The 54991-nt window shown below is 64.3% G+C and carries 59 protein-coding genes, 3 tRNA genes, 1 pseudogene and 1 riboswitch (1 of these 64 cut by a window edge); of the genes and pseudogenes, 28 read left to right on the top strand and 35 right to left on the bottom strand.

Annotated elements, in window-relative coordinates; genetic code table 11:
* The 4 genes from acs to ACX80O_RS02925 form a co-directional block, all read left to right on the top strand.
* On the top strand, positions 1–1551 hold the 3' portion of the coding sequence (gene acs / locus ACX80O_RS02940; protein ID WP_459332481.1) for an acetate--CoA ligase. Its footprint begins 411 nt before the window's first position; the window shows 1551 of its 1962 coding nt (coding positions 412–1962); its start codon lies beyond the left edge, outside the window; its stop codon occupies positions 1549–1551.
* Positions 1552–1818: 267 nt separating this feature from the next.
* Positions 1819–1923: riboswitch (SAM riboswitch) on the top strand.
* A gap of 5 nt (positions 1924–1928) precedes the next feature.
* On the top strand, positions 1929–3074 hold the full coding sequence (sfnG, locus tag ACX80O_RS02935; protein ID WP_459332480.1) for a dimethylsulfone monooxygenase SfnG: 1146 nt from the start codon (positions 1929–1931) through the stop codon (positions 3072–3074).
* Positions 3074–4405, top strand: coding sequence for an O-acetylhomoserine aminocarboxypropyltransferase/cysteine synthase family protein (locus ACX80O_RS02930; protein WP_459305926.1), 1332 nt, complete (start codon positions 3074–3076; stop codon positions 4403–4405). The genes sfnG and ACX80O_RS02930 overlap by 1 nt, the downstream gene beginning before the upstream one ends.
* The gene (locus ACX80O_RS02925) at positions 4402–4905 is read left to right on the top strand and encodes a CoA-binding protein (protein ID WP_459305927.1); all 504 of its coding nucleotides are present in this window, start codon (positions 4402–4404) and stop codon (positions 4903–4905) included. The genes ACX80O_RS02930 and ACX80O_RS02925 overlap by 4 nt, the downstream gene beginning before the upstream one ends.
* Before the next feature lie 36 nt (positions 4906–4941).
* On the opposite strand, the gene ACX80O_RS02920 is transcribed toward ACX80O_RS02925, so the two are convergent.
* Positions 4942–5748, bottom strand: coding sequence for a carbon-nitrogen hydrolase family protein (locus tag ACX80O_RS02920; RefSeq protein ID WP_459332479.1), 807 nt, complete (start codon positions 5746–5748; stop codon positions 4942–4944).
* Between the two features lie 71 nt (positions 5749–5819).
* Between ACX80O_RS02920 and ACX80O_RS02915 the strand changes: the two genes are divergently transcribed.
* Positions 5820–6314 carry a DUF427 domain-containing protein gene (locus ACX80O_RS02915; RefSeq protein WP_459305929.1) on the top strand — a complete coding sequence of 165 codons (495 nt, stop codon included), beginning with the start codon at positions 5820–5822 and terminating at the stop codon, positions 6312–6314.
* 112 nt (positions 6315–6426) lie between these two features.
* Positions 6427–7203 (top strand): SurA N-terminal domain-containing protein, encoded by a 777-nt coding sequence (locus ACX80O_RS02910; protein WP_459332478.1) that lies wholly within the window; start codon positions 6427–6429, stop codon positions 7201–7203.
* Here ACX80O_RS02910 and ACX80O_RS02905 read toward each other — a convergent pair.
* The 4 genes and pseudogenes from ACX80O_RS02905 to ACX80O_RS02890 all read right to left on the bottom strand — a co-directional run.
* Positions 7196–8916 (bottom strand): annotated as a pseudogene (locus tag ACX80O_RS02905) (diguanylate cyclase domain-containing protein); the annotation flags it as partial. The gene ACX80O_RS02910 and the pseudogene ACX80O_RS02905 overlap by 8 nt on opposite strands.
* A 258-nt stretch (positions 8917–9174) precedes the next feature.
* Positions 9175–9441: a DUF3253 domain-containing protein gene (locus tag ACX80O_RS02900; protein WP_459305935.1), complete on the bottom strand. Its 267-nt coding sequence runs from the start codon at positions 9439–9441 to the stop codon at positions 9175–9177.
* 8 nt (positions 9442–9449) lie between these two features.
* Positions 9450–10736 (bottom strand): adenylosuccinate synthase, encoded by a 1287-nt coding sequence (locus tag ACX80O_RS02895; RefSeq protein WP_459332477.1) that lies wholly within the window; start codon positions 10734–10736, stop codon positions 9450–9452.
* Positions 10737–10921: 185 nt separating this feature from the next.
* Complete coding sequence (locus tag ACX80O_RS02890; protein ID WP_459332476.1) at positions 10922–11308, bottom strand: DoxX family protein; 387 nt, start codon at positions 11306–11308, stop codon at positions 10922–10924.
* Between the two features lie 47 nt (positions 11309–11355).
* On the opposite strand from ACX80O_RS02890, the gene ACX80O_RS02885 reads away from it, so the two are divergent.
* Positions 11356–11952, top strand: coding sequence for a hypothetical protein (locus ACX80O_RS02885; protein WP_459305940.1), 597 nt, complete (start codon positions 11356–11358; stop codon positions 11950–11952).
* 8 nt (positions 11953–11960) lie between these two features.
* Here ACX80O_RS02885 and ACX80O_RS02880 read toward each other — a convergent pair whose 3' ends face one another.
* From ACX80O_RS02880 to ACX80O_RS02870, 3 genes are all read right to left on the bottom strand, one after another.
* Entirely contained in the window at positions 11961–12380 is a 420-nt protein-coding gene (locus ACX80O_RS02880; protein WP_459305942.1) for a DUF3151 domain-containing protein, read from the bottom strand.
* A gap of 1 nt (position 12381) precedes the next feature.
* Positions 12382–13401 (bottom strand): class II fructose-bisphosphate aldolase, encoded by a 1020-nt coding sequence (gene fbaA / locus ACX80O_RS02875; RefSeq protein ID WP_459305944.1) that lies wholly within the window; start codon positions 13399–13401, stop codon positions 12382–12384.
* A gap of 61 nt (positions 13402–13462) precedes the next feature.
* Positions 13463–14128 carry a TrmH family RNA methyltransferase gene (locus ACX80O_RS02870; RefSeq protein WP_459305946.1) on the bottom strand — a complete coding sequence of 222 codons (666 nt, stop codon included), beginning with the start codon at positions 14126–14128 and terminating at the stop codon, positions 13463–13465.
* 63 nt (positions 14129–14191) lie between these two features.
* Between ACX80O_RS02870 and ACX80O_RS02865 the strand changes: the two genes are divergently transcribed.
* The gene (locus tag ACX80O_RS02865; protein ID WP_459305948.1) at positions 14192–14971 is read left to right on the top strand and encodes an HAD-IIA family hydrolase; all 780 of its coding nucleotides are present in this window, start codon (positions 14192–14194) and stop codon (positions 14969–14971) included.
* Between the two features lie 3 nt (positions 14972–14974).
* On the top strand, positions 14975–15709 hold the full coding sequence (locus tag ACX80O_RS02860; protein ID WP_459332475.1) for a tyrosine-protein phosphatase: 735 nt from the start codon (positions 14975–14977) through the stop codon (positions 15707–15709).
* Here the strand turns inward: ACX80O_RS02860 and ACX80O_RS02855 are convergent.
* Together ACX80O_RS02855 and pyrE are read right to left on the bottom strand one after the other, a co-directional pair.
* The gene (locus tag ACX80O_RS02855; RefSeq protein ID WP_459305952.1) at positions 15703–16704 is read right to left on the bottom strand and encodes a thioesterase domain-containing protein; all 1002 of its coding nucleotides are present in this window, start codon (positions 16702–16704) and stop codon (positions 15703–15705) included. The genes ACX80O_RS02860 and ACX80O_RS02855 overlap by 7 nt on opposite strands.
* Before the next feature lie 15 nt (positions 16705–16719).
* Entirely contained in the window at positions 16720–17280 is a 561-nt protein-coding gene (gene pyrE / locus ACX80O_RS02850) for an orotate phosphoribosyltransferase (protein WP_459305954.1), read from the bottom strand.
* Positions 17281–17361: 81 nt separating this feature from the next.
* Here pyrE and ACX80O_RS02845 point away from each other — a divergent pair, with 81 nt between their 5' ends.
* The 8 genes from ACX80O_RS02845 to ACX80O_RS02810 all read left to right on the top strand — a co-directional run bounded on the left by ACX80O_RS02845 (position 17362) and on the right by ACX80O_RS02810 (position 25121).
* Complete coding sequence (locus ACX80O_RS02845) at positions 17362–18333, top strand: DUF5996 family protein (protein ID WP_459332474.1); 972 nt, start codon at positions 17362–17364, stop codon at positions 18331–18333.
* Positions 18334–18444: 111 nt separating this feature from the next.
* The gene (locus ACX80O_RS02840; RefSeq protein WP_459332473.1) at positions 18445–19605 is read left to right on the top strand and encodes a Gfo/Idh/MocA family protein; all 1161 of its coding nucleotides are present in this window, start codon (positions 18445–18447) and stop codon (positions 19603–19605) included.
* A gap of 59 nt (positions 19606–19664) precedes the next feature.
* On the top strand, positions 19665–20402 hold the full coding sequence (locus tag ACX80O_RS02835) for a sugar phosphate isomerase/epimerase family protein (RefSeq protein WP_459332472.1): 738 nt from the start codon (positions 19665–19667) through the stop codon (positions 20400–20402).
* Complete coding sequence (locus tag ACX80O_RS02830) at positions 20399–21502, top strand: Gfo/Idh/MocA family protein (protein WP_459332471.1); 1104 nt, start codon at positions 20399–20401, stop codon at positions 21500–21502. The genes ACX80O_RS02835 and ACX80O_RS02830 overlap by 4 nt, the downstream gene beginning before the upstream one ends.
* 10 nt (positions 21503–21512) lie before the next feature.
* The gene (locus ACX80O_RS02825) at positions 21513–22529 is read left to right on the top strand and encodes a sugar phosphate isomerase/epimerase family protein (RefSeq protein ID WP_459332470.1); all 1017 of its coding nucleotides are present in this window, start codon (positions 21513–21515) and stop codon (positions 22527–22529) included.
* Positions 22530–22612: 83 nt separating this feature from the next.
* Positions 22613–23437 carry an NAD(+) synthase gene (gene nadE, locus ACX80O_RS02820; RefSeq protein ID WP_459332469.1) on the top strand — a complete coding sequence of 275 codons (825 nt, stop codon included), beginning with the start codon at positions 22613–22615 and terminating at the stop codon, positions 23435–23437.
* A gap of 28 nt (positions 23438–23465) precedes the next feature.
* Positions 23466–24266 (top strand): exodeoxyribonuclease III, encoded by an 801-nt coding sequence (locus tag ACX80O_RS02815; protein ID WP_459305966.1) that lies wholly within the window; start codon positions 23466–23468, stop codon positions 24264–24266.
* Positions 24267–24269: 3 nt separating this feature from the next.
* Complete coding sequence (locus tag ACX80O_RS02810; RefSeq protein WP_459305968.1) at positions 24270–25121, top strand: DUF8083 family protein; 852 nt, start codon at positions 24270–24272, stop codon at positions 25119–25121.
* Here the strand turns inward: ACX80O_RS02810 and ACX80O_RS02805 are convergent.
* The 6 genes from ACX80O_RS02805 to ACX80O_RS02780 form a co-directional block, all read right to left on the bottom strand.
* Complete coding sequence (locus ACX80O_RS02805; RefSeq protein WP_459332468.1) at positions 25118–25261, bottom strand: hypothetical protein; 144 nt, start codon at positions 25259–25261, stop codon at positions 25118–25120. The two genes, ACX80O_RS02810 and ACX80O_RS02805, sit on opposite strands and share 4 nt — an antisense overlap.
* A gap of 172 nt (positions 25262–25433) precedes the next feature.
* Positions 25434–26174, bottom strand: coding sequence for an alanine--tRNA ligase-related protein (locus ACX80O_RS02800; protein WP_459332467.1), 741 nt, complete (start codon positions 26172–26174; stop codon positions 25434–25436).
* A gap of 9 nt (positions 26175–26183) precedes the next feature.
* Complete coding sequence (locus ACX80O_RS02795) at positions 26184–27206, bottom strand: LacI family DNA-binding transcriptional regulator (RefSeq protein WP_459332466.1); 1023 nt, start codon at positions 27204–27206, stop codon at positions 26184–26186.
* Positions 27207–27212: 6 nt separating this feature from the next.
* The gene (locus ACX80O_RS02790; RefSeq protein WP_459332465.1) at positions 27213–28175 is read right to left on the bottom strand and encodes a carbohydrate ABC transporter permease; all 963 of its coding nucleotides are present in this window, start codon (positions 28173–28175) and stop codon (positions 27213–27215) included.
* Positions 28172–29137: a carbohydrate ABC transporter permease gene (locus tag ACX80O_RS02785; RefSeq protein ID WP_459332464.1), complete on the bottom strand. Its 966-nt coding sequence runs from the start codon at positions 29135–29137 to the stop codon at positions 28172–28174. Before ACX80O_RS02785 ends, ACX80O_RS02790 begins: the two co-directional genes overlap by 4 nt.
* Before the next feature lie 138 nt (positions 29138–29275).
* The gene (locus ACX80O_RS02780; protein ID WP_459332463.1) at positions 29276–30631 is read right to left on the bottom strand and encodes an ABC transporter substrate-binding protein; all 1356 of its coding nucleotides are present in this window, start codon (positions 30629–30631) and stop codon (positions 29276–29278) included.
* Positions 30632–30827: 196 nt separating this feature from the next.
* On the opposite strand from ACX80O_RS02780, the gene ACX80O_RS02775 reads away from it, so the two are divergent.
* Positions 30828–32573 (top strand): glycoside hydrolase family 13 protein, encoded by a 1746-nt coding sequence (locus tag ACX80O_RS02775; protein ID WP_459332462.1) that lies wholly within the window; start codon positions 30828–30830, stop codon positions 32571–32573.
* A gap of 2 nt (positions 32574–32575) precedes the next feature.
* On the opposite strand, the gene ACX80O_RS02770 is transcribed toward ACX80O_RS02775, so the two are convergent.
* The 8 genes from ACX80O_RS02770 to ACX80O_RS02735 all read right to left on the bottom strand — a co-directional run bounded on the left by ACX80O_RS02770 (position 32576) and on the right by ACX80O_RS02735 (position 37837).
* A complete protein-coding gene (locus ACX80O_RS02770) occupies positions 32576–33193 on the bottom strand; it encodes an Asp23/Gls24 family envelope stress response protein (protein WP_459332461.1) in 618 nt (205 codons plus the stop codon).
* Positions 33190–33777, bottom strand: coding sequence for a DUF6286 domain-containing protein (locus tag ACX80O_RS02765; protein WP_459332460.1), 588 nt, complete (start codon positions 33775–33777; stop codon positions 33190–33192). Before ACX80O_RS02765 ends, ACX80O_RS02770 begins: the two co-directional genes overlap by 4 nt.
* Entirely contained in the window at positions 33774–34139 is a 366-nt protein-coding gene (locus tag ACX80O_RS02760) for a hypothetical protein (RefSeq protein ID WP_459305987.1), read from the bottom strand. The genes ACX80O_RS02765 and ACX80O_RS02760 overlap by 4 nt, the downstream gene beginning before the upstream one ends.
* Positions 34136–34327, bottom strand: a complete 192-nt coding sequence (locus ACX80O_RS02755) for a DUF2273 domain-containing protein (protein WP_459305989.1) — start codon at positions 34325–34327, stop codon at positions 34136–34138. The genes ACX80O_RS02760 and ACX80O_RS02755 overlap by 4 nt, the downstream gene beginning before the upstream one ends.
* A 9-nt stretch (positions 34328–34336) precedes the next feature.
* Entirely contained in the window at positions 34337–34837 is a 501-nt protein-coding gene (locus ACX80O_RS02750) for an Asp23/Gls24 family envelope stress response protein (protein WP_459332459.1), read from the bottom strand.
* A gap of 83 nt (positions 34838–34920) precedes the next feature.
* Positions 34921–35445, bottom strand: coding sequence for a hypothetical protein (locus ACX80O_RS02745; RefSeq protein WP_459332458.1), 525 nt, complete (start codon positions 35443–35445; stop codon positions 34921–34923).
* Between the two features lie 111 nt (positions 35446–35556).
* Positions 35557–36741: a fatty acid desaturase family protein gene (locus ACX80O_RS02740; RefSeq protein ID WP_459305994.1), complete on the bottom strand. Its 1185-nt coding sequence runs from the start codon at positions 36739–36741 to the stop codon at positions 35557–35559.
* A gap of 13 nt (positions 36742–36754) precedes the next feature.
* Positions 36755–37837, bottom strand: a complete 1083-nt coding sequence (locus ACX80O_RS02735; protein ID WP_459305996.1) for a ferredoxin reductase — start codon at positions 37835–37837, stop codon at positions 36755–36757.
* Positions 37838–37934: 97 nt separating this feature from the next.
* Here ACX80O_RS02735 and ACX80O_RS02730 point away from each other — a divergent pair, with 97 nt between their 5' ends.
* The 3 genes from ACX80O_RS02730 to ACX80O_RS02720 all read left to right on the top strand — a co-directional run bounded on the left by ACX80O_RS02730 (position 37935) and on the right by ACX80O_RS02720 (position 39929).
* Positions 37935–39134 carry a PucR family transcriptional regulator gene (locus tag ACX80O_RS02730; RefSeq protein ID WP_459332457.1) on the top strand — a complete coding sequence of 400 codons (1200 nt, stop codon included), beginning with the start codon at positions 37935–37937 and terminating at the stop codon, positions 39132–39134.
* Positions 39135–39272: 138 nt separating this feature from the next.
* Positions 39273–39635, top strand: a complete 363-nt coding sequence (locus ACX80O_RS02725) for a YtxH domain-containing protein (RefSeq protein ID WP_459332456.1) — start codon at positions 39273–39275, stop codon at positions 39633–39635.
* A gap of 81 nt (positions 39636–39716) precedes the next feature.
* On the top strand, positions 39717–39929 hold the full coding sequence (locus tag ACX80O_RS02720; RefSeq protein ID WP_459332455.1) for a hypothetical protein: 213 nt from the start codon (positions 39717–39719) through the stop codon (positions 39927–39929).
* Between the two features lie 173 nt (positions 39930–40102).
* On the opposite strand, the gene ACX80O_RS02715 is transcribed toward ACX80O_RS02720, so the two are convergent.
* Positions 40103–41224, bottom strand: a complete 1122-nt coding sequence (locus ACX80O_RS02715) for a Fic family protein (RefSeq protein ID WP_459332454.1) — start codon at positions 41222–41224, stop codon at positions 40103–40105.
* Between the two features lie 430 nt (positions 41225–41654).
* On the opposite strand from ACX80O_RS02715, the gene ACX80O_RS02710 reads away from it, so the two are divergent.
* A complete protein-coding gene (locus tag ACX80O_RS02710) occupies positions 41655–41945 on the top strand; it encodes a tyrosine-type recombinase/integrase (RefSeq protein ID WP_459332453.1) in 291 nt (96 codons plus the stop codon).
* Between the two features lie 26 nt (positions 41946–41971).
* On the opposite strand, the gene ACX80O_RS02705 is transcribed toward ACX80O_RS02710, so the two are convergent.
* The 3 genes from ACX80O_RS02705 to ACX80O_RS02695 form a co-directional block, all read right to left on the bottom strand.
* Positions 41972–42047, bottom strand: a tRNA-Phe gene (locus tag ACX80O_RS02705).
* Positions 42048–42104: 57 nt separating this feature from the next.
* A tRNA-Asp gene (locus tag ACX80O_RS02700) sits at positions 42105–42178 on the bottom strand.
* A gap of 86 nt (positions 42179–42264) precedes the next feature.
* Positions 42265–42337 (bottom strand) — tRNA-Glu (locus ACX80O_RS02695).
* Positions 42338–42474: 137 nt separating this feature from the next.
* Between ACX80O_RS02695 and ACX80O_RS02690 the strand changes: the two genes are divergently transcribed.
* The 3 genes from ACX80O_RS02690 to ACX80O_RS02680 all read left to right on the top strand — a co-directional run bounded on the left by ACX80O_RS02690 (position 42475) and on the right by ACX80O_RS02680 (position 45550).
* A complete protein-coding gene (locus ACX80O_RS02690) occupies positions 42475–42834 on the top strand; it encodes a metallopeptidase family protein (RefSeq protein ID WP_459332574.1) in 360 nt (119 codons plus the stop codon).
* Positions 42835–42879: 45 nt separating this feature from the next.
* Positions 42880–43800, top strand: a complete 921-nt coding sequence (locus ACX80O_RS02685) for a cation diffusion facilitator family transporter (RefSeq protein WP_459306004.1) — start codon at positions 42880–42882, stop codon at positions 43798–43800.
* 178 nt (positions 43801–43978) lie between these two features.
* The gene (locus tag ACX80O_RS02680) at positions 43979–45550 is read left to right on the top strand and encodes a C40 family peptidase (RefSeq protein WP_459332452.1); all 1572 of its coding nucleotides are present in this window, start codon (positions 43979–43981) and stop codon (positions 45548–45550) included.
* A 76-nt stretch (positions 45551–45626) separates the two neighbouring features.
* Here the strand turns inward: ACX80O_RS02680 and ACX80O_RS02675 are convergent, their stop codons facing one another.
* Complete coding sequence (locus tag ACX80O_RS02675; protein WP_459306007.1) at positions 45627–46649, bottom strand: universal stress protein; 1023 nt, start codon at positions 46647–46649, stop codon at positions 45627–45629.
* Between the two features lie 295 nt (positions 46650–46944).
* Here ACX80O_RS02675 and ACX80O_RS02670 point away from each other — a divergent pair, with 295 nt between their 5' ends.
* A complete protein-coding gene (locus ACX80O_RS02670) occupies positions 46945–47556 on the top strand; it encodes an FAD-dependent monooxygenase (RefSeq protein WP_459332451.1) in 612 nt (203 codons plus the stop codon).
* 27 nt (positions 47557–47583) lie between these two features.
* Here the strand turns inward: ACX80O_RS02670 and ACX80O_RS02665 are convergent, their stop codons facing one another.
* Positions 47584–48189: a copper resistance CopC family protein gene (locus ACX80O_RS02665; protein ID WP_459332450.1), complete on the bottom strand. Its 606-nt coding sequence runs from the start codon at positions 48187–48189 to the stop codon at positions 47584–47586.
* 326 nt (positions 48190–48515) lie between these two features.
* Here ACX80O_RS02665 and ACX80O_RS02660 point away from each other — a divergent pair, with 326 nt between their 5' ends.
* On the top strand, positions 48516–49967 hold the full coding sequence (locus ACX80O_RS02660; protein ID WP_459306232.1) for an NCS2 family permease: 1452 nt from the start codon (positions 48516–48518) through the stop codon (positions 49965–49967).
* A 69-nt stretch (positions 49968–50036) separates the two neighbouring features.
* Here ACX80O_RS02660 and ACX80O_RS02655 read toward each other — a convergent pair whose 3' ends face one another.
* Both ACX80O_RS02655 and ACX80O_RS02650 read right to left on the bottom strand, forming a co-directional pair.
* Positions 50037–50846, bottom strand: coding sequence for a 3-hydroxybutyrate dehydrogenase (locus ACX80O_RS02655; RefSeq protein ID WP_459332449.1), 810 nt, complete (start codon positions 50844–50846; stop codon positions 50037–50039).
* Positions 50847–50849: 3 nt separating this feature from the next.
* The gene (locus tag ACX80O_RS02650) at positions 50850–52229 is read right to left on the bottom strand and encodes an MFS transporter (protein WP_459332448.1); all 1380 of its coding nucleotides are present in this window, start codon (positions 52227–52229) and stop codon (positions 50850–50852) included.
* Between the two features lie 148 nt (positions 52230–52377).
* Here ACX80O_RS02650 and ACX80O_RS02645 point away from each other — a divergent pair, with 148 nt between their 5' ends.
* Positions 52378–53328 (top strand): LysR family transcriptional regulator, encoded by a 951-nt coding sequence (locus ACX80O_RS02645; RefSeq protein ID WP_459332447.1) that lies wholly within the window; start codon positions 52378–52380, stop codon positions 53326–53328.
* Here the strand turns inward: ACX80O_RS02645 and ACX80O_RS02640 are convergent.
* From ACX80O_RS02640 to ACX80O_RS02630, 3 genes are read right to left on the bottom strand one after another with little or no spacing between them, the layout of a single operon-like run.
* Positions 53322–54179: a spermidine synthase gene (locus tag ACX80O_RS02640; protein ID WP_459332446.1), complete on the bottom strand. Its 858-nt coding sequence runs from the start codon at positions 54177–54179 to the stop codon at positions 53322–53324. The two genes, ACX80O_RS02645 and ACX80O_RS02640, sit on opposite strands and share 7 nt — an antisense overlap.
* On the bottom strand, positions 54179–54667 hold the full coding sequence (locus ACX80O_RS02635; RefSeq protein ID WP_459306020.1) for a GNAT family N-acetyltransferase: 489 nt from the start codon (positions 54665–54667) through the stop codon (positions 54179–54181). Before ACX80O_RS02635 ends, ACX80O_RS02640 begins: the two co-directional genes overlap by 1 nt.
* The gene (locus ACX80O_RS02630; RefSeq protein WP_459332573.1) at positions 54664–54948 is read right to left on the bottom strand and encodes a GNAT family N-acetyltransferase; all 285 of its coding nucleotides are present in this window, start codon (positions 54946–54948) and stop codon (positions 54664–54666) included. The genes ACX80O_RS02635 and ACX80O_RS02630 overlap by 4 nt, the downstream gene beginning before the upstream one ends.
* Positions 54949–54991 lie beyond the last annotated feature (43 nt).

Below are 54991 nucleotides of genomic sequence, written 5' to 3'. Positions count from 1 at the left end.
CTGGTGGAAACCGTCGTCGTCACCCTGGCCTGCGCCCGGATCGGCGCGGTCCATTCGCTGGTGTTCGGCGGGTTCTCCGCCGAGGCGCTCCGGTTCCGGGTCGAAGACACCGGTGCGAAACTGCTGGTCACCACCGATGGGCAGTACCGTCGCGGCCTGGCGGTGCCGGTCAAGGCCAACGCCGACGAGGCCGTGTCAGGGTCCACCAGCATCGAGCACGTCCTGGTGATCCGCCGCACTGGCAGTGACATCGAGTGGACCGAGGGCCGCGACGTCTGGTGGCATGACGCCGTCGGCGCCGCATCCCCGCACCACACCGCCGAGGCATTCGACGCCGAGACTCCCCTGTTCATCATGTACACCTCCGGGACCACCGGGAAACCCAAGGGCCTGGTGCACACCTCCGGCGGGTATCTCACCCAGGCGTCGTGGAGTTTCGATTACCTGTTCAGCCACCCCGACCCGGCCCGGCGGGACACCGACGTGCACTGGTGTACCGCCGACCTGGCCTGGGTCACCGCCCACACCTACGAGATCTACGGGCCGCTCGCCAACGGCGCCACCCAAGTAATCTTCGAGGGCACCCCCAACACACCCCACCCGGGACGGCACTTTGAGATCATCGAGCGCTACGGCGTGACCAGCTACTACACGGCGCCCACCCTGATCCGGTCACTGATGGGCTGGTTCCCGGACGGCGTACCGTCCGGTTACGACCTCTCCAGCATCCGGCTCCTCGGCACCGTTGGCGAGGCGACCAACCCTGAGGCCTGGCGCTGGTTCAGGGAGCACCTCGGATCCGGCACCACGCCGGTGGTGGACACGTGGTGGCAGTCCGAAACCGGCGCCGCCATCCTGTCTCCCCGCCCCACCGATGCGTCGTTCAAACCGGGCTGCGCATCCCGCGCCCTCCCCGGCGTGAGTACCCGGATTGTCGACGACGACGGGCGCCCAGTCCCGCCCGGAGTGCAGGGCCTGATTGTGGTGGACCAGACCGGCCCCGCCATGGCCCGGACCGTCTGGGGCGACCCGCAGCGGTACCTGGATTCCTACTGGCGGAAGTTCGCCGCCCAGGGCTGGTTCCTGGCCGGTGACGGCGCCCGGTACGACGACGACGGCGACACCTGGATCCTCGGCCGCATCGATGACGTGCTCAACGTGTCGGGTCACCGGCTCTCGACCATCGAGATTGAATCGGCGCTGGTGGCCCACCCATGGGTGGTCGAGGCCGGGGTGTGCCCGGTCGCCGACCCGCTGACCGGTCACGCCATTACCGCGTTCGTCGTGCTGGCTGCATCACAAGGGGCAAGGGCCGAGGATGAGGTGGCCCGGATCCTGCGGGACCACGTCGGGACGGTGATCGGGCCGATCGCCAAGCCGGCCGCCGTCGTCGTCGTCGCTGACGTCCCGAAAACCCGGTCCGGGAAGATCATGCGCCGGCTGCTGACCCAGCTGTACGAGGGAACCACGCTCGGTGACACTACCTCGCTGCAGAATGAGGCCTGCGTGCCGGGAATCGCGGCGGTCCTGGCCGCGAGGGCAGCACCGTGACCCCGCGCGCGGCCGGCGCCTCATCCTCCGGCCGTCCCGGAGACCTTCCACCCGGTTTCAGTGACCTTTATCGCCGTCCCGGGGTCAAAGTGGGTATCGGTGGCGAACATACCGCCCACCGATCTCCAGTTTGACCCCCGCGGTCCGGGTTGATCACCGATCCGAAGCTCGGGCGACCTCAAGGCCCTGCATCATGTGACTGAGGACGACACCTGCAACGCTGAGCAACATTCTTGGCCTACCGCGATGGGGCTGCCACACTGGTGGTGACCATCCCGAGCGGTACGAGAGATCTGGCTCATTGACACCGCAGCAACCCTGGCCACTGCCCCGGCAGTGACATTAGGGTGCTAATGCCAGGCACGATGGAGGTTTTCATGGCTATTGATCTATCCCAACCCCTCAAGTTCGCCTACTGGGTTCCCAATGTGAGCGGCGGGCTGGTGGTGTCGACCATTGAGCAGCGCACCAGCTGGGACTTCGACTACAACAAAAAACTGGCGCGCATTGCAGAAAATGCCGGCTTCGAGTACGCCCTCTCGCAGACCCGGTACGCGGCGTCGTATGGCGCCGACAAGCAGCATGAGGCCACCTCATTCTCGCTGGCGTTGCTCGGCGCGACCGAAAAGCTGAAGGTGATCGCCGCCGTCCACCCGGGCATGTGGCAGCCCGGTGTCCTCGCGAAGTTCATTATCACCGCCGACCACATTTCCGGTGGTCGGGCGGCAGTGAATATCGTCTCGGGCTGGCTGAAGAGTGAGTTCACCGGGTTCGGGCTGCCGTGGCTGGAGCACGACGAACGGTACGTCCGCACCGAGGAGTTCATCAGGATTCTCCGCGGCCTCTGGACCGAGCAAAACTTCTCCCAGACCGGGAAGTACTACAACATCACCGACTTCACCCTCAACCCGCCACCCGTTGACGTGCCGGGGCGGCCGCACCCGGAGATCTTTTTCGGCGGGAACTCGACGGCGGCACAGGCAACCGCAGGCCGGGTGGCCGACTGGTATTTCTCCAACGGGAAGGACCTCGAGGGGTTCAAGGAGAACGTCGCTGGCGTGCAGGCGTCAGCAGCCGACGCCGGACGGCACCCGAGGTTCGGGCTCAACGGGTTTGTGATCGCCCGCGATACCGAGAAGGAGGCCCGCGAAACCCTCCGCGAGATTGTGGCCAAGGCGCACAAGCCGGCCGTCGAAGGGTTCCGCGACGCGGTCCAGGAGGCTGGCGCGTCCACCAAGGACGGCAAGGGCATGTGGGCCGACTCGTCCTTCGAGGACCTGATCCAGTACAACGACGGGTTCAAGACCCAGCTCATCGGGACGCCCGAGCAGATTGCCGAGCGCATCGTCGAGTACAAGAAGATCGGCGTGAACCTCATGCTGACCTGCTACCTGCACTTCCAGGAGGAAGTCGAAGCCTTCGGCAAAGACATCCTTCCCATTGTCCGCGAGCTCGAAGCGGACCTCGCCCGCAAAGAGGGCCTAGATTTCATTGTTGACGACCAGATTAAGGCAGGTGTCTGATGGCTGACCGCAGCTTCGGTTTCCGCACGCGCGCCCTCCACGCCGGAGGCACTCCCGACTCGGCCCATGGGGCCCGGGCGGTACCCATCTACCAGACGACGTCGTTCGTCTTCAAGGACACGGCCGACGCCGCCAACCTGTTTGCGCTGCAGAAGTACGGCAACATCTACTCGCGGATCGGCAACCCCACGGTCGCCGCGTTCGAGGAACGGATTGCGTCGCTGGAGGGCGGCATCGGGGCCGTGGCGACGGCGTCGGGCATGAGCGCCGAATTCATCACCTTCGCCGCGCTGTGCCAGGCGGGGGATCACATTGTCGCCGCGTCGCAGCTCTACGGCGGCACCGTCACCCAGCTTGACGTGACCCTCCGCCGGTTCGGCATTGACACCACGTTTGTGCCCGGCACCGACCCCGCTGACTATGCCGCGGCCATCCAAGACAACACGAAGGCCGTCTACGCCGAGGTGATCGCCAACCCGTCCGGCGAGATCGCCGATATTCAGGGGCTGGCAAAGATCGCCCACGATGCCGGGGTGCCGCTGATCATCGACTCGACCCTGAGCACCCCCTACCTGATCCGGCCGATCGAGCACGGCGCGGACATTGTGATCCACTCGGCCACCAAGTTCATCGGCGGGCACGGGACCACCCTGGGCGGCGTCGTCGTCGAGGCCGGTACCTTCAACTGGGGCAACGGCAAGTTCCCCACCATGACGGAGCCGGTGCCGTCCTACGGCAACATCCAGTGGTGGGCCAACTTCGGGGAGTACGGGTTCCTGACCAAGCTGCGCACCGAACAGCTGCGGGACATCGGCCCGTCCCTGTCCCCCATGTCCGCGTTCCAGCTGCTGCAGGGCGTCGAAACCCTGGCCCAGCGGATGGACGAGCACCTGGCCAACGCGCAGGCGGTCGCCGAGTGGCTCGAGAACGACCCGCGGGTTGAATACGTGAACTTCGCCGGGCTCCCCTCGCATCGTCACTTCGAGCGGGCAGCCAAATACCTGCCGCAGGGGCCGGGATCGGTCTTCAGCTTCGGGGTGAAGGGCGGCCGGGCGGCCGGGCAGAAGTTCATTGAATCACTACAGCTCGCCTCGCATCTGGCGAACGTCGGCGACGCACGCACCCTGGTCATCCACCCCGGCTCGACGACGCACCAGCAGCTCTCCGCCGAACAGCTGGTCACGGCCGGCATCCCGGAGGACCTGGTCAGGATTTCGATCGGGCTGGAGGACCTGGAAGATATTCTGTGGGACATCGACCAGGCGCTGGATCTTGCCACAGCGCCCCAGCTCGCTGCGGCACCGGGTTCAACCGAAGGAGTTCAGGCATGAGCGCTGGCCCGGAAACGGTGCGGACCTGGGAGGGCCCGTCAGCACCCGAACGGCTCTCCCTCCTGCGGAATGCCAAGTCCGTGGCAATTGTTGGGGCGTCGGACAAGCCGTCCCGCGCGTCGTACTTCGTGGCAACGTACCTGCAGTCGTCGTCGCCCTACCGGCTGTACTTCGTGAACCCGGTGGCCAAGGAGATTCTAGGGCAGCCGGTGTACGCGTCACTCGCCGACCTGCCCGAGGTCCCCGACATTGTTGACGTGTTCCGGAAGCACGACGACCTCCCAGGCGTCCTGGAGGAGACCAAGGCGGTCGGCGCGCAGACGCTGTGGCTGCAGCTGGGGTCCTGGCATGAGGGCGTTGCGCACGACGCCGAAAAGGCGGGACTGAATGTCGTCATGGACCGGTGTATCAAGATTGAGCACGCACGATTCCACGGCGGACTGAACCTGGCCGGTTTCAACACGGGAGTGATTTCGTCGAAGCGCCGGGTCACCGCCTAGCCCGACCCCACCAAACAAAGATCCATTGGTCCGGGGCTAGTGGGACTCGACGATCTCCTCGTTGCGCGCGAAGCGGCGGTTCTTCAGGACGGGCAGGAACTGTCGGACGTCGGCGATCCGTCGGCGTGACACATCGGTGGTGACCACGCCCTCACTCTCATCATTGAGGAAAACCTGCGGAATGCCCATCGGGTCGAGGATGGCTGAGTGGCCGATGGTGTGCCCGCTGGAGGTTCCCGCCGCGGCAATCCAGACGGTGTTCTCGATGGCGCGGGCCTTCAGCAGGGTCTCCCAGTGGTCCACCTTGTGGTCGCCTTTGAACCAGGCGGCCGGCACCAGGATCAGGTCCGCCCCACGGTCCGCAAGCGCCCGCGCCTGTTCCGGGAAGCGGATATCGTAGCAGGTCATCAGGCCCACCGTCAGCTCACCGATCGTGACCACCTTGATACCGCCGTCGCCCGGCTTGATCCGGGTGGACTCCTGGTAGCTGAAGGCGTCGTAGAGGTGCAGCTTGCGGTAGGTGTCCACAATCTTGCCGGTGGCGTCGACCAGCACCAGCGTGTTGTAGGGGCGATCCTCGCCGCTGCCCTCGTACCCGCCGGCAACAATGGCGATGCCCAGTTCGGCGGCGACGAAGGACAGTTGCTGCACGAACGTCGACCAGTTCTCGTCCACCGCGGCCGCCAGCGACCCCTCTACCTTCCCGATGGAGAACATGGATTCTTCGGGAAAGACGATCAGCTCCGACCCCTCGGAACGCGCCTTCTCGGCGAGCCCCCGCATGATCCTGAGGTTGTCCGAGACGTCGCCGCCCGGCCGGAACTGCCCAACGCTGATCTTCATTGTCGCCGCTTTCATCATGAAATAGATGCTCTTACAGCCTACCGAATGCCTGAAGGTCCTATCGTTGAATTATGAGACTGCAACCTATCGTCCCTGGTCCTGGACAGGAGTCCGTGTGGGACTACCCGCGGCCGCCCCGGCTGGAGAACACCACCGAGCGGATAGTGATCGAGTTTGGCCGGGCGGTGATTGCCGAGAGCACCACCGCGGTCCGGGTCCTCGAAACCAGCCACCCGCCGGTGTACTACGTACCGATCGACGACTTCGTGGCCGGCACGTTGGTCCCCGCGGAGGGCTCATCGCTGTGTGAGTACAAGGGCATGGCTGCCTATTACGACGTCGTCAGTGGGCGCCATCGCGTGCAGCGCGCCGGCTGGACCTATCCCAGCCCCACCCCCGGCTTCGAGGCGTTGCAGACCCGGGTGGCGATTTACCCGGGAGCGATGGACCGCTGCCTGATCGACGGCGAGGTGGTCACGGCGCAGGAGGGCGACTTCTACGGCGGCTGGATCACCGGCCGCCTTGTGGGCCCTTTCAAAGGAGCGCCCGGCACCTGGGGCTGGTAGTCCTGGCCCCGTCCTGGCGGCCCAAACCCGCCGTCAAAAGGTAGCGTCCAGCTAACGCTCATAGAAAGCTGATAACTTCGCAGGTTGGTTATCTATCTGGCAGGAGAATATTGTGCGGAAGAAGTTGTTACTGAGTATTACCTTGGCCGGAATTGTTTCGGTGGTGTCAGCATGCGGCACGCCCGAAAGCGGCAGCGAGTCAGGGTCCGAGACGTCCCAGTCCCCCGCCAGCGAAAGCCCAGCACCCGACGCGGCTCCAGAAGTCGCCGAGCCCGATCTTGAGGGCGTGCCCGACGTCGTCGCTCTGGTGAACGGCACCGAGATCCTCAAAGCTGATTTTGAGTCGGTTTACACCGCCCAGTACGAGCAGGCCGCGATCCAGTCACAGATGTCCGGGGAAGCTGTCGACCAGGATGAGCTGAAAACCCAGACCGTTGAGGGGATGATCGGTACCGAACTGCTGGTTCAGGAAGCTGGCGAGCGGGGGCTTGAGGCAAGCGAGGAAGCAACTACCGCAGCACTCGACGAGCTCGTCGCAGCCAACCAGCTTGGTTCAGCCGATGAGTTCTATGCCGCGCTTGCCGAGCAGGGCATGGACGAGGCAACAGTCAACGAACAGCTTGCCACCCAGGTCCAGGTGGAGCAGCTCATCAAGGAAGAGGCGGGGGACGCCGCACCTTCCGAGGAGGAGCTCACCACCGCCTACGACGAGGCGGTGGCCCAGCAGGAAGAACAGAACGCCCAGAGCGGTGAAGAGACCGAGGTGCCGCCCTTCGAAGAAGCAAAGCCGGCCCTTGAGGAGCAGCTCAAGACCCAGAAAGAGTCCGCGGCAGCGGAGTCCCTGGTGGCCAGCCTCCGTGAAAAGGCTGACGTCACGATCAACCTGTAGTGCCTGTGGTGCCGCAGCTAGAGCGCTGCGGCACCTGGAATGGTGTGCGTCCGCTCGGTAGATTCCATGGCGAACCATGATGCCAACTCGGCGGCTGGGAGCGGCCGGGCATAGTGGTAGCCCTGTGCCAGATCGCAGTCGAGATCGATGAGGGCTTAGCGCTGCCCCCCGTCTCGACGCCCTCGGCCACCGCCTTGATACCCACAGCGTGAGCCAGTTGCACGCAGCTGGCCACAATTGCCGAATCGCCGCTATTGATACCGAGCCCCGACACGAACGACCGGTCGATCTTCAGCTCGTCGATGGGAAACTGCCGCAGATAGGTCAGGCTCGAATAGCCGGTCCCGAAATCATCAACCGCCAGCCCTACCCCCAGCGCCTTCAGCGCGGTCAGCGCCTTCATGGCCGCCTCGGGCCCCACCATCAGGGACGTCTCGGTGATTTCACGGGTCAGCAGGGACTGATCAAAGCCGTGCCGCGCCAGCACCGCCCCGACCCGCCGCGGGAGTTCAGGATCAGTGAGTTGCCGGGTGGAAAGATTCACCGCCATTTCCACCGGACCACGCGTTGGGTGATCTGCAGCCCACCGCACCGCCTGCGCCACCGCCTCGTCGAGCACCCACGCCCCCAGTTCACGGATCAGCCCTGATTCCTCGGCCAGCCCAATGAAGTCCGACGGCGGCAACAGTCCTCTACTGGGGTGTTCCCACCGCACCAGCGCCTCGACACCGGTCAGGCAGCCGTTCCGCAGGTTCACCCGCGGCTGGTAGTACACGCGGAGTTCACCGTTGGCAATGGCGTGCCGCAGTTCGCCCAACAGCCGCATTCTGTCGACTGCCGGGTCGGACTGGGAGGAATCGTGCAGCTCCCAGGCGTTCCGCCCACTGGCCTTCGCCTGGTACATCGCAATATCGGCCCGGTGCAGCAGCCGCTCTGGCGTATCGCCGTCCTCAAAGATCGCCGCCCCGATGCTCGCGCCCACCACCACCTCAAGACCCTCGATCATGATCGGTGGGTTCAGTGACTCCAGCAGCCGCCCGGCCACCGTCCCCACCTCGGCCGTGTCGTCGACCATTTCGACGACGACGAACTCGTCACCGGATAGCCGCGCGATGCGCAGCGGTTCACTCACTGATTCCCGAAGCCGTCCCGCCACCAAACTCAGCAGCTCGTCACCGGCAGCATGCCCAGGCTGTCGTTGACCGCCCTGAAATGGTCAAGGTCAACGAAGAACACCACGGCGTGTCCGGCTGAGGCGCCGGCGTCCGACAGCACAGCACCGAGCTCCTGGATCAGGCCAGCCCGGTTCAACAGCCCCGTCAGGGCGTCGTGGAGGGCCGGGTGCTGCAGCCCGGCCTCGGCTGCGGCCCACCTCGCCTCCAACTCCTCGGCCCGGCGTCGCGCATCAAGCAGACTCTTCTCGTACCGCAAACGCTGGTGTGCACCGAAAATCCCGACCCGGACCATCGCCGGTGTGGTGTCAGAGGCCGAAACCCGGTTCGCGGACAGCAACGCTGCACGTCGGGCGCCGTCCTTGCCCACGACCTCCAGAGCAATCTCGGAGACGGCACCGACCAGGGTCAGCTGGGGGACGCACTGCATAGTGTAGAAGGACTGGTCCCCGGCCGGGAATAGCGCGTGCAGCGGCGTATTCAACCGGTCTGCGCGGGAGTGGCCGGCCCAGATAAGGAACGTTTCGTTGACGTTGGTGATGACGCCGTTGTCGTCGGTCAGCAGATACCCCATCGGCGCGTACTGAAACAGGGCTTCGTAGTCCAGCCCGGTGGCGCTCACGGCAAACGCCGGTGGGCGGGAAATACCCGCTCTGAAAACGCCATCGGCGTCATGACTGCCCCTCGAAAAGTCGGTGTGGGCGACGGCCCGGTCAGCTGACCGTCTGCTCCGCACTGAACTGTCGGCGGGCCGAGCCGAAATGTAAGGTCCGTCGGCGTGAGCTACCACACCGGAAGGTTAGGCCCGCCGGCGTCGAATTCTGATGGGGCCCTTGATCGTCGAGGGGTCAATGACCGTCCCGCCCTGGGTGATTTCCACCTCACCGGCGGCGACCAGGCGCTTGGCGGCCTCGCGGGACGCCTCCATCAGGTCCCGCCACTGCCCGTCGGACACGGCTCGTGCAGCCTCCGACGGGCAGATCGTCGCCTCCGGCTTTCGCTGGTCGAGTAGCCGCCGGATGGCGCCCTCGAGGAGCTGGCCGGTGTCGTCGCTGGCGGGATCCACTGGCTGGTCTAGCCGATCAGGTCGTTGATGACGATGGTCTGGTCACGGTCCGGGCCCACCCCAATGGCCGAGAAGCGCGTGCCGGACATCTTCTCCAGCGCCCGCACGTACACCTGAGCGTTCTCCGGCAGGTCGTCGATGGTGCGCGCCGTGGTAATGTCCTCGGTCCAGCCCTCAAAATACTCGAAGACGGGTTTGGCGTGGTGGAAGTCGGTCTGGGTCATCGGCATCTCATCGTGCCGGACGCCGTCGACCTCGTACGCCACACAGACTGGGATCCGCTCGATCCCGGTGAGCACATCGAGTTTCGTCACGAAGTAGTCCGTGAACCCGTTGACGCGGGCGGCGTGGCGGGCCAACACGGCGTCGTACCAGCCACAGCGTCGCGGGCGGCCAGTGTTGACACCGAACTCGCCGCCCTTGGTCTGCAGGTACATGCCCATGTCGTCGAAGAGTTCGGTGGGGAACGGCCCGGCTCCGACCCGCGTGGTGTAGGCCTTGATGATGCCCACGGCGCGGCTGATCCGGGTGGGCCCGATCCCCGACCCGACCGAAGCGCCACCGGCCGTGGGGTTCGACGACGTCACGAACGGGTAGGTGCCATGGTCCACGTCGAGGAAGGTGGCCTGGCCGCCCTCCATGAGGACCACCTTGCCGGCGTCGAGGGCTTCGTTGAGCACGTAGGTGCTGTCGATGACGAGCGGGCGGAGCCGGTCGGCGAAGGACAGGAAGTAGTCGACCACCTCCTCCACCTCGACGTCGCGGCGGTTGTACACCTTGACCAGCAACTCGTTTTTCTGGGCTAACGACCCTTCAACCTTCTGGCGCAGGATTGACTCGTCGAAGACGTCCTGGACCCGGATCCCCAGCCGGGCCACCTTGTCCATGTAGGCGGGGCCGATGCCACGCCCGGTGGTGCCGATGGCCCGCTTGCCGAGGAACCGTTCGGTGACCTTATCAAGGACCTGGTGGTATGGCGCCACCAGGTGGGCGTTCGCCGAGATGCGCAGCTTCGAGGTGTCGGCGCCGCGGGCCTCCAGCCCCTCGATCTCCTCGAAGAGCGCCTCGAGGTTGATGACGCAGCCGTTGCCGATGATCGGGATTGCGTTGGGGCTCAGGATGCCAGCGGGCAGGAGCTTCAGTTCATACTTTTCACCGCCAACGACGACGGTGTGCCCTGCGTTGTTTCCGCCGTTCGGCTTGACGACGTAGTCAACCCGTCCGCCGAGCAGGTCGGTTGCTTTGCCTTTACCTTCGTCGCCCCATTGGGCTCCGACAATAACGATCGCTGGCATGGGATCCTCCCCCATCATTGCGGCAGCACCCGCACAACACGCGATGCCGCCAGAAGTGCATGAGAATGCCCCAAAACCTACTGCTGCGTGACTGCAAGAGATCTGGGGCTCTTACCAGCCAAGTTTAGCAACAGATCCTGCCGGCGTTCAGCTGCGGTGGTCAATGGGCGACTCCTCGTCCCCCCTCAGCCCGGGCGGTTGTCCCGCCGGGAGCGGTCGAACAGATAGGGGCGGCCCTGCCAGGCAAGGACCAGGGCGCCGGCGCCCAGCAGCACGTTGGTCCACACATAGTTGGCGTCACCGTTGACGATGTTGGTCACCGCCGCCCCGGCCATGACCAGCACGAGCAGCAGCGCCCCCAGGGTACGGACCCGGGGCACGAACAGTGCGGCGCTGCCGATGAATTCGAGGGCAGCCGTCAGGTAGACGGTCCACCCTGGTAAGCCCGATTTTTGGAAGGGGAGCAGTGCTGCGGGTACCCCGATGACCTTCTCGATCCCCGCCCGGACGAAGAACAAGGCAAGCACCGCCGCAAGCGCGAGCCATACCAGGTCGATCCGCTTCTTCTGCATAGGGCCATGATGCCACTCGCAGCGCCGCTGGAGGGGAGAATGTGCTCATGGATCGTTTCGTTGGCAACATCGCCGGGCTTGGCACCGGTTCGGGCACTCGACTGGTGGTGGGCCGTTGGACGGAGTCGCCGCTCGGGGCCTTCACCGACGTGATGGTGGAGGACGACGGCGGGAGCCGGACGCTGCTCGCTCCCACCCAGGTGGTGGCCGACTATGTCAGCGCCACCTACCAGTTCGACCGGGTGCTGGTGGTCGACGTGATCTCGACGCTCAGCGACGGCATCCTGACCGTCGCAGCCGGGCCTCTCAGGGTCACTGCCGAACTGGGCGGCGTGACCGGGTTGGGACGGCTGCTACGCCTCGTCCCCCGCCGGCTGGGGACCTCACCCCGCTGGCTCAGGCTGATCAATCCGGTGGCGGGTTTGCTCATGCCGGGCGTCAGGACGGCCGGCTCAGCAGGGAATGGCCGTACCGAATATTACGGGGTGACCATGGCACGGAAAATCGTCGCGGTAACGGCCAGCTGGGACGGGACCGATGTGGGCGGACTTGCCCGGCTGACACCCCCGGTGCGGTTTGGTTTCAGCTCAGCCCCGGCCGCGCCGATGCTGGTCACCGTGGTGACCAGCATCAAGCGGCCATAGTCGGCTGGCTACTTGCCGAGCTGCTTGCTGGCGTCGGGGTCGGATTCACCAAGGAACTTGGCAATCCGTTCGGCCTCATCAATCTCGCCGATGGAGGCCGCGGCCCGGCCCAATGCGTACAGGGACCGCAAAAACCCGCGGTTGGGTTCATGCGAGTACGGGACCGGGCCGGTTCCCCGCCAGCCGTTCCGGCGGAGGGCATCGAGGCCCCGGTGGTAGCCGGTACGGGCGTACGCATAGGACTCGATGGTGCGCCCCTCGCCGTACGCCTCGTCGGCGAGGATGGCCCACACCAACGACGACGTCGGGTACTTGGCAGCGAGGTCAACCGCCTCGTCACCGGCGGCCAGCCGTGCCCCGAGATCCGTCTCCTCGGGAAGCAGGGTGGGATCGGGGCCGAGTAGATTGCGGCGGAATTCGTCCGACATATTAGAGCTTCTTCCCGGCGGAGCCCAGGGATGCTGCAGCCTCGACGACGCGGGCGGCGAGCCCGGCTTCGGCTGCTGCTCCCCACACTCGTGGGTCATAGACCTTCTTGTTGCCCACCTCGTTATCGACCTTCAGGACGCCGTCGTAATTCTTGAGCATGTGGTCAACGACCGGGCGGGTGAACGCGTACTGCGTGTCGGTGTCGATGTTCATTTTGATGACACCGAAGGAGACGGCGTCGGAGATTTCCTGCGCCGACGAGCCGGACCCGCCGTGGAACACCAGGTCGAAGGGCTTGTCTTTCCCCAACCTGGCGCCGATCTGGTCCTGGATGTCCTTGAGGATCTCGGGGCGCAGCTTGACGCCGCCCGGCTTGTACACGCCGTGCACGTTGCCGAAGGTTAGGGCGGTCAGGTAGCGGCCGTGCTCGCCGGAGCCCAGCGCCTCGACGGTGGCCAGGGCGTCGTCGACGGTGGTGTAGAGCTTGTCGTTGATAGCGTTTTCGACGCCGTCCTCTTCGCCGCCGACGGTGCCGATCTCGACTTCGAGGATGATCTTGGCTGCCGCCGCCCGGGGCAGGATGTCCTTGGCGATGCGCAGGTTCTCTTCAAGGGTTTCGGCTGAGCCGTCCCACATGTGGGACTGGAAGATGGGGTTGCCGCCGCGCTTGACCGCTTCTTCCGACGCTGCAAGGAGGGGAAGGACGAAGTCGTCCAGCTTGTCCTTCGGGCAGTGGTCGGTGTGCAGGGCAATGTTGACGTCATACTTTTTGGCCACCTCGTGGGCGAATGCCGCGAAACCGAGGGACCCGACCACCATGTCCTTCACCGATGCGCCGGACCAGTACGCGGCGCCGCCGGTTGAGACCTGCACGATCCCGTCGGAGCCCGCCTCAGCGAACCCGCGGATGGCCGCGTTGAGTGTCTGGGAGGAGGTGACGTTGACAGCCGGATACGCGAATCCCCCGGTCTTGGCACGGTCGATCATTTCCGAATAGATCTCAGGTGTTGCGATAGGCATAGGGACTCCTTTGTGGAATGCGTGCTAACAGGCGGGATGGAAACGGACCGCTCCAGCCATCCTATTCGACTGGTCGATCGACAGAAACGGCCTGGACGCTCTGGTTGAACACATGCCGGCGGACCCAGCCGTGCATGGCGATCGCTGCGGCGGCTGACGCGTTGATGGAGCGGGTCGACCCGAACTGGGCGATGGAGAGGGTGGCGTCAGCAGCGGCGTGCACCTCGGGGGTGAGCCCTGGCCCCTCCTGGCCGAAGACCAGCACACAGTTCCCGGGCAGCTCGTAGCTTTCCAGCGGTACCGAGTCGGGAAAATTGTCGATCCCGATGATCCGCAGTCCCTCTCCGGTTGCCCAGGCCACGAACTCCTCCACTGTGGGGTGGTGCCGGACATGCTGGTAACGGTCGGTGACCATGGCGCCCCGACGGTTCCACCGCCGTCGTCCAATGATGTGGACTTCCTTGGCCATGAAAGCGTTGGCGGTGCGCACCACCGAACCGATATTCAGATCGTGCTGCCAGTTTTCGATCGCCACATGGAAGGTATGGCGGCGGGAGTCCAGGTCAGCGACGATCGCGTCGTGCGCCCAATAGCGGTACTGGTCGACCACGTTGCGGGTGTCCCCTGCCGCGAGCAGGTCGGGATCCCAGTGGCTGCCCTCCGGCAGCTGACCCTCCCAGGGCCCGACGCCGACCGGGACCAGTGGAGTTTCGGGATTTTCTTTCACGCTCCCAGCCTAAGGTGAAAGACTGGGACGGATAGCACCGCCCGGACAGCAGGGAGAGATCATATGCGCGAGAACGAACACATCGAATGCTGGCTGACTGACATGGATGGCGTCCTCGTCCACGAGAATCAGGCCATCCCGGGTGCTGCTGACCTGATTGACCGCTGGGTGACCACCTCCAAACGGTTCCTGGTGCTCACTAATAACTCGATCTACACCCCGCGTGACCTGGCAGCCCGGCTCAAGGCGTCGGGCCTGGAAATCCCGGAAGAGAACCTGTGGACCTCGGCCCTCGCCACCGCGCAGTTCCTGAAAGAACAGCTGCCGGGCGGACGCGCCTATGTTATCGGTGAGGCTGGTTTAACGACGGCGTTGCATAACGCGGGTTTTGTGCTCACCGATCAGCACCCCGACTACGTGGTCCTCGGCGAGACCCGCACCTACTCGTTCGAGGCCATCACCAAGGCGATCCGGCTGGTGGAAGGCGGAGCCCGGTTCATCGCGACCAACCCCGACGTGACCGGACCGTCCAAGGAAGGTCCGCTGCCTGCTACCGGGGCCGTGGCGGCGCTGATCACCGCTGCCACCAGCCGTGTCCCCTACATTGTGGGTAAGCCCAATCCGATGATGTTCAGGTCGGCGATGAACCAAATTGACGCTCACTCCGAGACGACGGCGATGATCGGGGACCGGATGGACACTGACATCATCGCGGGGATGGAAGCCGGGTTGCACACGGTGCTGGTGCTGACCGGGATCACCCAGCGTGCCGATATTGACGCCTATCCCTTCCGGCCGGCACAGATCATGGACTCGGTGGCTGACCTCATCGACCAGGTGTAGCCGGTGCCGGGAATTCTGAACCTTCGCGACATCGCTGAGCTCACCGCCGCCGATCCCCAGGCGCCGGTACCCGGACTGGTGTTCCGCTCCAGTCAGCCCTTCGGCTGGGATCGTGATGCAATCATGGGCTTCCTCAGGGGCAAGGGGATTGAGACGATCGTTGACCTGCGGAGCAACCGCGAGGCCACCATGGTGCCGTGGCTGGTGGCGGCGGACGCCGGGATCGACGTGGTCACTGCGCCGCTCGACCCGTCCGAGGCGAACCCCGCCTCCACCTTTGACCTACTGACCGCAGAGGACCTGGGAAACCATTACGTCGGCTGGTTGCATAGCCGCCCCGAAGTGGTGGTCAGCGCTCTGGCGCCGATCGCGGCGGGCCGGACCACGCTGGTGCACTGCGCGGCGGGTAAGGATCGGACGGGGGTGATCACCGCCGTCGTCCTTCTGGTGGCGGGGGTCTCCGATGACCTGATCATCCAGGACTACGCCCACACCACGGGGGCCCTCCCGCTGATCCTGCCGGCGCTCGCGAAGCTCTGGGTGGGGAACGCCCCGGCGGGGGCGGACCGGATTTCGTTTGAAAACCCGCCGGTCATCCTCACCTCCCCGGCCGCCGCCATGGCGACGTTCATCGATGGGCTGCGCCGGGAGTTCGGGACCGTTGACGCCTTCCTGACGGGTGCCGGCATGGACCGCGCCGACCTAGCGCAGCTGCGGCGGACACTCAGTGGTCAGTAGACGGTCCTAAGGAACCCGCCGCGCGGAAGCGGGAGAAACTCATCCTGCAGTGCCACCACGATGCTCTGGTAGATCAGCGGGTTCCACTGCGGGCTGGCGTGGGCCGGAAGCGCCCCCTCGGTCACGTAGTCAGCCGACACCAGATTGTCGGGGAACGCCTCCGCCCAGCCCGGCCGGGTGGTCGAGTAGTTGACAGTGCCGTCGTTGGGATTCCCGATGAACGCGATCTGGGTATCGCCGAGGGTCCCCTGAAACCGGGTGACGTTGTAGTGGTAGATGTAGGACGATTGCGACTGGATCAGCACGCTGGACGGCGCGAGCGGGGACAGCTGTTCGAGGGTCTGGTTGAGGATCTGCTGCCAGGAGCGCTCATCCTTGTTGACGATTCGCTCCCCGAGCTCGTAGCCGCCCCGCAACACGGTCGGCACCCGGTAGCCGGCGTCGTACAGGAACACCACGCCCTCGAAAACCGCCTGGTCCAGCACATCGGTGCGGGAGTGCGGACTGGAATCAAGGATGATCAGCTCCACGTTGATGCCGAGGCCGCGCAGCTGCGACGCCACCTCAACAGCCACCATTCCGCCGAAACTGTGCCCGTAGAAATACAAGGTTTCCACCTGGAAGATCCGCACGTACCGGTTCAGCGCCGCAACGATGGTGGCGACATTGAGCCCGCGGTTGGAATATCCCAGCACGGAAATCTGCCCGCGCTGGCTGAGAGCGGGCTGCAGCGAATTAGCAATCCAGCCGCCCTCCTCCCAACCGGTTTTGTAGCCGGGGAAAATGATCCAGCGGGCTCGCGGGAACCGCCGCGCCGCCTCGTCGTCCTTGACGGGCAGGATTTGCAGTTCTTCGCGTTCCTCCTGAATTCGCCGGGTCAGGAACAGATCGGCAGCCAGCGTGAGGCCGAACCCCGAGCCAATCAGGAATGACCGGCGGGACATCCCCTTGACCCCGTGCGCATAGCGAAGCAGCCGCTCGGAATCGTCAGTCATGGGTGTGAGGGGGCGCTAGCCCAAACCGAGCTCGTCTTTGCCGAACGCGTAAAGGTACGGCACACCCGCTTCGGACTCGATCCGCTCCTTCGAGCCGGTGTCCCGGTCAACGATCACTGCCACCGCCTGCACCAGGCCGCCCGCCCGCCGGACACCCTCCACAGCGGTCAGCGCCGAGCCACCGGTGGTCGAGGTATCTTCGAGCACGACGACGGGCCGGCCGGCAACATCGGGGCCTTCCACCTGGCGGGCCATGCCGTGGGTCTTTTGGGTCTTGCGCACCACGAACGCGTCAATGCCGCGGTTGTCGCGGGCCGCGGCGTGCATGACGGCCGTACCCACGGGGTCGGCGCCCATGGTCAGACCGCCAGCGCTTTCGAAGGTAATGCCGGCGTCGTCGAGAAGCTCCAGCATGACCACGCCCACCAGCTGCGAGGCTTCATGGTGGAGGGTGATCCGGCGGAGGTCGATGTAGTAATCGGCATCCTTCCCACTGGACAAAGTGACCTTCTCATGCACGATGGCCAGGTCCTGGATGAGTTCGCGCAGGCGGTCTCGGGCGACGGTAGCTGTCATGGATGCAATCCTAATGGCTCGACCAGCAGCGACATGCGAGGGCCAGTTCGGTAGGCTCGGACACAAACTGGAGGGAGCGCTATGATCCGGCGAGACGAAGCCACTCAAGAATGGCCGAAACTTTTGGTGGCCGATTGGTCTGACACGCGGGACACCCTGCACCTGTGGACCCAGATCATCGGCAAGATCCGGCTTGCACACGCGCCGCTCGTCAATCATTGGTGGCAGGTCACCCTGTATGTCAGCGCCCGCGGGTTGACTACGTCAACAATCCCCTACCGGGACACGGTTTTTGACATTGAGTTCGACTTTCACGATCACCGGCTGCGCATCCGCAGCGGCGATGGGCAGACACGGGAACTGGCGCTGGCGCCCATGCCGATGAAGGACTTTTACTCCTGGGTCATGGGAGCCCTCGCGGACTTGGGTATCGACATCGACATTCAATCCCGGCCAAACGAGGTGGACCCCTCAATTCCTTTCCCCGAAGACACAGCACACGCCTCCTACGATCCAGTCTCCGCCCACCTGTTCTGGCGCCAACTCGTCCAGGCGGACCGGGTGATAAACGCGTTTCGAGCCCACTTCACGGGCAAGGTCAGCCCAGTCCACTTCTTCTGGGGCGCCATGGATCTGGCCTGCACGCGATTTTCCGGCAGGGACGCCCCCGTCCATCCCGGGGGTGCACCAAACTGCGGCGATTGGGTGATGGAGGAGGGCTACTCGAAGGAACTGAGCAGTTGCGGATTCTGGCCCGGTGGCGGCGAAGAGGGTGCATTTTATGCGTACGCCTACCCCGAGCCGGCGGGCTTTGCCGACCGGTCTCCCGGTCCGGCGGGGGCGTTCTATTCACCAGGGAACGGACAGTTTTTGCTGCCCTACGAAGTGGTCCGCTCGGCGACCGATCCCGACCATGTGCTCCTTGAGTTTCTACAGGCCACCTATGTGGCAGCGGCGACGACCGGTCACTGGGACAGGGCCCGGCTGGAGACCGATCCGGCACGGTGGGACCGACGCGGCACGGTGACTACGACCCGTCGTGAAGGCAGCTAACGTGTGCCCGGTTGCCGGGATTGTCCCTCTCGTGCTGGGTGCTGGCCAGTTTGACTACCGCACCGCTCCAGGGAAGTTTCCCTGTACGCCATTTCTTGAAGGAGACCCCCGATGACCATCCCCGCCCCGGCAGCAGCTGCCGTGCCCGGCACGCTCGGGGTGGCCGTTCTCGGCTACTCCTTCATGGGGAAGGCGCATTCCAACGCCTGGCGCAACGTGAATGCTTTTTACCCGACGCCGCGCGTGACCCAGCAGCTCCTCGTGGGGCGGGACGCCAGCCACGTGGCCGACGCCGCCACCCAGTTTGGCTGGGCCGAAAGTTCGACTGACTGGCGGGAGGTGCTCGAACGCGACGACATCCAGCTCGTCGACATCTGCACCCCCGGGCAGCTCCACGCCGAGCTGGCTATTGCCGCGCTGAACGCCGGCAAGCACGTCATCGTGGAGAAACCGCTGGCCAACTCGGTGACGGAAGCCGAGCAGATGGTCGCCGCCGCAGTCGATGCGCGGACCCGCGGCATCCAGTCAATGGTCGGCTTCAACTACCGCCGACTTCCCGCGCTTGCCCTGGCGCGCTCCCTGATTTCTGACGGGCGCGTGGGGGACGTCCGTCAGATTCGCGTGAGTTACCTGCAGGACTGGCTCGCCGACGAGCGCGCGGCCATGAGCTGGCGGCTGCGTAAGGCATCCGCCGGCTCAGGCGCGCTGGGCGACCTGGCGTCGCACGCCGTCGATCAGGTGGCTTTCCTGCTCGACGACTCGGTGACCTCGGTATCCGGCACGGTCAACACGTTTGTGACCGAACGTCACGGCCCGGACGGTCTTGAGCCGGTCACCGTCGACGACGCCGCCTGGGCCACCCTGCGCCTCGCGTCTGGCGCCGTCGCCAGTCTGGAAGTCTCCCGGTTCGCCACCGGCCGCAAGAACTCGCTGCAGATTGAGGTCTACGGTTCCCGTGGTGGGCTGCGCTTCGATCTTGAGCACCTCAACGAGCTGCGATACTTCGATAGCGCCACGCCCACCGAGCTGCAGGGTTACAGCACCATCCTGGTCACGGAGCCTTCCCACCCGTACCTTGGAGCGTGGTGGCCCGCCGGGCACACCCTCGGCTGGGACCACACTTTCACCAGCCAGGCAGCCGACTTCCTCACCGCCATCGACGAGGGGACCCCGCCGTCGCCGTCGTTCGAGGACGGGTTGGCGACCCAGCGGGTGCTGGCCGCGTTGGAAGCCAGCGCCGCCCGGACGGGCACCGCCGTCGCGCCCGTCTGAAAGATCCGCTGCCCTGAAGACCCACCGCCTGAAAGACCCACCGCACGCAGGAGGAACCCATGGAACTGTCTGTCCAGCTGTACACCGTCCGCGATTCGCTTGAGGCCGATCTCGATGGCACCATCGACCGGATCGCGGCGATGGGCTTCACCAACGTCGAACCGTACAACTTTGCTGCCGACCCGGGCCCGCTGGCCGCAGCACTGCAACGCAACGGCCTGTCGGCACCGTCCGGTCATGCTCCGCTGCTCTCCACGGATCAGGCCGCCATTTTTGAGGCCGCCCGCACCCTCGGAATGCGGACGGTGATCGACCCTTTCGTAGATCCACTGCGCTGGACATCGGTCGACGACATCGCCAGGACCGCCGGTCAGCTCAACGAGGCGGCAGCGCTCGCCGCCGGGTACGGCCTCCGGGTGGGATATCACAACCACTGGTTTGAGGTGGAGACAGATTTCGATGGTCGCACCGGTCTTGAGGTCCTGGCCGAGCACCTCCACCCCTCAGTGGTCCTGGAGGTGGACACCTACTGGGTGGCCGTCGGCGGTCAGGATCCCGCGGGGCTGCTGGGCCGGTTGGGCGAGAGGGTCCGGCTGATCCACATCAAGGACGGCGCAGTCGACAGGGACAACACGTCGCAGGTCGCGGTCGGCGCCGGGCGGATGGACATCGACGCCGTGCTGGGGGCGGCGTCGACGGTGGAAACGGCTGTTGTTGAACTCGACGACAGCGCCGGCGACCTGTTTGAGGCGATCGAGGACAGCCGCCGGTTCCTGCTCTCCCGGACCGGCGCGTGAGGGGACCGGTCGGCGTCGGCGTGATCGGCGCCGGCGTCATCAGCAAGGAATACCTGACCAACCTCACCGCGTTCCCTGATCTCCACGTCCACATTGTGGCTGACCTTTTCGAGGATGCGGCACGCGCCCGGGCAGCCGAGTTTGGCGTTGGGCTCTCGGGAAGCGTTGACGATGCCCTGTCCCACCCGGACGTGGAAATTGTGGTCAATCTGACCACTCCCGCCGCGCACGTGCCGGTGGCCCTCGCCGCCGTGGCGGCCGGCAAGCACGTCTGGTCCGAGAAACCCTTCTCCCTGGACCGGGGCACGGGAATGGAACTGCTCGCCGCCGCCGCCGCGGCAGGGGTTCGATTGGGCTGCGCCCCCGATACTTTCCTCGGCGCCGGCTTGCAGACCGGGCTGCGCAGCATCCGGCGCGGCGATATTGGCACTCCCCTGACCGCGTTAACGCTGATGCAGTCGCCCGGCCCGGAATCCTGGCACCCCAATCCCGCTTTCCTCTTCCAGGAAGGGGCCGGGCCGCTATTCGACATCGGTCCCTACTACCTGACCACCCTGGTGCAGGCCTTCGGTTCGATCCGGCGGGTCGCCGCCGTCGGCTCCCGGTCGCGGGACACCCGGGTGATCGGCTCCGGACCGAAGGCTGGCGAAACGTTTGAGGTGTCGGTTCCCACCCACGTCAGCGCGCTGGTGGAGTACGACGGTGGCCAGTCGTCGCAGAGCATCTTCAGCTTCGACTCGCCCCGCCCGCGGACCGGTTTCCTGGAAATCACCGGGACCGATGCCACAATCGCGTTCCCCGATCCGAACGAGTTCTTCGGAGATGTCCGGGTGCACCGACACGGCGCCGACGACTGGGAAGTCCTTCCGGCCGTCGGGTCGGTCTTCAGCAGAGGCTCCGGCGTCCTGGAGATGGCGCGGTCCATCCGCGCGGGCCAGCCACACCGTGCCCAGGGTGCAACGGGCTTCCACATCCTCGATGCGATGGCGGCGATCACCGAATCAGTCGACACGGGCGCGTTTGTGCCGGTGACCAGTTCAGCAGCAGCATTGGACCCCCTTCCCGAGGACTGGGATCCTACCCAGCTCACCCTTTCCTAGGAGCTAACCCATGGCACGCAACTACACCCTGTTCACCGGCCAGTGGGCAGACCTGCCCTTCGAGGAAGTGGCACGCCTGGCAGGCGAGTGGGGCTACGACGGCCTGGAAATCGCTGTCTCCGGGGACCATCTTGATGCGTGGCGCTGGGACGATGATGACTACATCGCCGGGCGACTGGCGATTCTGGAACGCCACGGCCTGAAAGTGTGGGCCATCTCCAACCACCTCAAGGGTCAGGCCGTATGCGATGACCCTATCGACTTCAGGCACCAGGCCATCGTGGGCCCCCGGGTCTGGGGGAATGGCGAGCCCGACGGCGTCAGGGCCCGCGCGTCCGAAGAAATGAAGCTCACCGCCCGGCTGGCACGGAAGCTCGGGGTGAAGACCGTGGTGGGATTCACCGGGTCCTCCATCTGGCAGTACGTGGCGATGTTCCCGCCGGTGTCCCAGGACGTGATTGACGCCGGGTACCAGGACTTCGCCGACCGCTGGAACCCTATCTTCGACGTGTTCGACGAGTGCGGGGTCAGGTTCGCCCACGAGGTGCACCCCTCCGAGATTGCCTACGACTACTGGTCAACGCAGCGCGCCCTGGAAGCCATCGGGCACCGGCCGGCCTTCGGCCTGAACTGGGATCCCAGCCATTTCATGTGGCAGCAGATCGATCCGGTGGCGTTCATTTCCGACTTCGCCGACCGGATCTATCACGTCGACTGCAAGGACACGAAGCTGCGGATGGGCGGCGGCCGTAACGGCATCCTGTCCTCGCATCTGCCCTGGGGCGATCCCCGCCGCGGCTGGGACTTCGTCTCCACCGGCCGGGGGGATGTGCCGTGGGAGGACAGCTTCAGGGCGCTCACCAGCATAGGGTACGACGGGCCCATCTCAATTGAGTGGGAGGACGCCGGGATGGACCGGTTACAGGGCGCACCGGAGGCGCTGGCCTTCCTCAAGCAGTTCGACTTCAGCCCCTCCGGGGGCTCCTTCGACGCGGCCTTCACGCAGCAGCGGACTTCCTTCCAGTGACGCTGCCCCCATGGCGGCAGGATCGTGGGAGTCGTGGGATTTGGCGTAACGCACCGGAAACGCCCCCGTAGTAGCCTTTTCCCATGCGCGAGAACCAAGCCAGCATCATCGAGGAAATGGGCGTGCGGCCCACCATCGACCCTGCAGCGGAGATCCGGGGCCGGGTCACCTTTCTGAAGGACTACCTCAAGGCCACAGGCACCAACGGCTTTATCCTCGGGATCAGCGGTGGTGTGGACTCGTCCCTGGCGGGCAGGCTCGCGCAGCTCGCTGTGACCGAACTCGCCGATGAGGGGGTCGACGCCGATTTCGTCGCCGTCCGCCTCCCCTACCGCGAGCAACACGACGAGGACGACGCGCAGGCAGCCCTGGAGTTCATCAAGCCGAAAAGCCAGCGCACCTTCAATGTCGCTGCGGCGGTCGACGGTTTCGAAGCCGAATACTCGAACGCCACGGGCGAAGACATCTCCGATTTCACCAAGGGCAACATCAAGGCCAGGGCCCGGATGATCGCCCAGTACGCCCTCGCCGGCCAACACAACCTCCTGGTGATCGGCACCGATCACGGCGCGGAATCGGTCACCGGGTTCTTCACCAAGTACGGCGACGGCGGCGCTGACATCCTGCCCCTGTTTGGCCTGAACAAGCGTCAGAACCGGGCACTGCTCAGGGAGCTCGGAGCCCCGGAGCAGATCTACGCCAAGATACCGACGGCCGACCTCCTCGATCATCAGCCCGGCCGCGCCGACGAGCATGAACTTGGCATCACCTACGACCAGATCGACGACTATCTGGAAGGCAGGGAGATCGACGAGTCGGCCGCCCTTGCCATCGAACGCCGCCACACCATCACCCGGCACAAGCGGACCGTCCCGGTTACCATCCTCGACACCTGGTGGCGGGGCTGACGCCCAGGACATTGGTAACGTGTTCCCTGTGAAGATTGCCACCTGGAACGTCAATTCCCTCCGAGCCCGCGCGGACCGCGTCGAAGCCTGGCTTGCCCGCTCCGACGTCGATGTCCTGACCATCCAGGAAACCAAATGCAAGGACGAGAACTTTCCCTGGGAACTCTTCGAGGCCAACGGCTACGAGGTAGCCCACTTCGGCCTCAGCCAGTGGAACGGCGTCGCCATCGCCTCCCGGGTGGGGCTCGACGACGTCGAACGCACCTTTGAGGGCCAGCCCCTGTTCGGAAAGGACGCCGAACCGATCCAGGAAGCCCGTGCCATCGGCGCCACCTGTGGCGGGGTGCGGGTCTGGAGCCTGTACGTCCCCAACGGGCGTTCCCTCGACGATCCGCATATGCAGTACAAGATCGACTGGTTGGACACCCTGCGGGAGAAGGCCCTCGGCTGGGTCGAAGCCGACCCCACGGCGCAGATCGCCCTGACCGGTGACTGGAATATCGCACCCCAGGATGAGGATGTCTGGGACATCGACCTGTTCCAGCGGGAGGGGTACACCCACGTCAGCCCCCCGGAACGTGCGGCGTTCCATGCGTTCGAGAACTCAGGCTTCACCGACGTCGCCCGACCACACACGCCGGGACCCGGCGTCTACACCTATTGGGACTACAAGCAGCTGAGCTTCCCCAAGAAAATGGGGATGCGTATCGACTTTGTGCTCGCGTCGCCGGCGCTAACCGAGCGTGTGACCGGCGCGTCGATCGACCGTGAGGAACGCAAAGGCAAAGGCGCCTCCGACCATGCCCCGGTCATTGTGGAGCTGGGATAGCTGATGGCGGGCATCGGTCCGGCCGCCACGGGCCACTTCCCCTACGTGTCATTTCTTAGGGTTTTCGAACCGCTCGAAGCGTTCAGCGACGCCCAGCAACTGGTGATTCTCGAACAGCGCTCACGCGACCGCAAGGACACCGAAAGAATTGAGCGCAGCAACTCGCTGCAACGGATCCTGCGGCCAGTCTCGGACCCGTTCCCCCACCACGGCACCGATCTGGTCCGGGTCCTGCACTTCCCCGGTACCAACGGCATCACCGCCCAGTATTACTGCCCCAACCAGCTGGCGGTCCGCACGTCCCTGGCCGCCGAATCGCTGGGCCAGACCATCCGCGGCCCCCTGGTCGACGTGCTGCTCCCGGAGGCGGCGACTGACGCGCATCAGGCACGACTCGACCCCGAAACAGTCGCCGAGACCACGGCCAAACTGCATACCCGGTCCGCCACCTGGGGAGTCCCTTTCTCCTGGTTCGTCCTGATTCACGAGGATGATCTGACCGAGGTGATCGAGGATGGCGGGAAGGTGCGCACCGTCAGGGTCGCCGCGGCAGCGCATCAGTGTATCGAACGGGCCAAACACGCGATGGCGTCCCTGGCGATCGCCGCGCCCGAGCTGGACCTGCTCGACGACCTGACCGACATTATCGAGTGGCTCCAGTTGTTCCGCCTCGATGCGGTGGTTGAACTGGACTACGGCCCGGTCGCCGATCTGGTCTTCCCCGATGAATCACCCATGGATGTCCGCATGGGCATTGAATGTCTCTCTGAAGGGGACATGACCGGAGCCGCTGCCTCGTATCGTCGGTTGGCCTCCCGCTGGATTCCAATCCGCCAGCTGGCCCGAGCCAGCTAGCCGGCAGTCCACCCCGCCCGGCGTGCACGCGTCGTGGTCGTCGCACGCATCGTCATCGTCGTCCGCTCGTCCGCCGTCGTGGTCGTCGTCGCCGTCGTGGTCGCCGTCGTGGTCTGCGATTCGGTGAGGAATCTAGACATCGGGGTGCGGAATATCGCTCACCAATCTCCAGGTCACCCCCGCCGGCCCAGATTGCTCACGAGAATGCGGGTGCGCTGGGACCCATTAGCCCCATCAGCCTCACCATCCCCTCTTTCCCCAGGTAAAGCCACCGGGAAGCCTGGTAACAGGTAGGGGAAGCCGACGACAGCGCTAGTTGATCCCGTCGACGGCGTAGGACACCTTCGTGAGACCCTTCTTGGACCTGATCTTGGTGATGGTTAGGGTGCCGATGTCGCTGACGTCCGCCACATGGGTGCCCCCGCACGGTACGCCGAAGTCGGCCGCGTACAGCACAATCCGCGCGGGCTTGTTGGTGGGAATGTTGTCCGGCACGTTCCGGCAGTACTCCCCCATGTCGGAGACTGGCATGAACCGGATCTCGTTGGTGCTGCCGGCGCCAACCACGCCCTGCGCGGCCTCCTGTAGCTGGGCGACGACGGCGTCGACCTCCTCGGGGGGCACAGCCGCGTTGTATTCGACGAACGCCATGTGTGGGTAGTGGGCTCCCTTGCCGGGAACCCATTGCAGGCCGAGTCGTTCCACGGCGAGGTCGACCACGTGGCCGGCAGAGTGCAACCGGGTGTTAACCATCCGCCTGGCGGCGTCCACCTCCAGTGACACCTCCTCCCCCACCGCGACTGAGCCGGTTCCGAGGTGGTGCACCACTCCCTCGGGATCCAGCCGGACCTCGTCCACAGCGAAGTCCCCAGCGGATCCACCCGCACCTCGGATGACACCGGTATCCCAGTCCTGGCCGCCGCCGCGGGGGTAGAAGCAGGTCCGATCCACGACGACGTCGGTCCGGCCGTCGTCGTCGGTGCTGACCGACAACACGCGTGCGCTGCCGGTCAGCACATCAAAATCGTTCAGGTAGATAAGTTCGGTAGCCATCAGCCGAGTCTATCTACCCGTTGCCCGGGAGGGCGGCGCTGTAGAGGTCCGGATGATCAACTTGTGGGGGCGCGGCGCGGGGGCGGCAGCCGGAGTCCCTCCTTCCAGCTCGGCGAGCAGGAGGTCAGCGGCATAGGCCCCCTGCTCCTCCGGGCTCTGCCGGATGGTCGTCAGACCCAGCGGGTCGGCGAATTCGTGGTCGTCGATTCCCACCACCGAGAGTTGACCAGGGATGCTGATGCCCAGCTCGGCCGCGGCGGTGATTACCCCGAACGCCATTTCGTCCGATGAACAGAACACCGCCGTAGGCCGGTCGGCCGGATCCTGCAGGAGGGTAAGGGCCGCCTCTTTGCCGCGCTTGAAACGAAAGTCCCCGAACAGCGACCATTCCGGCCGGACGGTCAGCCCATGCCTGGCCATAGTGGAAAGATATGCCTCCTCCCGGATGCGGGGCACCTCAAACTCGATGCCGTAGGAGCCCCCGCCCCGCAGGTGGGCGATTCTGGTGTGCCCCAGCTCGATCAGGTGCTCGACGGCGTCCCGGGCCGCAGCGGCGTCGTCAATGCCCACATGGCGGACCCCCTTGACTGATCCGCCCACCACGATGGTCGGCGACTCGAGCGCCTGCAACGATTGCAGCTCATCGTCGGTGAGCTCCATGCACATCACCAGGAGCGCATCAATGCGTTTGCGCAGGATGGAGCGGTGAAATACCCGTTGCCGGTTGACGCCCGACCCGCCCAGGCTGAACACCACCAGGTCATACCCGGCGACGCGAAGCTGGCGGTCCACCCCCTCCAAAACGGCAGAAAAGTACCAACGTTCAATTTGTGGCAGCAACACTCCCATCGCCATGGTTCGGCCGGACGCCAGACCAGACGCCGACGACGACGGCACGTAACCGAGCTCCTCCGCGGCACTCTGCACCCGTGACCGGGTACTGGCGGACACCCCGGGGAGCCCGCGCAGCGCCCGTGAAACGGTTGCCGTGGAGACACTGATTGACTTGGCGACGTCGTCAATGCTGGTCATTGCGGATCACCCCTTGAGGCCACCAGCTAGCAGGCCTCGGACAAAGTATCGCTGCAGCCCGAAGAAGACCAGGAGCGGCACGATCATGGAGACGAAGGCGCCAGCAGTGAGCCGATGCCATTCGCCACCGCGTGTACCGGTCAGTTCCGCCAGCCGCTGGGTGATGGGAGCGACATCGGGGGTACCACCGGAGAAGACCAGCGCGACCAGCAGGTCATTCCAGACCCAAAGGAACTGGAAGATCGCGTAGGAGGCTAGTGCGGGTACCGAAAGCGGGATGATGATGCGCCAGAAAATGGTCGCGTGACCCGCTCCATCTACTCGCGCGGCTTCGATTACTTCACCGGGTATTTCGGCGATGAAATTGTGCAGCAGGAAAATCGCGAGTGGCAGGGCGAAGATGCTGTGTGCAATCCACAGTTGGGCGTAGGATCCCGACGGCAGCAACTGAAAGTCACCAATTTGCAGATTCACAAACAGTCTCAGGAGGGGGATCAGCGCCATTTGCAGGGGAATGATCTGCAGAGCGAAAATAAACACGAACATCGTGTCTTTACCCCGAAACTTTCCCCAGGCGAACATGTAGGCCGCCATAGCGGCGATCACGAGCGGGATGATGGTGGCGGGAATAACGATGGCCAGCGAGTTCACGAAGTACTGGCCAAGGTTAGGCGACTGGCTCCCCCCGGAGACCAGCACATCCACGTAGTTATCAGCCGTGAACGCGCGATCTCCAAACACGTTCCACCAGCCGTTGCGCTGGATGTTCTCTTCAGGCCTGAAGGAGGAAATCAAAAGGCCAAGGGTGGGGATAGTCCACACGGTAGCGATGATGATCGCAGCAATCGTCGCGCCGCGGGACGTCAGCTTCTGCTTCACCCTGCGGGTAATGGGCGGCTGCGCCCCGGCCGGCGTTTCTGCGGGCTGAGCTGATGCGGGAACTGGGGGAATAGTCGGCGTCGAGCTCATCGGATCTGCCTCTGCTGCTTGAGTACGCGTGCGTTGTAAACGACCACCGGGAGCACCATCAGGAACAGAACGAGCGCCAGCGCAGCGCCACGACCCGGCTCGTTGGCTCTGAAGGCCTGGGTGTACATTTCGTTGGCGATCACCGAGGTGTCATAGTTTCCAGCGGTCATGGTGCGGACAATGTCGAAGACCTTCAAAGTGATGATCGTGATGGTGGTGACCACCACCACCAGCGCTCCTCGAATGGAGGGAATGGTGATGTCACGGAACTGCTGCCATGCTGACGCGCCATCCAGCCGGGCAGCCTCAACAATCTCCATAGGAATGCCCTTGATGGCGGCTGAGAGGATGACCATCGCAAAGCCCACCTGGATCCAAACCATCACTGCAATCATGAAAAAGGTATTGCCGGGTGCGTCGAGGAGGAACTGCTGGGGTTCGCCCCCAAACCAGACCAGAATCTGGTTCAGCAGGCCAATCTGTTCCTGCTCCGGACCTTTGTAGGCGTAGACGAACCGCCAGATAACGCCGGCACCTACCATCGAAATGGCCATGGGCATGAAGACCAGAGCCTTCAGGGTGCGCTCGCCCCTGGCTTTATCAATGAACACTGCATACACCAACCCGATACCGGACGCCAGAAGTGGCACCAGGATGACCCAGAGCACCGTGTTGCGGAGGGTGATCAGCGCAGTAGGTTCGGTGAACATCCAGACGAAGTTGTCGATGCCGTTGATGTTGCCGTCGCGGTCGGTGAAGGCCAGCACGGCCGTCTGGACTGCGGGCCAGATCATCCCGACGACCAGAAGGATCGCCGCGGGGGTGAGGAACCCAATGACTGTCACCTTGTCCCGGAACGACTTCGGCGCCCGATCAACGATGAGCATGATCAATCCGATAATGGCGGCAAAAATGGCTAGGGCCATCACCACCTGCAGGAACTTATTGCCAAGATCCTCCATTGCGCAGCCTCCTTGGTGCGATAAAGGTTGATGCAAAAATACGCTTTTGCGAACGGCACGATGCCCAGGGCACGGTGCGAAGAACGTCAGGACAAACCCGGCGTTCCTGGACAAAGGAACGCCGGGTTTGCTCTTGAACTACTGCGGCCAGGAGCTTTCGATGGTATCGAGGACCTCCTCGGTCTCCGAGCCGTTGATCCACTCCACGATGCCGCTCCAGAAGGAGTTGGCGCCCACAGCGCCCGGCATCAGGTCGGATGCGTCGAAGCGGAAGACTGTGTCTTCGCTCTGCAGCAACTCGATGGACTGGCGGTCCAGATCGGACGTTGCCACCGATGGGTCAAGTGCAAGGTTGGCGCTGATTCCACTACCCTGGGACACCCTGGCGTTGGCGAATTCGCCGCTGGCCATGAACGACTGGAAAGCGACAACCTCTTCGCGGTCGGCATAGGCAGCGATGATTTCGCCACCACCGGTGATTGCCCCGCCACCAGCTTCAACACCCGGTGTCATGAACGCCCACACGTCGCCGTCTTCAGCTACCACCGTATCTTCAGGCCAGTTGGCAGCCTGGAACGATGCCTGGTGGTGCATAGCGCAAGTACCGTCGAGAACTGGCTGCCCTCCATCAGCGAACGGGGTGGAGAGAATCGATCGCACATCCCCAATTCCGCCGTTGACGTATTCCTCGTTCTTGAGGATGGCGCCCACCGAATCGAAAGCCTCGACGATCGCCGGATCATTGAACGGGATCTCATGGCTCACCCACTGGTCGTAAACCTCCGGACCTGCCTGTCGCAGGACGTAGTCCTCAACCCAGTCCGTCCCGGGCCAGCCAGTGGCTTCGCCGGACTCAAAACCAGCACACCACGGCTTCATGGTGCCGTCGGCCGCGATGTCCTCGGTAAGTGTCATCATCTCGTCAAGGGTCTCAGGTATCTCCCAACCCATGTCCGTGAAGACTGACGGGTCGTACCAGACGTAACCCTTGATGTTGGCGAGCATTGGCGCACCATAGAAGACGTCCTCTACAGTGCCGTAGCCCTTCCAGTCCTCGGACCAATTCTCGTCAACTAGCGCCTCGACCTCGGCGGGCGCGGGTAGGACGTTCCCGCCTGCGACCTCGGCAGCCAGTAGACCGGGCTGCGGGAAGATCGCGATGTCTGGTGGGTTGCCTGCCTGAGAGCGGACGCCGATCTGCGTCTCGAACTCCTTCGAGCCCTCGTACACCACTTCAACGCCTGTGCACTCGGAGAAATCGGCCCAGGAGTTCTCCAGCAGTTCCGCCTCAGTGTCCACGATGGTGGCGTAGACGCTGACTTCAGCGCCATCAAAATTGCCGTAGGTCTCGTACGCCGCGCAATCGGCAGCAGGCTCGTCGCCACCGCCGTCCCCACCGCCGTCGGACCCGCTGCCGCAAGCGGAGAGGCCCAATGTCAGTACGCTCAGTGCCGCGATGGGCAGTAGCGCTTTCTTGGTGCGAAATATCGCCATGAAAAGACTCCTTTGTCTGGCGGTGGCAGCTCACAGAAGGCGCCCCGCCTCAGCGTTTGGTAAAATGAATGTAAGCGCTTACGTACCTCACGACAATACTTTTGTCAGCCCATACACCGTTTGATACCAAATCGTGACGTCCGCTTCACTATCTCGATTTCCCGACGCTCGCACCCAATTTCTCCAAGGAGAGTACATGACCGCCTCGGCACCCGCTGTCAGCCACTCGACCGGCGCTCCGGTCTCCACCCCCTGGTGGGCGGACGCGGTGATCTACCAGATCTATCCGCGCTCCTTTGCTGACGGCAACTCCGATGGCATGGGCGACCTGCCGGGCGTCAGGAGCCGGCTCCCCTATTTGCGGCAACTGGGGGTCGATGCCATCTGGCTGTCACCCTTCTACGTATCCCCGCAGGCGGACGCCGGGTACGACGTCGCCGATTACCGCGACGTCGACCCCCTGTTCGGCACGCTGGCCGATTTCGATTCGATGCTCGCCGAGGCCCATGCGTCAGACATGAAGGTAATCGTTGACCTGGTGCCGAACCACACCTCGGATGAGCACGACTGGTTCAAGGCCGCCGCCGCAGCGGCGCCCGGATCGCCGGAACGCGAACGTTACATCTTCCGGGACGGCTTGGGCGCCCACGGCGAACTGCCGCCGAACAACTGGCAGTCCATCTTCGGCGGCAACGCCTGGACCCGGCTGGAGGACGGGCAGTGGTATCTGCACCTCTTCGACACAAAGCAGCCTGACCTGAACTGGGATAACCCCGAGGTGCGTGCAGAGATGGTCTCGGTGCTGCGGTTCTGGCTGGACCGCGGCGTGGATGGCTTCCGCATCGACGTGGCGCACGGGATGGTCAAGGCCGAGGGACTCCCCGACTGGGCCGAACAGGCGAGCATGATCGACGGCAGTGGCTCGGGCCGGGCCGCAGAATCCGACGAACCGGAAGCGGCCGACCGCGATCTGACCCCGCCTTACTTCGACCAGCCTGGGGTGCATGACATTTACCGGGAGTGGAACAAGGTACTGGCCCAGTACGACGGCGATCGTATGCTGGTTGCGGAAGCCTGGGTTGAACCGGCCGAACGGTTGTTCCGCTACGTCCGGCACGACGAAATGCAGCAGGCGTTCAACTTTGATTTCCTGCTCGCCGGCTGGGACGCCGCCCAGCTAACCGAGAGCATCACCGAGTCCCTGGCTGAGGCCGGGAAGGTGGGCGCGCCGAGCACCTGGGTGTTGTCCAACCACGACACGGTCCGCCACACCAGCCGGTTTGGTCTGCAGGACCCCACCCAGTTCCCCAAGGGGCTGGGCTCCGCCCATGAGCAGCCGGATGAGACGCTGGGCCTCGCCCGCGGCCGGGCGGCCGCCTTGGTCATGCTGGCACTACCGGGATCCGCCTACCTGTATCAGGGAGACGAACTGGGCCTGCCCGAGCACACCACCCTCCCCGACGGCGTCCGCGAAGATCCCACCTTCGCCCGCACCAGCGGCACCGAGATCGGCCGCGATGGCTGTCGGGTTCCCCTGCCCTGGGTCGCGGAAGCGCCGGGGTTCGGGTTCGGGATGTACGACGCCGTGAGCGCGCCTGGCGCGGCCCCCTGGCTACCGCAGCCGTCGAGCTTCGCAGGCTACGCGGCCGACGTCCAGGTGGACGTGGCTGGTTCAACCTATGAGCTGTACCGCAGCGCACTGGGTTTGCGTCACAGCCACGCACTGGGCCGCGGGCTCCTTGAATGGACGCCCTTGAACAGCCCACAGGAAGGGGTCCTCTCCTACCGCAACGGCGCAGTGCTGCTGCTGGCCAACATGGGTGCCAGTACGATCGACCTGCCCCACGATCACCGGATCATTCTGGCCAGTAGCGAGGCAGCCGTCGACGGCGGCCGCCTCACCACGAATGCGTCGGTGTGGCTGGTACCCGCCGACTCCTGACCTCAGCGCACCCGTTCCGTCCGGGTGAAGCGGGTGCGGGCGCCGGAGCTGATACAGATTAGCACCGGCGTCCGGCGTCCAACCAGCAGGTCAAGGGCTTCGACCAGGTCGGTGACCTCGGTGGCCAGCTCATGCGGCGATACCCCCGGCCGTGGAAACACCCTGATCCTCAGGGCCGGTTCACCGTCGAATTCGTAGGTAGTGACCGCCGCGTTCGCCAGGTCACCGCGTTCCTGCAAAGCGGCCTTCAAAGCCTGCTCGGCCACCGCGCCGTTGATCGTGACCCGCCCGGCGTCGTCGTCGGAAACCTCCACGGTGGTCTCCTGCGCCAGCGTTCCGGAACGCCCGCGGCCCTGCGCCGCCACCCAGGCGACCATCAGGATCACCACCAGCAGCATCACCGTCCCCACGACGATCCACAGCCAGCTGTCCTGCTGGCCGGCGAGGGTGGTCCGTTCGAGTACGTCACTGATCGACCGTCTGAGCCCGGCGGCAGCGGATTGCCACCAGGTAGCCACGGCGGGAACCGCCAATAGTGCAACGGCGGCGCCGACCGCCATCAACACCGCACCGAACAGCCCCAACAGCAATCGGTTGAGTACGCGTGGAGTCTGGTTCACTGGCCGATCACTCCCGACGGCGCAACAGCCACCCGCACAGCGGGCACCGGGTCCACCGAAGTCAGCCGCAGTTCGTCCTCGACAACGTCCTGGATACTTCCGACGTCGACGGGCATGCCCGACGTCGGGCGCACCTGCACTTCGACGGCCCGGCGGCCCACCGTCACCATTACCTGGTCAGGGGTTACCCCGGCAGCGATCCGTGCGCGGCGGGCCAGAGCGGAGGCGAGCACCTCGGCGTCGACGATGATTGCGGTGCGCGGGTTGGGGATTGAGTGCCGGGCTCGACGCCCTGGGAGCACCGCGTTGAGGAAAAAGAGCAGGCCGACGAGGAAGACCAGCAGCCCCGCCGACCCCAGAAGCGCCGGTTGGATGGTGCCGGGCAGGGTTCCCAGCCAGTCCCCCGCCTGCCCCGGGCTGGCCAGCCAGGCGTCCTGGCCGGTGGCCTTCAATGCGGCCTCAAACATGACGTACAGGCAGACGAGGGAGATCAGGACGGCGGCGGCGACCGAAGGTAGTGCCCGTGAGGAATGCAGTTCGCGGCGCACCACTTTCCGGGTCAGTTGAGTGATCCGGTCGTTCACCTGACGCGCCCACTCTCGGCCAGCTTGATCCCGGTGATTCTGATATCGACGCGGCTGAGTTGCGAACCGCTCAGTTGTGCCACCCGTTGGAGGATGACTCCTTTTGCCGCGTGGGCGCGGTCCCAGATCGATCCGCCGGCCCCGCTGACCAGCGACGGATCCCTGACGATGCGGGTCAGGGATGGGACGGCAATGGGTACGGCAAGTCGCAGGGCCAGTAAACCCTGATCATCGGACCAGCTCGCCCGGATCTGCTGCGCCGGAATGTCGAAGACGTCGGCAGCGACCGCCCGCGCCGTACTGGTCAGGGCTTGCGTGCTGATCCGGTTGTGCCCGGCCAGCCCCGGAGGTCCGGCGCTCACGAGGACGAGCGTCGACCGGCAAGGGCGTCACGGACGCTGCCCAGGTCCAGTTTACCCTCGGCGACCCTGCCCAGCAGGGCCCCCATTGCAATAAACAGTGCCATGAGGAGGAAGCCCCAGAAACCGAAGGTCAGTGCAGTGAATGCCAGGACGACGCCCAGCGCTATTCCGACTATTGTGGGGGTCATTGTGGTTGCCTAACTTGCTGCGGAACGGGATTTGTCGGGATTCTTGGGGTCATTGAGGCCGGGCACGTGAACATCGGTGATTTCGACGTTCACCTCGATCACCTGCAGCCCGACAAGATCCTGGACCCCTTGATAGACGGCCGCACGGACCTGGTCGGCGACGCCGGTGAGAGGGTGGCCGTACTCGGCCACGAGGACGACGTCCACCGCCACCTGGGTTTCCCCTACCTCGACCTGCACGCCCTGACTCAGGTCACTGCCCCCGACGGCGTCCCGGATGGCGCCGAGCGCGCGCCCGGCCCCGGCCCCAAGGCTGTAAACCCCTGGCACCTTCCGCGCCGCAATGGCCGCGACCTTGGCCACGGCCGGATCTGCAATAGTGGTTCTCCCGCCGGCCGCGTCAGCGTCCCGGGTGATGGCCTGCGATCCTCCCGGAAGTTGCTCCGGGGCAGTTTCCGGTGAATGATCAATCGGTCGGTGGCTGGGCGGTGGTATCCGGTTCTCATCCATCTGCAGAGCACCCCTTTCGTTGTGTTCAGCCTAACGGTTACCCGCTCAGGAAGGGGCGGTCGCTAACGGGCAGTCGGCGGCAACTACCTAAGGGACTTGTTGCAGTGCTGCTGGAGCCAGTCCTCGATCGGTTCGACGGCCTCCCGGAAAGCGCTTTCGTCGAAGCTTCCCCCATCCTCGGTGCTGGCCGTAACGACATCCTGCAGCCGATCGAAGTCGCTGGCGAGCGCCTTCGGGACCATGGCTTGCACGTCGTCGATCTGGTCGTGGAGACGTTCAACAGTTTCGTCGTCGGAGCCCCCCATGAAGCTCAGCGGGGCCAGGAGGATTGATGACACCCCGGCGGCCACGATGACGCAGTCCTTGGTGCTGGTATTGGCGTCCTCCGTTTCGCTGACATCCGACGGCGACAAGGAGGACGCGTCCCCTCCCGCGGAGCTCGGAAGCGCGTCCGGGGACGGATCGGCGGCTTCAGCGGTGGGGGTCTCCGCAATGATCTCGGGGAGTTCGATCGCAGTGCCAGCTGTCTCCGGGACGGCGGCTCCGCAGCCGGAGAGTGACAATGCCAGTGCACACCCGGCACCTGCTGCGACACGCGATCTCAACACCCAAAGAACTCCTGATCCGGCTGGCTTCCCACTGACACGTTACTTAACGCGTGAGCGCCCCGGTCTTCTCCTTGACCGGGGCGCTTTTTCTTGCGGGTGCTCGATGCCCGATTAGGCGGTCGTCTTCTTCCGCAGTGAGAACCGGCCGGTGTCGGGAAGCGCGAGCTTGAAGACCTTCGCCCAGGTGGAGGCCACCTGCTTGGGAAGCGGACCGGTGGTGTACGGCAGGCCGTAACGGTTGCAGATTTCCCTGACCTTCACTGCCACTTCGGCATACCGGTTCGATGGCAGATCGGGGAAGCAGTGGTGTTCGACCTGGTGCGACAGGTTGCCGGTCATCAGGTGCATGAATTTCGAGCCGGAGATGTTGGCTGAACCAATCATCTGGCGGACGTACCAGTCACCGCGGGTCTCACCTTCAACCATCTCCTCGGTGAACGTGTCAGTACCCTCGGGGAAGTGTCCACAAAAGATGACCGCGTGCGCCCAGACGTTGCGGATCGCGTTGGCGGCGAGGGTCCCGTACAGGGCCTGCTTCCCTGACCCGGTCAGCATGGCGACGGCCGGTGTGGCAGCGTAATCCTTGGTGAATTGCTTCACTGCCTTGACGCCAACCGCCTTGAGGTCCCGTGACATATCCTCCTTGGACTTCAAACCCTCCTGGTACTCGGGGATCTCCAGGTCGTAGAGCGCGATTCCCCATTCAAAGACCGGGGCCAGGATGGCGTTGTACAGCGGGTTGCCCAGGTTGAAGGGGGTCCACGGCTGATCCGCGTCCATCCGCAGGAGGTTGTAGCCGACGTCGCGGTCCTTGCCGACCACGTTGGTCCAGCGATGGTGAAGGTCATTGTGGGTGTGCTGCCACGACCTGGCAGGGGTGACGAAGTCCCACTCCCACGTGGTGGAGTGGATGTCGGGATCCCGCATCCAGTCCCACTGCCCGTGCAGGACGTTGTGGCCAATCTCCATGTTCTCAAGGATTTTTGCGACGCTGAGCATTGCCGTGCCGGCCACCCAGGCGGCCTTGTTGCGTCCCACCAGAAGCGAGGCACGGCCGGCGATTTCCAATCCACGCTGCACCTTGATGACCCGTCGGATGTACGCCGCGTCAGTGGCTCCGCGCTTGGCCAGCACCTCGTCGCGAACCGCATCGAGCTCCCGGCCCAGCTCCGCGACCTGCTCGTCGGAAAGATGAGCCGCGGCCGGTGGCCGCACCAACGGGTGCCCAGTAGCGGCGAGCGCCCCGGGACGGGTAACTGCGGGCTTGGTTTCGGTGCGTTCAGTCAGTGTCGTCATACGGTGGTGCTCCTTAAAGGTCCAGATTGACGGGTCCGGCGGCTGCCGAAACGCACGTCTGAATTAGTTGGCCAGGTTCCCCATGAACTTCCCCCGTGCGAAGATCACGTACCTGGCCGGCACGCAACGGGGTGAGACAACTATGGCAAATACCCATCCGGCATCCGCTGGGCATCAGCACGCCGGCGTCTTCGCCGACGTCGAGCAGTGGTGTATCGCCGTCGGCCTCGACCTCGCGGTCGGACGCCTCAAACTGGACCAGTCCGCCGTCGTGCCCCTCGCCGCCGGCGAGGTTGGTACTGAACCGTTCGATGGTAAGGGTGTTCCGCTCCGTGGCCGCCTCGCCCGCCGCCAACGCGGGCTGGGCCGCCCAGAGCGCCTCGGCCTCGTCAAGGAATCCTTCGGGGCCGCAAGCGTACGCCGCCCGGTCCCGCCAGTCCGGGCACAGCTCGCCGAGGTCGGCGTCGGAGCCGAAGTCCAGCCTGCCTCGTTCGCCGGTGAACAGGTGGGTGACTCGAAGGTTCGAAAACTGGTCGGCCAGTTCGTTCAGCTCTTCACGGAACAGGCTGTCGCTGGGGGTCCGGGCCGAGTGGATCAGGACGACGTCGGCATCGGGGCGGCGCGGAACCAGGGTGCGGACCATGGACATCACCGGGGTGATCCCACTGCCAGCCGTAAGCATCAACAGGGGGCGGGGATGCTCGGGGAGCACGAACTCGCCCTGTGGGGGTGCCAGGAAGAGGACATCGCCCGGTTTGGTGCTGCGCACCAACACCCCGGAAACCGCTCCGGCATCCGTGACGGTGATGGCCGGGTCCGCCCCGGCGGCGGCGCTTAGCGAGTAGGAACGCCAGTGGCGGACACCGTTCAGTTCCACACCGATCCGCGCCCATTGGCCAGCCTGATGCGCCGTCCACCCCCGTCCGGGATGGAAATGGATAGTGACCGAGTCAGGAGTTTCGGACACCACTTTAGTAACCACACCGCGCAGCTGACGACTCGAGTACACCGGGTTGAAGAGACCAAGAATATCTTCTGCGGTGAGAGGAGTGGTGAGGACGGATGCGGCGCGGGCCAACCGACGGAGCCGAATCATGCTCCTATTCTAGAATATTCCTGACGCCAGTTCTTCTAGCAGGACATACGATTGAGTTGAGTAAACTATCCCGTCGAAACAATTCTCGAGGCATTCCATGAGTTCCACACCGCCTGCCGCCGCGAGTAATGCGTTGGAACCGCCCTGGCTGGCCCTTCCGGAGGAGATCAGCGCCCTGCTGCGGCCGATGATGCCCGGGGTGGTCGAGGCAATCATTGAAGCGGTGCCACAACTGGTTCCGACCTACGCCCGCCCCATTGAGGGCAGGTTTGGTAGAGGTCTACGGCGAGGCGTCGCCGTCGCGCTTGAACGCTTCCTGCAGCTACCCGGTACCAGGTTGCCCGCCCTGTCCGAGGAGAGCAGACAGTTGGTGGCCGGGCTCGGCAGTGGCGAGTTCCGGCAGGGGCGCAGCATGGATGCGCTGCTGAGCGCCTACCGGATGGGTGCGCGGGTGACCTTCCGTGAGATGTCGCGGATCTCGATGAAGCAGGATCTGGGTCTTGACGTGGTGGTGAATCTGGGTGAATCAATCCTCGCGTACATCGATGAGTTATCTGCCGTGAGCGCAGAGGCTTATGCGTATGAGCAGTCCGAGCGTGCTGGAGCTGTTGACCGACGGCGGACCGAACTGCTGGAACTGCTGCTGCTGGGGCAAGCCGATGAGGCGGCGCTGCGGCAGGCGGCGTCGATGGCTGACTGGGCGTTGCCCGCGCGGCTGACGGTGGTCACGCTGCCCCTCGACCGGGCCGCCGGGCTGCGCCGTCAGCTCGATCCTGGTTCCCTCCTGGTCGAGCGGGAGACTGATGCGGTTGTTCTGATTCCCACGCGAGATACCCCGCTGGCGCGTCGGCAGCTGTCGGCGGCGTTGGAGGGGCGGTCAGCGGCCGTCGGCCCGGCCTGCGGTTGGGAGCGAGTCCCCGATTCGCTGCGCCTGGCGGTCCTGGCCGCCACTGTGTTCCCGACGCGCGAGGGGGCGGCGGACCCGCCAGTCTGGGCTGACGAACATCTAGCCGAGGTGATTCTCAGCGCCGAACCGACAGCGATCACCGAGCTGGCCCAACGGCGGCTGGCGCCGTTGGACGAAATGCGTCCCGCCCAACGGGAGCGGCTGGTGCAGACTTTGCTGTCCTGGCTCAAGCACTGGGGGCAGCGCGCCCCCATCGCCGCTGAGCTGCAGATTCACCCCCAGACGGTGGGCTATCGGCTGGCCCAGCTCCGGGAGGTATTCGGTGACGACCTTGAGAACCCGCAGGTCCGGTTCGAGTTACAGCTGGCGCTAAATGCCGGCCGTCGGTGAGGACGAATTGACGCAGCCTCTGTCAGCCGACCCAAATATAAACTAAGGTTACTTATGAGATTGCGGGACGTGTCGGATAGATTCGACCCAGCAGTTCCTTCCATGGGAACCCTTGGACGATCAGACAGGAGCACCATCATGAAGAACAAACTTGTATTCGCAGCAGGCATGGCCGCCGGCTATGTGCTCGGCTCGCGTGCCGGCAGGGAGAGCTACGACAAGCTCAAGACCAAAGCAGACGAACTGTGGAATAACCCGAAGGTCCAGGAGACCGTCGCCGACACCGCTTCCACCTTGAAGCACAAGATACCCGAGGTACAGGAACAGGCTGGCGACGCCGTCAAGAAGACCAAGGAGTCGGTCACCGGTGCACTCCACCGCAGCGACAAGACGCACGACGTCAAGGGCGCAACCACCGGCCCCAGCGGCGGCAACCCCGCCAAGGTCGAGGACACGCCGTTCCAGAATCAGGACGACGCTACCCGCCCCGACACCGTCTAGGAGCAGGCGTTGGCGTTGGCGTTGGCACACTCCCTGACGCCTGATATTCGAGCACATCGACCAGTAGACGGGTACGGCACCATGAGCAATGAAGATTCCAAAGCCACCAACCGCGAGGACGTCGAGGGCGAATCTGCAGGCGCGCAGAAGAAAGCTTCGGGCACGTCCAGCGAGGAGGGCTCATCGCGCACCGAGTCTCCGGTGGAGGACATCAATGCAAGCCCCGAGGGGCTCAAAGATGCTCCAGCCCTTGAAGAAGACGAAGACAGCGTCGTTGCTCCGGAAAATAGCTGATCTCAGAGTCAGCAACGAAAAACCCCGCAGCCCCCGTATAACGACTGGGGACTGCGGGGTTTTTGTTGTCTAATCCAAGATCATCAGATTTACGGGAGTTTCAGTTCATTCAGCATCACGCTGCATCACGTCGTTTACCGCGAAGCGTGGGCAGAACGATCTCCTGTGATGGGTTAGAAGAGAGGGTCTTGGTTGCTTTCAGCAATGTCCTCCTCCTTTATAAGTAGATCCATGAACCTAGTGTTTATGAATATTCTTTCCCGGCCTGTCCTGAAGTCCCGCAGAACACCCTTTGCGGTCAGAGTGTTAAGCCAGTTCGTCGCAGTTGGGCGCGATACATGACACTGCTCCATCACGTTAGAGATCCGGCAGTAGGGCTGCTCGAATAGGACATCCAGCAGGCCCACGTGCCCGCCACCCGAGATGGATTCCCCTATCTCGCTCTTCATAGTGGTGTGCAGATCCGTGATTGCGTCTATCTTTTTCAGTGTGGATAGTGAGGTTTGGTGAACAGACTCAAGCATGTAGGAAACCCAGGGGATCCATTCGTTACTAGCGGTCACGCCAAGAAGCCGCTGGTAGTAGTCATTTTTGTTCATGCTGATGAATCGGGATAGGTAGAGGACCGGAGAGTCGAGAAGACCAGCCGCAACTAGCATCAACACGTTGAGAACACGGCCGGTTCGACCGTTACCGTCTTCGAAGGGGTGGATGGCCTCGAACTGATAGTGCGCGATTGCCATCCTGACCAACGGATCAAAGCCCTTGCTGGCATTGACGAAGAATTCCCAGTCGCTCAACTTCGCGTTGATGAGGTCATAGCCTTCAGGTGGGGTATATATAGCAACCTGAGTCTTTGGGTTTCCAATGTAGGTCGCAGAGGTGCTGCGAACGTCCATAGTGTGCTTCTTGATAATCGAGCACACTTCTTTCGCAGTAGTGGTAGTGACAACACCTCGTTTCTGAACCATCGTGAAGCCCTCAAATAAGGCAGTCCTGTACCGCAGAGCTTCTCTGGTTGCCGAAGTCGCGGCGGTTCCATCTTGAGCATGTAGGAAGAGTTCGTCGGTAGTAGTGACGATGTTCTCTACTTCTGAGCTTGCCTGTGCCTCTAGCAGCGGAATCGCATTGATGAGCACTGAAGGATTGGTCATTGACCTCGTCGCCTGATTCAAGGCCGCAAGGGCTGCCCGGGCTTCGATGGTCAGTTTGAGGATCGCCTTTGTCTCTATGTCCGGTGCGGGCGGAAGTGGTGGCAGATCGTTATGCGGCGCATCAGCGCTCCAGATGGACATGTAAAAATCTATCAACAGGGGATAAACATGTAAAGAATCGGGGGTTTTTTTACATGTTGCGGGGACGTGTAATCCCCTATGTATGGATTATCCACAGGCTAAGTCGTGGCAGGGAGACTACGGCGATGTGGTGCTGTTTTTCGCGTATACCGGGTGCGGTGGGGTGAGATGGCCGGCCTGAAGGTAGGGCGCCTAGACATGTTGCGGCAGCGCGTCGCTGTCGTCGAGACAGTCTCAGAACCACGAGGGACTATTGTCCGGAGTACACCGAAGAACCATAAAGGTCGTTCAGTACCGTTCCCTGAGTTCCTCAGCGAGATCCTGGCGAAACGCTGCGAGAACAAGAAGAGGGAAGACCTGGTCTTCACTTCCTCCGAAAGCGTCAGTTTTGCGCGGCGCAAACTTCAGGCGGTAACACTTCGACGCGGCGGTGACGAGCCGCGTGAAGTCGGACCCCGATTTCCCGAAGATCAGCCCTCGCGACTTGCGCCACACTGCGGCTTCACTTGCCGTTAGTGCTGGGGCGACCGTGAAAGCTGTTCAGCGGATGCTCGGACATAAGTCCGCTGCGATGACTTTGGATGTGTACGCCGATCTCTTCGACGACGATTTGGATGCAGTCGCGGTCATGCTGAATCACGGTGCTATATCTGCGAATGTGGGCAAAATGTGGACAGAAGGGCAGAACGCTTTAAATAGCGAAGCCCCCAGATTGCGGTAAATTCCTGCAATCTAGGGGCTAAATGCTGGTGGCTCCGACCGGCGTCGATCCGGTGACCTTTCGATTTTCAGTCGAACGCTCTACCAACTGAGCTACAGAGCCGTGCAACTATCCTACGACAGTCACCGCGGTCGACCAGCCGAGACTGGGAAACCTGAGCGACCCTGACGGGACTTGAACCCGCGACCTCCGCCGTGACAGGGCGGCGCGCTAACCAACTGCGCTACAGGGCCTTGCTTTTTCGCAAGAGTTTTAGCCTACCAGCATCTCTGCCGCTTTCTGACCGCCTCGAAAAGCTTCGAATTGATCTACTCTTGCGTACCCCCAACGGGATTCGAACCCGTGCCGCCGCCGTGAAAGGGCGGTGTCCTAGGCCGCTAGACGATGGGGGCCAGGACCACATTGGGCAAACAATTTTCCCCTGCTGTGGACCTATAAAACTATAGGGCCTGCGTCGCGATTCCACAAAACGGAACTCGGCCCAGGGTCGACCCAACCCACCGGTACAGTCGACTATGTGCCCATCGAAATGACCCTCGAAGACTTCGAGTCTGCAGTGGATAACGCAATCGACCAGATTCCCGAGAACCTCGTGCGCATGATGAGCAACGTAGCGATCTTCGTCCGCGAGGAATACGAGCCAGGCCCCGGCGAGGACGCCGATACTGAACTGCTTGGACTCTACGAGGGCACCCCCCTCACCGAACGCGATTCCTGGTGGGAGGCGGGTTCCCTGCCGGACAGCATCAGCATCTTCCGCCAGCCTCTCCTCCGTCACTGCGAGACCCGGGAGGAACTCATCGAGGAAATCCTCATCACCGTCATTCATGAGGTGGCGCATCACTTTGGGATTGACGACGCGCGGCTGCACGAGCTGGGCTGGGGATAAGGTCCAACTCGCATCCGCGGGCCCCAACAGCGGATACTTGACCTTATGCACGCGCACGATCACGGATTACCCCAGGGGACGGCTACCGGGAGGCATCGCCGACAGCTGATCGTCGTCGTCATCATCACCCTGGCAGTTGTCCTTGTGCAGGTGGTGGGAGCCATCTGGTCCGGGTCCCTTGCACTCCTCGCCGATGCTGGCCACATGCTCTCCGACGCGGCGGGGGTCACCATTGCCCTCTTTGCCTCCTGGATAGCCACCCGCCCCGCAACCCGGCGGAGTACCTACGGATATCAGCGGGCCGAAGTCCTCGCTGCTCTGGCAAATGCCATCATCCTGGCGGTCATCGCTGTCGTGATCCTGATCGAAGCGCTGCGCCGCTTCAACACGAGCCCTGACATCCGCTCCGACGTCATGATTGTCACGGCGCTGGTTGGAGCGGGAGCCAACCTCGCCTGCTTGCTTATCCTCCGGCGGGGACAAGCGGAAAGCCTCAACCTCCGCGGCGCCTACCTGGAGGTGCTGGGCGACCTGCTGGGCTCAGTGGCCGTCATCATCGCCGCCGTCGTTATTGCGACGACCGGCTACCTCCCCGCCGATGCCCTCGCGTCGATAGCTATCGCCCTGATGATCCTGCCGCGGGCCTGGAGTCTCCTGCGGGACGTGATCAACGTGCTGCTTGAGTCGGCCCCCAAGGGTGTTGACTCCGAGATGATTCGCAGCCATATTCTTGGGGTTCGCGGCGTGGTGGGCGTTCACGACATTCACGCCTGGACCATCACCTCCGGGGTACCGGTGTTCTCGGCGCATGTTGTGGTGGACGGCGCAACACTCAATGCCGAGGGGGTGGATCAGGTGCTGGACCGGCTAACCCACTGCCTCCGTGACCACTTCGATACCCAACACTGCACGTTTCAGCTTGAGCCAGCCGAGCACGCAATCCACGAGAGCCGCCAACACGCCTGATCTAACGGGCAGAACGCGACACGCCGCACCACAACACGACCAAATGACACCAATGTTGTTTATGGTACTTGTGTGACCAGTGTTGCTAAAGTGACATACATCCCCTTATTGTCGTGACTGTTGTGTAATACGTCGCGCGAGGATTTGGGGAATAGTGCAGTCATCAGGAAAGCGGCGCATGCCCTCCTTGAAAGCCGTCGGCGTCCTTGCCGCGGCTGTCCTGCTCAGCGGCGTCGGCCTCACCCCGTCGGTCGCGGCGCCCACCACGGACGTTACCCCCGCAGCAGTGATCCCCACCCCGGCAGAGATCGCCGGCGCGTTGGACAGTACGACGGCGAAGGCCGCCCTGGTCAGTGAGATTGAGGGAATCCTCGCAACAGCAACATCAAACCTTCAGGATGCCCAAACGACCGCGATGCAGTCCCAGGGTGCGTATATCGACGCTCTCGCTGTCCTCGAGGAACGACGCGCGACCGCTGTTGCCACCACGGCGCTCGCCGAGGCGGCAGCATTGACCCACGACGCCGCGTCAGTCCAAGTGGGGCAGCTGGCTGGCGACCTGTACCGCTCGGGCGGGGTCACTCCCGGCATGACCATGCTCCTCAGTGGCGAGAACCCCGATGAAATCATGGCGCGGGCTTCCACGGTGTATGGACTGTCAGCAAACCGCGCGACCACTTTTACCAACGCCCAAACCGCAGCCAAGACCTGGGAAGCGCTTCGCCTAGACGCTGCGGCAGCCCGGCAGGCGGCGGCAGACGCAGCCGAGATAGCCCAACTGGCTGGCGAAGACAATCAGCGGGCCACCGATGCGGCAGCACGTCAGGTCGAGGACCGGCAGGCCGAGCGCTCCATCTTGGTTGACCAGCTCGCGTCCCTCCGCAACACCACCGCGGCGCTTGAAGAGCAACGCATCTCCGGGCTGGAGGCCCAGCAGCGCGAGCTGGAGCTCGCCAAGATCATCGCCGAATCTGAGCGCGTCGCGAAGGCCGCCGCAGCGCAACGGTCCAACGACACTCCGGTTGGTGTGCAGCAGTCCATGCCCGCCACCATCCTTCCGCCAGCCCCCGCTGCCGAGGCATCAGCCCCAGCGCCAAGCGCATCAGCGGTTGACCGGCCCGTAGCGCCACCGGCGCCGGCGCCCGCGCCCACCACTCCGGCACCGGCGCCCGCGCCGACCACTCCGGCCCCCGTACCGGAGCCGCCCAGCGCACCCTCGCCTCGCCTCCCGGCACCGGCACCGGCACCTGCGCCCCCGGCACCCGCTCCGGCCCCCGCTCCTGCGCCCCCTGCACCGGCTCCTACTCCAGCTCCGGCGCCTGTGCCCCCTGCACCCACTCCGGCACCAGCTCCTGCACCGCCTCCCTCGAACGGTGGCTCGGTCTCAGCAGCAATCAGCTTCGCCATGTCGAAGACCGGCTCGCCAAACTTTTACCAGGGGGGTGGATCCGGCCCGCGAGGCTTCGACTGCTCAGGGCTGGTCCAGCAGGCCTTCGCTTCAGCCGGCATCTCCCTACCGCGGGTGGCCACCGCCCAGTACGCAGCAAGCTCCAATCACGTCCCGCTCGCCCAGGCACAGCCCGGTGATCTGGTGTTCTGGGGTTCGCCCGGGAATTTCTACCACGTCGGTATTTACCTCGGCAACAACAAGGTGGTCAACGCGCTCAACGAGTCGCAGGGCATCCTGGTCACCGACTTGGCGCACATGGGTGGAATGCCTAACCTGTACCCGATGGTCGCCAGGTTCTGACCCAACGGCTCCGGGCCTCGCGGCCCGGACCGACAATCTACCTCAGGTCTACCCGCAGGGATCCGGCTGCCCTGGACTAGCTCGTCGGGGCAACCATCGGTCCGAAGTTCTCGCGATCAAGCAGCCGCGGATCGTTGCTGTCCGGAACCACGAGCACCGGCCCCTTGGCGTGATGAAGCACACCCTGGCTCGTTGAGCCCAGCAGCATTCCTGCAAACCCGCCCCGTCCTCGCGTCCCCACCACCAACAGCTCCGACGTGCGCGAGTTCTCAATCAGCACCTCAACCGGTGGGCCATCGAGTAGCTCGACTGAGATCTCCAGACCCGGGAAATGGCTTTGCAGCCAAGCCTTCCCCGCGTTCAAGGAGATGCGGATGTCGACGTGGAGTGCTTCACGGTCCAACGGCGCGGGAACCCAGGCCAGCGATCCGGTAAAGGGGGGCAATGAGCAGACCACGCGCAGCGGCATTCCCCGCGAGGCGGCCTGCTCCGCGGCAGCGAGCGAAGCCATCCGGGCCTGCTCCGAGCCGTCAACTCCGACCACCACTACGTGCTCCACTTCAGCCGCCGTGACGCCGGGTTCCCCTTTCGTCTTGGGTGGTTCGACTCCCGAGTCGCCGAAACGGCGTGCAGCGCAGAGCGGAATCACTACTGTCGGACATTTGGCGTGGGCAGGCACCGCGCTGCTGACCGAACCCAGAAGGCGCCCAACGAATCCTCCCCTGCCGCGGGATCCCACAACAATCAGTTCGGCTTCCTCCGACAGTTCGAGTAGAACACCAGCTGCATCGCCGGATTCGACTCGCGGGTCGATCTCGACGTGAAGTCCTCCGACTCGAGCGACGGCCTGATTCAGGACCGCTTGGGCACCCTCGCGGATGACGGCGTCGTCGATCGTGGCATAGCCGGCGTCCATGCTGGATGCGGCGAAAACCGGAACCGTGTAGGCGGTAACAATGCTCAGACGGGTGCCCCTGCGGGCCGCCTCGTGGGCCGCCCAGACGAGGGCGCATTGACTCTGGTCGGAGCCGTCGACGCCGACCACTACCCCGCTGCCGTAGAGACTGCTAACGCCATTCTCGGACTGTGCCTTTTCCATGTCCACTCCTCTCTACGATCGCAAATTCCTGCGTCCGGTCGGCGATCGGAAGGCGCCGTCGAACTATTTCAAAGCCTACTCTCCCGCACAGGACTATTCACCGTGGGCAAAGTTATATAGGCTTCTGAGAAATCGTTACTTGTTCGATCCGCAGTTGGTTTGGAAGGGTAACGAGGTGAGCTTGGTTGACCCGTTCGCAGCCAAGTTTCCGCACGGCCCGGAAGAGGCGCTGGGCCGTGCGGAATTACTCCTTACCCCGGAGGTTTAACCTGTGATTTTGCCGTTGCCCGGACTCGTGGCCACGCGCTCAGACGCGCACGGCGGTGCGGAGCTCACCACCACAGTGGTCATCGGGTCGGGACTCCCCGGGTTGGCTGTCGCCAGTGAGCTCAGCCGACGGGGCATCGAATCCATCGTTGTTGAGTGCGTGGAGTCAGTTGACACGGGCCAGTTGTCCCGGACGGTCATGACAGATTCGGTTTCCCTGTCAGAGCGAACCGAATTGCTCCGGCTCCTGCGCGGCTATGCGACCAGCCATTCGCTGGACATCCGGCACAGCACGATCGCCGAGAATGTCTGCGTGGTCGGTCATTCGCAACTGCTGCCCGCCCCGGTGCTGGGCTCCAAGAAATGGGCCGTTCAGACCGGTAGCGGTGTCTTACTGGCAGATCATGTGGTTTTGACCAAGTACCCCCAGAATCAACTGCGCCGGTTCCTCCTGTCCCTTGGCCTCGCAGTGGGACACGACCTCAAGACAGCGGCGCAGGCAATTGGCCTGCACCTGGTGGGGGTTGGTGAACTTCTCAGCCCCACTACCCGCGACATTGTCCGGCAGGCGAAGCTGGTGAGCACGCTGATCGTCCAACATCCGTCGCTGCTGGCCGCGCCGCGGGCACTGGGCGCTTGAAGGCTTACTGACTATCCAGCGGGAGTATTACGAGTCGGCTCCATGCCGCAACTTCTTGCGGGCGGTGACGGCCAGAACCACGGCTAGTGCGATCAGAACCACCACCATCCCCACGATGCTCCAGGGGAAGTCCCCGTCGGCTGTCTGCTCAGCCTGCTCTATTTCGATTGGCCCCTGCGTTCCTACCGAGGCGCCAGGGGTCTGCCCGGCACTCGCGGCGGCCGCCGTGAACGCGAAGGTGCCTTCAATAGGATGAGAGTCCGAGGAGACCACCCGCCAGTTGACTGTGTAGTCGCCTGCCGGAGCGCCCACCTTGACGGGCTGGCTTGCCACACGGTCGACGATCGAGACGTCTCCCTGCGCCCAGTTCTCGCCGCTTGCGTCGAGAATCTCCACCTCCGAGCCGATTCCCGACGGGACGCTCGAGAACGTCAACTCCACCACCGCCGGGAGTACCTCAATACTCGCGCCGGGCTCGGGATTGCTACCGGCCAGCTCGTCGTGGGCGTTAGCGGCCGGGGCGGAACCGAGAGCGGCCATCAGTGCGACCATCAGCATCGCCGCGAGCTGGGTCGGAACCCTAAGGAAAGAATGGCCGACGGCATTTGCGGCAGCGGGGTAGGTGGTACTCATGCATTAACTCTACGTGCAGGGGCTGCCAGCTGGCTGGGAGGGCCTGCACCACACCCGCTCCGCCTGCAAGTTGCCGTCGTTGGAGGACACCCGAATAGCGGTTCAGCGGCTCATCGCGGACCGCCACTCCCTATGGGTAACACACCTAGCCCTCGCGGACGTGGTCAAGCCGGACAGCGGCGTCCGAGATATCCACCCCGCCTGACCACACCGACCCCACCTGACCACCTTGCTCACCGGGAGGACGACGACGTCACACGGGCGCCCTGACCGCGAGCAGCGGATAGACTCATCCCGCAGACCACCCCATCGTTCGAGGAATGACCATGCTCAAAAAGGGTTCCACACTGGACCGCTATTTCGAAGTCTCACAACGCGGCAGCACCTACGCACGGGAAATCCGCGGCGGGGTGGCCACCTTCTTCGCCATGAGCTACATCGTGGTCCTGAACCCCTTGATCCTCGCAGGCGCCGACTCCTCGGGTGCGGAACTGGGATTCGAGCGGGTCGCGGCTGTCACTGCCCTCGTGGCGGGAATCCTCACCATCGTGATGGGCGCCTGGGCCAAGTATCCGTTCGCTCTCGCCACCGGGCTCGGCGTGAACGCGTTCGTCGCCATCACCGTCGCCACCAACCCTGAGCTGACCTGGCCCCAGATGATGGGCCTGGTCGTGCTGGCCGGCCTCACCATGCTAATCCTGGTCCTCACCGGATTCCGGACAGCAGTGTTCAACGCCGTCCCGGAGAGCCTGAAGACCGCCATCGTCGTGGGCATCGGCCTGTTCATCGCGTTGATCGGACTGGTCAATGCCGGTTTCGTCCGCCGGGTACCGGACGTCGCCCAAACCACGGTCCCGGTTGGTCTCGGCTTCGAGGGTGCCCTGCTGGGCTGGCCCACTCTGGTGTTTGTGTTCGGCTTGATCCTCACCATCGCCCTCGTGGTCCGCAAAGTACGCGGCGGAATCCTGATCGGCGTCATCGCCTCCACCATCCTCGCCGTCGTGGTCGAGGCCGTGGCTAATGTGGGACCCAGCGTTGGGCCTGACGGCGCCAACGCGCAGGGCTGGTCACTGGTGGTTCCCGAACTTCCGACCGGGTCCTGGGTGGGCATACCGGATCTGTCGCTGATCGGAAACGTGAGCCTGTTCGGGGCCTTCAGTTCCATCGGAGCCACCGCTGCCCTGCTCCTAACCTTCACCATCCTGCTGAGCATCTTCTTCGACGCGATGGGGACCATGGTGGGCCTGGCCAATGAGGCGAAACTTGTCGATGAGAAGGGCAACATCCCCGGCGTCAACCGGGTCCTGATCGTCGATGCCCTGGGCGCAGTTGCCGGCGGCGCCGGGTCGGTCTCCTCCAACCAGATCTACGTCGAGTCCGGCGCCGGCATCGGTGAGGGCGCCCGCACCGGTATCGCCAACATTGTCACCGGTGTGTTGTTCCTGCTGGCAATGTTCTTCACCCCGCTGATCTCGCTGGTGCCTTTCGAGGCGGTTGCCCCGGCCCTCGTCGTCGTCGGATTCATGATGGTGGCGCAGGTGGGCAGGATCGACTGGGAGGACTGGGGAGTCGCGATCCCGGCGTTCCTGACCTTCATCCTGATGCCATTTACCTACTCCATCGCCAACGGCCTGGGCGCCGGGTTCATCGCTTATGTCCTGGTACGCACCTTCCAGGGCCGGGCCCGGGAGATCCACCCGCTGATGTGGGCTGTTGCGGGCGCTTTTGTAGTGTTCTTCGGGATCGGGCCGCTCGAACTGCTGCTGGGCCTGCGCTAAACCAGAGCTGGCACCTAAGCCGGAGTCTGGGCTGGCGCCTAAAGCAGGCGCCAGTCCGGACTCCGTGGGTCAGCGGGCCGACCAACCGCCGTCCATCACGTAGGACGACCCGGTCACCATGCCGGCGGTGTCTGATGCCAGCCAGCACACCAACCCGGCCACCTCTTCCGGCTCCACCATCCGCTTGATGGCACTCTCGGTCAGCATGATGGTGGACAGCACATCGTCCTCGCTGATCCCGTGGAGCCGTGCCTGATCCGCGATCTGGTTCTCAACCAGCGGGGTCCTGACGTAGCCGGGATTCACGCAGTTACTGGTGACCCCGTGTGGCCCGCCCTCAAGCGCAGTCACCTTGGACAGGCCCTCCAGGCCATGCTTCGCTGAGACGTAAGCGGATTTGAACGGTGACGCCCTCAGCCCGTGGATCGAGGACAGGTTGATGACCCGCCCAAACCCCCTGCTGTACATTCCGGGCAGCACAGCCCGGATCAGCAGGAACGGAGCCTCCAGCATGAGCGTGTGGATGCGTCGGAAATCCGCCGGATCGAACTCGTGGATGGGGCTGACCGTCTGGATTCCGGCGTTGTTCACCAGGATGTCGACGTCGAGGGTCAGTTCCTCCAGTGCGCCGGTCTGCAGGAGGTCAACCGACCACGGTTCGCCGCCGACCTCCCGCGCGAGGGCCGCAGCGCCGTCGCCGTCGCGGTCGGCGACGATTACGTAGGCCCCCTGCGCGGCCAACAGGCGAGCTGTGGCGGCCCCAATCCCGCTTGCCGCGCCGGTGACCAACGCCCGGCGTCCCGCGAGGGGGCGAGCCAGCGTAGCGCCCGCGTCCCGGGCCGGCGCTACGCCGTCGTCGGTCTGTGTTGTCTGCGCCATGGGTCAGCTGTCCTTCAGGACCTTGATGCCGTGCCGCTCGGCGTCCTCGGCGTCGACGTCGCGCAGGGAGATGCCCTTGGTTTCGCGGAGCGTGACGACGGCGATGGCGGTCACCACACAGGCGCCCAGGACGTATAGGGCGACACCCACCCACGAACCGGTCTCCTGCAGAATGGCAGTGGCGATGATCGGAGCCATCGAGCCGGCGATGATCGAGGTCACCTGGTAGCCGAGGGAGACACCCGAGTAACGCATCCGGGTGGGGAACATTTCCGCCATGATGGCCGGCTGGCCCGCGTACATCAGCGCGTGAAAGCACAGCCCGATGGTGACGGCCAGGATGATGATGACCGGGTTCTGGGTGTCGAACATCGGGAAGGCGAAGAACGCCCACGTTGAGCCGAGGATTGCCCCCGCCAGGTACACGGGCTTGCGGCCGAAGCGGTCGGACAGCCGGCCCACCTGCGGTATCACGAGGAAGTGGACCACGTGGGCGATCAGCAGGGCGAGGAGCAACTGGCTGGTGTCGTACTCGTGAACAGTCTTCAAGTACACGATCGAGAAGCTGACAATGATGTAGTAGAGGATGTTCTCGGCAAAGCGCAGGCCCATGGCGCCGAGGATCCCCCTGGGGTACTTTCTGACAACCTCAAGCACGCCGTAGTTGATCGACTTCTCGCGTTCAACCTGCTCGCGGGCCTCAAGGAAGATGGGCGCCTCACTGACGTGCGTCCGAATGTAGTAGCCAATCGCCACGATGACCGCTGACAGCCAGAACGCTACCCGCCAGCCCCACGCGAGGAATTCGTCCTCGGGGAGGATGAAGGACATGGTCAGGAGCACCACAGTTGCCAGCAGGTTTCCTACCGGGACCGCGGCCTGCGGCCAGCTGGCCCAGAATCCACGGGACTTGTTGGGACTGTGCTCGGCTACCAGCAGAACAGCGCCACCCCATTCACCGCCGACGGCGAAACCCTGGACGAAGCGCAGGACCACCAGCAGGGCTGGCGCCCAGTAGCCGATCGAGTTGAAGCCGGGCAGGCAGCCCATCAGGAAGGTGGCAACGCCCACCAGAACGATGGTCACCTGCAGGGTGTGCTTGCGGCCGAGCTTGTCGCCAATCTGGCCGAAGAAGATTCCACCGAGCGGCCGGGCAATGAAACCGACGGCGTAGGTCAGGAACGCCGCGATGATGCCATCCAGCGGGGTGGCTGCGTTGGGGAAGAACACCACCGCGAAGACCAGGGTGGCAGCGGTGGCGTAGAGGAAGAACTCGTACCACTCGACGACTGTTCCCACCATTGAGGCGGCGACGACCTTTTTGAGTCCAGAGGTTTCGGTCCGGTCCTGACCGGATTGAGTGGAGCGTTGATTGACGCTCATGACGATCTCCTTCTGCGTCGGCGGTGACACCTGAATGACTGGGGGTGCTGTGACTGCTGTCACTTCCTGGCAACCTCATTGAGTATCCCTGCAGATTACCTGTGCTTCAATGACCACATCCGCACCGCGAACCTGCGAAAATGCAGAGATGTGTGCACTGAATCCCGCCGATCTGCTGATCCTGCTGGCCGTTTCGCGTACCGGACGGTTCACGTCGGCGGCCGAAAGCCTGAACCTGAACCACACCACCGTGTCGCGCCGCGTCACTGCGCTGGAGAAAAGCCTGGGTGGGCACGTCCTCGTCCGTGCCAGCGGGGGATGGGAACTGACCCAGCTGGGCGGCAGGGCGGTGGCCGCCGCCGAGCGGGTCGCTGCCGCGCTGGCGATCCTGGCGGGCGACGACGACGACAGCCCGGTTGCCGGCGTCGTCCGGATGAGCGCCACCGATGGGTTCAGCGCCTACATTGCCGCGCCCGCGTTCGCGAGGCTCCGGCGCCAGCATCCACGGCTGACGATCGAGATTGTTGCGGCAACCCGCCGTGCGTCGCAGACCCGCAGCGGCCTGGACCTTGAGGTGGTGGTCGGCGAACCGCAGGTGCACCGGGCGGAAGCCCTGCGGCTGGGCGAATACATGCTGGGCCTCTACGCCTCACAGTCCTATCTCGCTGAGAATCCTGCACCACTGACCATTGACGAGGCTTCCGTGCACCCGCTGGTCTACTTCATCGACTCGATGCTGCAGGTGGACAGCCTCGACGCCCCCCGACGGTTACTGCCCACCATGAAGGACTCGCTCAGCTCGACCAACGTCTTCGTCCATGTGGAGGCTACCCGGGCAGGCGCCGGACTTGGGCTGCTGCCCTGCTTCATGGCCGACCGGCACGATGATCTGGTCCGGCTGCTCCCCAAGGTGATCGCCGAGCGGCTGGGGTACTGGCTGGTGGCCCGGCCGGACTCGCTGAGGCAACCGGCTGTCGCGGCGGTCGTCGCCGCCCTGAGGGATGCGACCACGGCCTACGAGGATGAGTTGCTGGGTAGGCCTGGCCCGGCAACCGCATCCGCTGCCGCATCCGCATCCGCATCCGCTGGAACCTACTGATCGAAGAGCACCTGCGCCCCGTTGCAGAACTTCCTGACGCGGGCATCGTCCCAGGCCTGGGCGGGCACGCCTCCCCCGAGCAGCACCCGTGCCAGCCCCGGGTCCTGGGCCAGGGGGACGTCGCTGCCCGCGATAATCACGTTGCCGTACCGGCGCCCCTTCAGCATCGCCGGGTCGGCGACGATCGCTGTGTGAGCGAAGACCTCCCCAATAGTCGCGGCTTCCCGGCGCGCGCCAGCAAGATCCGGTGAATCACCGCAGTTGACCAGGTACAAGCCATCGTCGCTAAGCACCCGCTTGGCGTGCTGGGTAAACTCAAGGGTGGTCAGCGGCTGCGGCGTCATACTGCCGGCAAACACGTCACGGATGATCACGTTCCGGCTGCCTCCGGTCAGCGACTCGGTCACCGCGCGGGCCTCCCCCACCCTGATCCGTACCAGCGGCGCCCGCGGCAGATCAAACCAGTCACGCACCAACCCGGCGAGCCTGCCGTCGAGTTCCACGACTACCTGCCGGGCTGCTGGCACCGACGCAGCGAAATACCGCGCCAGTGAACAGGCTCCGCCGCCCAGGTGGAGGACACGCAGGGGCCCGTCGTCGCGCCGCTCCGATTCGACCAGCGCCGCGATCCACCGCATGTACTCGAAGTCCAGGCGCAGGGGGTCGCTGAGATCGATGTGGGAACTCGGGACACCGTTGACTTTCAGGATCCACCCGTTGGGGTTGAACGGGTCCGGTTCCACCTCGCACGTGCCGGTATCGATGTCGTAGGTTCCCGCGACCGGACCGGCCTCGGCACTATCCGGCCGCGCCTTTGAGTTGCCGGGACGTGCCGGCCGTTGCCTGCCCATTAGTGGCGCACCATCCGCTTCTCCAAAAGTTCCGAGCCCTCGGTGGTGACCTTCCGGTGGGCACCATCGGCAACGAACCGGTGCCGCTGATAGAAGGCGACGGCACGATGGTTGACCGCCAGCACCCACAGGCTCGCCGCCCGGTCGCCGAGCACCTCGCCCAGCAGCGCCGGCCCTACCCCGACGCCGTACACCCGCCGCAGCACATACAGGAAGTACAGCTCACATCCAGTCAGGTCGGCGTCGCGGGAAGATCCGGCGAGCGCCAACCCCACCAAGTCGCCGTCGTCGTCAACGGCCACCGTCCAGGGCGCGCCCGCCTCGATCTGACCGCGTCGCTCAGCGGTGTCGCGTGCGGAGCGGGCGTCGCGGCGATCGAAGAACTCCGCCGGCCCGAGGTGGCCGTAGGCTTCACGCCAGGCGCGGTTATGCAGCGCCACCAGCGCACCGGCGTCGTCGGGGTGGGCCCGCCTGATAATCACGTTCATGACGACCCGCCGCGGACCATGCGGATCTCAGTCTGGTCGTTCCAACCGGTCGACAACCGCTCCCGGGCCCCGTCCGGTTCGAACCCGAGTTTCCGATAGAAGGCGGTGGCCCGGGCATTGGTTTCGAGCACCCACACGAAGGAGGAGGAAGTTCCGATCGCCGCGTGGACCAGTAAGCGGCCCAGCCCCGACCCGTAGGCCTCGGCCAGCACGTAGACCATATAAAGCTCGGTTGCGGGGGGGGGGGGGGGGGGACCGGCGGGCCCCCCCACCCCACCCACCACCACCCCCACCCCCCCCCCCGAGCCCCCCAACGACAAGGGG

The organism is Arthrobacter glycogeni (assembly GCF_054511155.1).
This window is presented reverse-complemented; position numbering and strand designations above follow the sequence as displayed.

Bases quoted from the DNA above. Each gene is read 5' to 3' on its own strand.
- sfnG (WP_459332480.1), top strand. From the start codon at position 1,929: ATGGCTATTGATCTATCCCAACCCCTCAAGTTCGCCTACTGGGTTCCC.
- ACX80O_RS02930 (WP_459305926.1), top strand. From the start codon at position 3,074: ATGGCTGACCGCAGCTTCGGTTTCCGCACGCGCGCCCTCCACGCCGGA.
- ACX80O_RS02925 (WP_459305927.1), top strand. From the start codon at position 4,402: ATGAGCGCTGGCCCGGAAACGGTGCGGACCTGGGAGGGCCCGTCAGCA.
- ACX80O_RS02920 (WP_459332479.1), bottom strand. From the start codon at position 5,748: ATGAAGATCAGCGTTGGGCAGTTCCGGCCGGGCGGCGACGTCTCGGAC.
- ACX80O_RS02915 (WP_459305929.1), top strand. From the start codon at position 5,820: ATGAGACTGCAACCTATCGTCCCTGGTCCTGGACAGGAGTCCGTGTGG.
- ACX80O_RS02895 (WP_459332477.1), bottom strand. From the start codon at position 10,736: ATGCCAGCGATCGTTATTGTCGGAGCCCAATGGGGCGACGAAGGTAAA.
- ACX80O_RS02890 (WP_459332476.1), bottom strand. From the start codon at position 11,308: ATGCAGAAGAAGCGGATCGACCTGGTATGGCTCGCGCTTGCGGCGGTG.
- ACX80O_RS02885 (WP_459305940.1), top strand. From the start codon at position 11,356: ATGGATCGTTTCGTTGGCAACATCGCCGGGCTTGGCACCGGTTCGGGC.
- ACX80O_RS02880 (WP_459305942.1), bottom strand. From the start codon at position 12,380: ATGTCGGACGAATTCCGCCGCAATCTACTCGGCCCCGATCCCACCCTG.
- fbaA (WP_459305944.1), bottom strand. From the start codon at position 13,401: ATGCCTATCGCAACACCTGAGATCTATTCGGAAATGATCGACCGTGCC.
- ACX80O_RS02865 (WP_459305948.1), top strand. From the start codon at position 14,192: ATGCGCGAGAACGAACACATCGAATGCTGGCTGACTGACATGGATGGC.
- ACX80O_RS02855 (WP_459305952.1), bottom strand. From the start codon at position 16,704: ATGACTGACGATTCCGAGCGGCTGCTTCGCTATGCGCACGGGGTCAAG.
- pyrE (WP_459305954.1), bottom strand. From the start codon at position 17,280: ATGACAGCTACCGTCGCCCGAGACCGCCTGCGCGAACTCATCCAGGAC.
- ACX80O_RS02845 (WP_459332474.1), top strand. From the start codon at position 17,362: ATGATCCGGCGAGACGAAGCCACTCAAGAATGGCCGAAACTTTTGGTG.
- ACX80O_RS02840 (WP_459332473.1), top strand. From the start codon at position 18,445: ATGACCATCCCCGCCCCGGCAGCAGCTGCCGTGCCCGGCACGCTCGGG.
- ACX80O_RS02835 (WP_459332472.1), top strand. From the start codon at position 19,665: ATGGAACTGTCTGTCCAGCTGTACACCGTCCGCGATTCGCTTGAGGCC.
- ACX80O_RS02825 (WP_459332470.1), top strand. From the start codon at position 21,513: ATGGCACGCAACTACACCCTGTTCACCGGCCAGTGGGCAGACCTGCCC.
- nadE (WP_459332469.1), top strand. From the start codon at position 22,613: ATGCGCGAGAACCAAGCCAGCATCATCGAGGAAATGGGCGTGCGGCCC.
- ACX80O_RS02810 (WP_459305968.1), top strand. From the start codon at position 24,270: ATGGCGGGCATCGGTCCGGCCGCCACGGGCCACTTCCCCTACGTGTCA.
- ACX80O_RS02805 (WP_459332468.1), bottom strand. From the start codon at position 25,261: ATGTCTAGATTCCTCACCGAATCGCAGACCACGACGGCGACCACGACG.
- ACX80O_RS02800 (WP_459332467.1), bottom strand. From the start codon at position 26,174: ATGGCTACCGAACTTATCTACCTGAACGATTTTGATGTGCTGACCGGC.
- ACX80O_RS02795 (WP_459332466.1), bottom strand. From the start codon at position 27,206: ATGACCAGCATTGACGACGTCGCCAAGTCAATCAGTGTCTCCACGGCA.
- ACX80O_RS02790 (WP_459332465.1), bottom strand. From the start codon at position 28,175: ATGAGCTCGACGCCGACTATTCCCCCAGTTCCCGCATCAGCTCAGCCC.
- ACX80O_RS02785 (WP_459332464.1), bottom strand. From the start codon at position 29,137: ATGGAGGATCTTGGCAATAAGTTCCTGCAGGTGGTGATGGCCCTAGCC.
- ACX80O_RS02780 (WP_459332463.1), bottom strand. From the start codon at position 30,631: ATGGCGATATTTCGCACCAAGAAAGCGCTACTGCCCATCGCGGCACTG.
- ACX80O_RS02775 (WP_459332462.1), top strand. From the start codon at position 30,828: ATGACCGCCTCGGCACCCGCTGTCAGCCACTCGACCGGCGCTCCGGTC.
- ACX80O_RS02755 (WP_459305989.1), bottom strand. From the start codon at position 34,327: ATGACCCCCACAATAGTCGGAATAGCGCTGGGCGTCGTCCTGGCATTC.
- ACX80O_RS02750 (WP_459332459.1), bottom strand. From the start codon at position 34,837: ATGGATGAGAACCGGATACCACCGCCCAGCCACCGACCGATTGATCAT.
- ACX80O_RS02740 (WP_459305994.1), bottom strand. From the start codon at position 36,741: ATGACGACACTGACTGAACGCACCGAAACCAAGCCCGCAGTTACCCGT.
- ACX80O_RS02735 (WP_459305996.1), bottom strand. From the start codon at position 37,837: ATGATTCGGCTCCGTCGGTTGGCCCGCGCCGCATCCGTCCTCACCACT.
- ACX80O_RS02730 (WP_459332457.1), top strand. From the start codon at position 37,935: ATGAGTTCCACACCGCCTGCCGCCGCGAGTAATGCGTTGGAACCGCCC.
- ACX80O_RS02725 (WP_459332456.1), top strand. From the start codon at position 39,273: ATGAAGAACAAACTTGTATTCGCAGCAGGCATGGCCGCCGGCTATGTG.
- ACX80O_RS02720 (WP_459332455.1), top strand. From the start codon at position 39,717: ATGAGCAATGAAGATTCCAAAGCCACCAACCGCGAGGACGTCGAGGGC.
- ACX80O_RS02715 (WP_459332454.1), bottom strand. From the start codon at position 41,224: ATGTCCATCTGGAGCGCTGATGCGCCGCATAACGATCTGCCACCACTT.
- ACX80O_RS02690 (WP_459332574.1), top strand. From the start codon at position 42,475: ATGACCCTCGAAGACTTCGAGTCTGCAGTGGATAACGCAATCGACCAG.
- ACX80O_RS02685 (WP_459306004.1), top strand. From the start codon at position 42,880: ATGCACGCGCACGATCACGGATTACCCCAGGGGACGGCTACCGGGAGG.
- ACX80O_RS02680 (WP_459332452.1), top strand. From the start codon at position 43,979: ATGCCCTCCTTGAAAGCCGTCGGCGTCCTTGCCGCGGCTGTCCTGCTC.
- ACX80O_RS02675 (WP_459306007.1), bottom strand. From the start codon at position 46,649: ATGGAAAAGGCACAGTCCGAGAATGGCGTTAGCAGTCTCTACGGCAGC.
- ACX80O_RS02665 (WP_459332450.1), bottom strand. From the start codon at position 48,189: ATGAGTACCACCTACCCCGCTGCCGCAAATGCCGTCGGCCATTCTTTC.
- ACX80O_RS02660 (WP_459306232.1), top strand. From the start codon at position 48,516: ATGCTCAAAAAGGGTTCCACACTGGACCGCTATTTCGAAGTCTCACAA.
- ACX80O_RS02655 (WP_459332449.1), bottom strand. From the start codon at position 50,846: ATGGCGCAGACAACACAGACCGACGACGGCGTAGCGCCGGCCCGGGAC.
- ACX80O_RS02650 (WP_459332448.1), bottom strand. From the start codon at position 52,229: ATGAGCGTCAATCAACGCTCCACTCAATCCGGTCAGGACCGGACCGAA.
- ACX80O_RS02645 (WP_459332447.1), top strand. From the start codon at position 52,378: ATGTGTGCACTGAATCCCGCCGATCTGCTGATCCTGCTGGCCGTTTCG.
- ACX80O_RS02640 (WP_459332446.1), bottom strand. From the start codon at position 54,179: ATGGGCAGGCAACGGCCGGCACGTCCCGGCAACTCAAAGGCGCGGCCG.
- ACX80O_RS02635 (WP_459306020.1), bottom strand. From the start codon at position 54,667: ATGAACGTGATTATCAGGCGGGCCCACCCCGACGACGCCGGTGCGCTG.